This is a genomic window from Pantanalinema rosaneae CENA516 (genome assembly GCF_050753385.1).
Lineage (GTDB): Bacteria > Cyanobacteriota > Cyanobacteriia > Leptolyngbyales > Leptolyngbyaceae > Pantanalinema > Pantanalinema rosaneae.
This window is the reverse complement of record NZ_JBLZFZ010000026.1, coordinates 1-57671: the sequence shown is the minus strand read 5'-3', so window position 1 is coordinate 57671 and position 57671 is coordinate 1. Positions and strand designations below refer to the sequence as shown.

General features: G+C 50.3%; 50 protein-coding genes (1 of these 50 running past the window's edge). 22 read left to right on the top strand and 28 right to left on the bottom strand.

The genetic code is table 11. The features are described 5' to 3' along the window. Window positions 1–614, bottom strand: the 5' portion of a protein-coding gene (locus ACN4EK_RS16310) for an NAD(P)/FAD-dependent oxidoreductase (protein ID WP_431659081.1). It extends 610 nt beyond the left edge of the window; only the first 614 of its 1224 coding nucleotides appear in the window; its start codon is at window positions 612–614; its stop codon lies off the left edge, out of view. A 150-nt stretch (window positions 615–764) separates the two neighbouring features. On the opposite strand from ACN4EK_RS16310, the gene ACN4EK_RS16305 reads away from it, so the two are divergent. Continuing rightward, window positions 765–1514: a tetratricopeptide repeat protein gene (locus tag ACN4EK_RS16305; protein ID WP_431659080.1), complete on the top strand. Its 750-nt coding sequence runs from the start codon at window positions 765–767 to the stop codon at window positions 1512–1514. On the opposite strand, the gene hetR is transcribed toward ACN4EK_RS16305, so the two are convergent. The 3 genes from hetR to ACN4EK_RS16290 form a co-directional block, all read right to left on the bottom strand. After that, window positions 1515–2423: a heterocyst differentiation master regulator HetR gene (hetR, locus tag ACN4EK_RS16300; protein WP_431659079.1), complete on the bottom strand. Its 909-nt coding sequence runs from the start codon at window positions 2421–2423 to the stop codon at window positions 1515–1517. It lies immediately after the preceding gene. A gap of 447 nt (window positions 2424–2870) precedes the next feature. Next, window positions 2871–3092 carry a hypothetical protein gene (locus ACN4EK_RS16295; protein WP_431659078.1) on the bottom strand — a complete coding sequence of 74 codons (222 nt, stop codon included), beginning with the start codon at window positions 3090–3092 and terminating at the stop codon, window positions 2871–2873. Between the two features lie 124 nt (window positions 3093–3216). Then, complete coding sequence (locus ACN4EK_RS16290; protein ID WP_431659077.1) at window positions 3217–4356, bottom strand: glycosyltransferase; 1140 nt, start codon at window positions 4354–4356, stop codon at window positions 3217–3219. 164 nt (window positions 4357–4520) lie between these two features. Between ACN4EK_RS16290 and ACN4EK_RS16285 the strand changes: the two genes are divergently transcribed. From ACN4EK_RS16285 to ACN4EK_RS16275, 3 genes are all read left to right on the top strand, one after another. Further along, window positions 4521–5045, top strand: coding sequence for a cupredoxin domain-containing protein (locus ACN4EK_RS16285; protein WP_431659076.1), 525 nt, complete (start codon window positions 4521–4523; stop codon window positions 5043–5045). A 170-nt stretch (window positions 5046–5215) separates the two neighbouring features. Then, on the top strand, window positions 5216–6040 hold the full coding sequence (gene map / locus ACN4EK_RS16280) for a type I methionyl aminopeptidase (protein ID WP_431659075.1): 825 nt from the start codon (window positions 5216–5218) through the stop codon (window positions 6038–6040). A 114-nt stretch (window positions 6041–6154) separates the two neighbouring features. Continuing rightward, window positions 6155–6586 (top strand): hypothetical protein, encoded by a 432-nt coding sequence (locus ACN4EK_RS16275; RefSeq protein ID WP_431659074.1) that lies wholly within the window; start codon window positions 6155–6157, stop codon window positions 6584–6586. A 7-nt stretch (window positions 6587–6593) separates the two neighbouring features. Here the strand turns inward: ACN4EK_RS16275 and ACN4EK_RS16270 are convergent, their stop codons facing one another. Both ACN4EK_RS16270 and ACN4EK_RS16265 read right to left on the bottom strand, forming a co-directional pair. After that, entirely contained in the window at window positions 6594–8027 is a 1434-nt protein-coding gene (locus tag ACN4EK_RS16270) for an FAD-binding domain-containing protein (protein WP_431659073.1), read from the bottom strand. Window positions 8028–8105: 78 nt separating this feature from the next. After that, entirely contained in the window at window positions 8106–9023 is a 918-nt protein-coding gene (locus tag ACN4EK_RS16265; RefSeq protein ID WP_431659072.1) for a hypothetical protein, read from the bottom strand. A gap of 118 nt (window positions 9024–9141) precedes the next feature. Here ACN4EK_RS16265 and ACN4EK_RS16260 point away from each other — a divergent pair, with 118 nt between their 5' ends. Both ACN4EK_RS16260 and ACN4EK_RS16255 read left to right on the top strand, forming a co-directional pair. Then, window positions 9142–9318 (top strand): hypothetical protein, encoded by a 177-nt coding sequence (locus tag ACN4EK_RS16260; RefSeq protein WP_431659071.1) that lies wholly within the window; start codon window positions 9142–9144, stop codon window positions 9316–9318. A 218-nt stretch (window positions 9319–9536) separates the two neighbouring features. Continuing rightward, window positions 9537–10376, top strand: a complete 840-nt coding sequence (locus tag ACN4EK_RS16255) for a C39 family peptidase (RefSeq protein WP_431659070.1) — start codon at window positions 9537–9539, stop codon at window positions 10374–10376. A 289-nt stretch (window positions 10377–10665) separates the two neighbouring features. Here ACN4EK_RS16255 and ACN4EK_RS16250 read toward each other — a convergent pair whose 3' ends face one another. The 4 genes from ACN4EK_RS16250 to ACN4EK_RS16235 all read right to left on the bottom strand — a co-directional run bounded on the left by ACN4EK_RS16250 (window position 10666) and on the right by ACN4EK_RS16235 (window position 13498). Then, a complete protein-coding gene (locus ACN4EK_RS16250; RefSeq protein WP_431659069.1) occupies window positions 10666–10875 on the bottom strand; it encodes a hypothetical protein in 210 nt (69 codons plus the stop codon). A gap of 188 nt (window positions 10876–11063) precedes the next feature. Next, window positions 11064–12281, bottom strand: a complete 1218-nt coding sequence (locus ACN4EK_RS16245) for an acetate kinase (RefSeq protein WP_431659068.1) — start codon at window positions 12279–12281, stop codon at window positions 11064–11066. A 131-nt stretch (window positions 12282–12412) separates the two neighbouring features. After that, entirely contained in the window at window positions 12413–12787 is a 375-nt protein-coding gene (locus ACN4EK_RS16240) for a cyclic nucleotide-binding domain-containing protein (protein ID WP_431659067.1), read from the bottom strand. Window positions 12788–12859: 72 nt separating this feature from the next. Continuing rightward, window positions 12860–13498, bottom strand: a complete 639-nt coding sequence (locus ACN4EK_RS16235; RefSeq protein WP_431659066.1) for a histidine phosphatase family protein — start codon at window positions 13496–13498, stop codon at window positions 12860–12862. A gap of 356 nt (window positions 13499–13854) precedes the next feature. Between ACN4EK_RS16235 and gyrA the strand changes: the two genes are divergently transcribed. Further along, window positions 13855–16449, top strand: coding sequence for a DNA gyrase subunit A (gyrA, locus tag ACN4EK_RS16230; RefSeq protein ID WP_431659065.1), 2595 nt, complete (start codon window positions 13855–13857; stop codon window positions 16447–16449). Between the two features lie 91 nt (window positions 16450–16540). Here gyrA and ACN4EK_RS16225 read toward each other — a convergent pair whose 3' ends face one another. Then, window positions 16541–16693, bottom strand: coding sequence for a hypothetical protein (locus ACN4EK_RS16225; protein WP_431659064.1), 153 nt, complete (start codon window positions 16691–16693; stop codon window positions 16541–16543). 417 nt (window positions 16694–17110) lie between these two features. Here ACN4EK_RS16225 and ACN4EK_RS16220 point away from each other — a divergent pair, with 417 nt between their 5' ends. Next, on the top strand, window positions 17111–17398 hold the full coding sequence (locus tag ACN4EK_RS16220; RefSeq protein WP_431659063.1) for a hypothetical protein: 288 nt from the start codon (window positions 17111–17113) through the stop codon (window positions 17396–17398). After that, a complete protein-coding gene (locus tag ACN4EK_RS16215) occupies window positions 17398–17790 on the top strand; it encodes a type II toxin-antitoxin system VapC family toxin (RefSeq protein ID WP_431659062.1) in 393 nt (130 codons plus the stop codon). The genes ACN4EK_RS16220 and ACN4EK_RS16215 overlap by 1 nt, the downstream gene beginning before the upstream one ends. 134 nt (window positions 17791–17924) lie before the next feature. On the opposite strand, the gene ACN4EK_RS16210 is transcribed toward ACN4EK_RS16215, so the two are convergent. Together ACN4EK_RS16210 and ACN4EK_RS16205 are read right to left on the bottom strand one after the other, a co-directional pair. After that, entirely contained in the window at window positions 17925–18626 is a 702-nt protein-coding gene (locus ACN4EK_RS16210) for a class I SAM-dependent methyltransferase (RefSeq protein WP_431659061.1), read from the bottom strand. Window positions 18627–18713: 87 nt separating this feature from the next. Further along, the gene (locus ACN4EK_RS16205; protein WP_431659060.1) at window positions 18714–19319 is read right to left on the bottom strand and encodes an NUDIX domain-containing protein; all 606 of its coding nucleotides are present in this window, start codon (window positions 19317–19319) and stop codon (window positions 18714–18716) included. Between the two features lie 126 nt (window positions 19320–19445). Here ACN4EK_RS16205 and malQ point away from each other — a divergent pair, with 126 nt between their 5' ends. Then, window positions 19446–20960, top strand: a complete 1515-nt coding sequence (gene malQ / locus ACN4EK_RS16200; protein ID WP_431659059.1) for a 4-alpha-glucanotransferase — start codon at window positions 19446–19448, stop codon at window positions 20958–20960. 46 nt (window positions 20961–21006) lie between these two features. Here the strand turns inward: malQ and ACN4EK_RS16195 are convergent, their stop codons facing one another. Continuing rightward, window positions 21007–21378, bottom strand: a complete 372-nt coding sequence (locus ACN4EK_RS16195) for a helix-turn-helix domain-containing protein (RefSeq protein WP_431659058.1) — start codon at window positions 21376–21378, stop codon at window positions 21007–21009. A gap of 112 nt (window positions 21379–21490) precedes the next feature. On the opposite strand from ACN4EK_RS16195, the gene ACN4EK_RS16190 reads away from it, so the two are divergent. The 3 genes from ACN4EK_RS16190 (at window position 21491) to ACN4EK_RS16180 (ending at window position 27391) form a co-directional block, all read left to right on the top strand. After that, entirely contained in the window at window positions 21491–22282 is a 792-nt protein-coding gene (locus tag ACN4EK_RS16190; RefSeq protein WP_431659056.1) for a DUF6585 family protein, read from the top strand. Window positions 22283–22599: 317 nt separating this feature from the next. Further along, complete coding sequence (locus ACN4EK_RS16185) at window positions 22600–24192, top strand: B12-binding domain-containing radical SAM protein (protein ID WP_431659055.1); 1593 nt, start codon at window positions 22600–22602, stop codon at window positions 24190–24192. A 652-nt stretch (window positions 24193–24844) separates the two neighbouring features. Continuing rightward, entirely contained in the window at window positions 24845–27391 is a 2547-nt protein-coding gene (locus ACN4EK_RS16180; RefSeq protein ID WP_431659054.1) for a glycogen/starch/alpha-glucan phosphorylase, read from the top strand. 200 nt (window positions 27392–27591) lie between these two features. Here the strand turns inward: ACN4EK_RS16180 and ACN4EK_RS16175 are convergent, their stop codons facing one another. Next, window positions 27592–28479: a 3'(2'),5'-bisphosphate nucleotidase CysQ family protein gene (locus ACN4EK_RS16175; protein WP_431659053.1), complete on the bottom strand. Its 888-nt coding sequence runs from the start codon at window positions 28477–28479 to the stop codon at window positions 27592–27594. 28 nt (window positions 28480–28507) lie between these two features. After that, window positions 28508–29365, bottom strand: a complete 858-nt coding sequence (locus ACN4EK_RS16170) for a sugar kinase (RefSeq protein WP_431659052.1) — start codon at window positions 29363–29365, stop codon at window positions 28508–28510. Here ACN4EK_RS16170 and rsmI point away from each other — a divergent pair. Continuing rightward, entirely contained in the window at window positions 29364–30212 is an 849-nt protein-coding gene (rsmI, locus tag ACN4EK_RS16165; RefSeq protein ID WP_431659051.1) for a 16S rRNA (cytidine(1402)-2'-O)-methyltransferase, read from the top strand. The two genes, ACN4EK_RS16170 and rsmI, sit on opposite strands and share 2 nt — an antisense overlap. A 44-nt stretch (window positions 30213–30256) precedes the next feature. Here the strand turns inward: rsmI and ACN4EK_RS16160 are convergent, their stop codons facing one another. Then, window positions 30257–31306, bottom strand: coding sequence for a hypothetical protein (locus tag ACN4EK_RS16160; protein ID WP_431659050.1), 1050 nt, complete (start codon window positions 31304–31306; stop codon window positions 30257–30259). 743 nt (window positions 31307–32049) lie between these two features. Here ACN4EK_RS16160 and ACN4EK_RS16155 point away from each other — a divergent pair. After that, window positions 32050–34167 carry an ATP-binding protein gene (locus ACN4EK_RS16155; RefSeq protein WP_431659049.1) on the top strand — a complete coding sequence of 706 codons (2118 nt, stop codon included), beginning with the start codon at window positions 32050–32052 and terminating at the stop codon, window positions 34165–34167. Window positions 34168–34238: 71 nt separating this feature from the next. Then, the gene (gene larE, locus ACN4EK_RS16150; protein WP_431659048.1) at window positions 34239–35048 is read left to right on the top strand and encodes an ATP-dependent sacrificial sulfur transferase LarE; all 810 of its coding nucleotides are present in this window, start codon (window positions 34239–34241) and stop codon (window positions 35046–35048) included. A gap of 20 nt (window positions 35049–35068) precedes the next feature. On the opposite strand, the gene ACN4EK_RS16145 is transcribed toward larE, so the two are convergent. Further along, window positions 35069–36373, bottom strand: a complete 1305-nt coding sequence (locus tag ACN4EK_RS16145) for a tetratricopeptide repeat protein (RefSeq protein WP_431659047.1) — start codon at window positions 36371–36373, stop codon at window positions 35069–35071. A gap of 199 nt (window positions 36374–36572) precedes the next feature. Here ACN4EK_RS16145 and ACN4EK_RS16140 point away from each other — a divergent pair, with 199 nt between their 5' ends. Continuing rightward, a complete protein-coding gene (locus ACN4EK_RS16140) occupies window positions 36573–37139 on the top strand; it encodes a hypothetical protein (protein ID WP_431659046.1) in 567 nt (188 codons plus the stop codon). Window positions 37140–37162: 23 nt separating this feature from the next. Continuing rightward, window positions 37163–37555 carry a DUF2358 domain-containing protein gene (locus ACN4EK_RS16135; RefSeq protein ID WP_431659044.1) on the top strand — a complete coding sequence of 131 codons (393 nt, stop codon included), beginning with the start codon at window positions 37163–37165 and terminating at the stop codon, window positions 37553–37555. A gap of 35 nt (window positions 37556–37590) precedes the next feature. On the opposite strand, the gene ACN4EK_RS16130 is transcribed toward ACN4EK_RS16135, so the two are convergent. From ACN4EK_RS16130 to ACN4EK_RS16110, 5 genes are all read right to left on the bottom strand, one after another. Further along, complete coding sequence (locus ACN4EK_RS16130) at window positions 37591–38691, bottom strand: adenylate/guanylate cyclase domain-containing protein (RefSeq protein WP_431659043.1); 1101 nt, start codon at window positions 38689–38691, stop codon at window positions 37591–37593. 181 nt (window positions 38692–38872) lie between these two features. After that, the gene (locus ACN4EK_RS16125) at window positions 38873–40807 is read right to left on the bottom strand and encodes a sensor histidine kinase (RefSeq protein ID WP_431659042.1); all 1935 of its coding nucleotides are present in this window, start codon (window positions 40805–40807) and stop codon (window positions 38873–38875) included. A gap of 44 nt (window positions 40808–40851) precedes the next feature. After that, window positions 40852–42846: a response regulator gene (locus tag ACN4EK_RS16120; protein ID WP_431659041.1), complete on the bottom strand. Its 1995-nt coding sequence runs from the start codon at window positions 42844–42846 to the stop codon at window positions 40852–40854. After that, entirely contained in the window at window positions 42843–43220 is a 378-nt protein-coding gene (locus ACN4EK_RS16115) for a response regulator (RefSeq protein ID WP_431659040.1), read from the bottom strand. Before ACN4EK_RS16115 ends, ACN4EK_RS16120 begins: the two co-directional genes overlap by 4 nt. Further along, window positions 43213–46932: a response regulator gene (locus tag ACN4EK_RS16110; protein WP_431659039.1), complete on the bottom strand. Its 3720-nt coding sequence runs from the start codon at window positions 46930–46932 to the stop codon at window positions 43213–43215. Before ACN4EK_RS16110 ends, ACN4EK_RS16115 begins: the two co-directional genes overlap by 8 nt. 223 nt (window positions 46933–47155) lie before the next feature. Here ACN4EK_RS16110 and folP point away from each other — a divergent pair, with 223 nt between their 5' ends. Beyond that, window positions 47156–48028: a dihydropteroate synthase gene (gene folP / locus ACN4EK_RS16105; RefSeq protein ID WP_431659038.1), complete on the top strand. Its 873-nt coding sequence runs from the start codon at window positions 47156–47158 to the stop codon at window positions 48026–48028. Window positions 48029–48078: 50 nt separating this feature from the next. Here folP and ACN4EK_RS16100 read toward each other — a convergent pair whose 3' ends face one another. From ACN4EK_RS16100 to dprA, 5 genes are all read right to left on the bottom strand, one after another. Next, window positions 48079–48894: an SPFH domain-containing protein gene (locus ACN4EK_RS16100; RefSeq protein WP_431659037.1), complete on the bottom strand. Its 816-nt coding sequence runs from the start codon at window positions 48892–48894 to the stop codon at window positions 48079–48081. A gap of 48 nt (window positions 48895–48942) precedes the next feature. Further along, window positions 48943–50670: an ABC transporter ATP-binding protein gene (locus ACN4EK_RS16095; protein ID WP_431659036.1), complete on the bottom strand. Its 1728-nt coding sequence runs from the start codon at window positions 50668–50670 to the stop codon at window positions 48943–48945. A 90-nt stretch (window positions 50671–50760) separates the two neighbouring features. Further along, a complete protein-coding gene (locus tag ACN4EK_RS16090; protein WP_431659035.1) occupies window positions 50761–50973 on the bottom strand; it encodes an SNARE-associated domain-containing protein in 213 nt (70 codons plus the stop codon). 233 nt (window positions 50974–51206) lie between these two features. Further along, window positions 51207–51839, bottom strand: a complete 633-nt coding sequence (locus ACN4EK_RS16085; protein ID WP_431659034.1) for a DedA family protein — start codon at window positions 51837–51839, stop codon at window positions 51207–51209. 299 nt (window positions 51840–52138) lie between these two features. Beyond that, window positions 52139–53278, bottom strand: coding sequence for a DNA-processing protein DprA (gene dprA, locus ACN4EK_RS16080; RefSeq protein WP_431659033.1), 1140 nt, complete (start codon window positions 53276–53278; stop codon window positions 52139–52141). Window positions 53279–53361: 83 nt separating this feature from the next. Here dprA and ACN4EK_RS16075 point away from each other — a divergent pair, with 83 nt between their 5' ends. The 3 genes from ACN4EK_RS16075 to ACN4EK_RS16065 form a co-directional block, all read left to right on the top strand. Then, window positions 53362–53799, top strand: a complete 438-nt coding sequence (locus tag ACN4EK_RS16075; protein WP_431659032.1) for a GNAT family N-acetyltransferase — start codon at window positions 53362–53364, stop codon at window positions 53797–53799. Between the two features lie 9 nt (window positions 53800–53808). Beyond that, window positions 53809–56439: a phospholipid carrier-dependent glycosyltransferase gene (locus ACN4EK_RS16070; protein ID WP_431659030.1), complete on the top strand. Its 2631-nt coding sequence runs from the start codon at window positions 53809–53811 to the stop codon at window positions 56437–56439. Beyond that, a partial coding sequence (locus ACN4EK_RS16065; RefSeq protein WP_431659029.1) for an aminotransferase class I/II-fold pyridoxal phosphate-dependent enzyme occupies window positions 56436–57671 on the top strand: 1236 nt, incomplete at its 3' end. The genes ACN4EK_RS16070 and ACN4EK_RS16065, both read left to right, overlap by 4 nt.

Below are 57671 nucleotides of genomic sequence, written 5' to 3'. Positions count from 1 at the left end.
GTGGCAGCTATGCGGTTAAATTCCGGCGAAGTTCTCAGGATTTGATCCGTTTGTTCAATGATCCGTAGCCGTCCCCTGGCTCCCAAGCGATCAGCGAGCTTACAGGCTAGTTCGACTCCCGAGTAACCACCGCCGACGATCGCCACGCGAATTTTATCTGTGTCAGACTCTTCCAATTGCCGTAATCGTTCTTCCAGCCGATAGGCATCTTGGATGGTGCGGAAGGGCAGGGCAAATTCGGCGGCTCCGGTCACGCGATCGAGGGGAGTTTCGCCGCCTAATGCCAGAACCAGGCGATCGTAGGTCAGGTCTATCCCATCCTGGAGGTGAACCTGGCGGTTGGCGACATCAACGGTTTTGACAGTGCCCTGGCGAAAGCGAATCCCCGTCCCTGCCAGCAATTCTTCAAAGGGGGGAGCAATTTCCCAGGTTTGTAACTCCCCCGTCATCAACTCATACAGCAGGGGGGTAAACAAGAAGCGATCGTGGCGATCGACCAGGACAATCTCTGGTTTCTCTGCGGGTGTCCAGGGCAATTGACTGAGTCGTAGGGCTGTATAGAGACCAGCGAAGCCTCCACCCAAAATACAGATACGTGCGGGTTGTTGAGTCATGGGAAGTTAACGATCGGTCAATCCTGGCAACTCCTTTCAGGATAGCAATTGGTTTGAGATGTAGATGAGAGTATATGCATTCTCTGGGTTAGCGGGAACTATAAGTCTGTAGGATCGCTCACCTGTCAATCTCACCAAGGAACTCTGCTCATGATCGGGAGCTTAGTGTCTTCACCTGGAATTCTGGTTCTCCTGCCCAGTGCCTTCTGGATGCTGATGATAGTTGATTGTGTTCGGAATGAACCCGATCGCCAGACCTGGATTTGGGTGCTCTTGTTTCTGAATGTTGTTGGTGCCCTGATCTATTTCTTTGTCTGCTGGTTGCCGCGATCGAACGTGCCTGTGCCGAATTACTTCAAACGTTGGACGATGCGGCAAGCGTTATGGAATGCCGAAGCGGGAGTTCGCAACATTGGCAAAGCCCACCAGTATATTGCTCTGGGAAATGTCCTAACTGAAATTGGTGAGTTGGCTCAAGCCACCGAGGCGTTTCAACAAGCGTTAGACAAAGAACCTCAAAATATTCATGCTCTGTGGGGTCTAGCGTTCATTGAAATGCAACACAAGCAATTTGCGTTCGCCCGAGAGCATTTAGCTGCTCTGATCAAATTAGACGCAGATTACAAATGTGGGGAAGCCTCTCTGCTCTATGGCAAAGCCCTCTTTGAGTTGCAAGACTGGGACGTGGCTAAACCCTATCTAGAACAGGATCTAAAATACTGGAGCCATCCAGAGTCCGCCCTTATGCTGGCAAGCATTCATCGGCAGGAGGGTGAGATTCAAAAAGCTCGCGATTGTTTGGAAGGGATGTTAGCCAAACTGAAAGCGGCTCCAATTTATCACTACCGCCGCCACCAGCACACCCTGCGGAAAGCCGAGAAAATGCTGAAGACGCTGTAGTTAGGGGTGCTGCTCCCGAGGGCCCAGTGCCATTTGTACACTGAAGGGTCTGCCGCCGATCTGGTGGTATTTGTCTGCCCAGGCGCGAATCACTTCGTCTAGCTCGGTCATGGCTTGCTCAATGCGATCGGAGGGAATGTCCAACTCCTCCAAAATCCGCATTACATTCAGTTCACGGTTTGCCCAATCATTCATCAACCGGAAGTAACGGGCGGTATCCTCCACCATGATGTACGTGCGTTCCTCTTCATCGCTGGGGGAGTAGGAGGCGCGGGTGAGGGCATAAAATGGCATACCCCAGGGCGAATCAATTCGGGTGACGGTGCCGGAATACAGCAGTCGCCGCTTAATATGTTCTGCCAGGGCTTCACTTAACGGCATCCGTCGATCGCTGGGCAGATCTTCCTGGGAGCGGGCATGGAGAAACTCAATCAGATCCAGGAACTGAAACGAGTTGATGATCTGGGCATCCGGTAAATTCAGATTGGGTAACTTTTGCTCAAGCTGGCGCTTTTCCTCGGAGGTCAGACTGGAACCAACAATCCGCGATCGTCCCGGTTGCCAGGGAAACTGTTCTAACCAAACATAGGGAAACTGAATCAGGTAGCGAGGTTCCTGAGAACCTAGCATTTTCAGTAACTTACCTTCTGTTAAGGCTTGCTTGACCTCTTCGACGATCGCCTTGACCCGCTTCGGCTCAATATGGTGCAGATGCCCAGTCATCCGCAGGTTTTGATCCTGCTCTAGATAGGTCATATAGATGGCGCACTTTGCCGCTGTGGCAGCCGCATCTAAAAAGGCTCCATGTCGATGCCCACTGGTTCTCATGGCACTAAATGCCAGATAAAGCATGATCTGATCCATTGCACTGGGGCTAAGCCGTTTGATCAGATCCAGGTCATTAGTCATATCAGGAACTCTACTCCAGCGAAACCATAACTCAAGCAAGTTGCATTGAGAAACCAACTCAGACCATGATGATAGTACCTAGTAAATCAGGCAATTCACGTAGCACTGAATACTCTTAAATTAAACCATCCTATTGTCGTTGGAACCAATTTCCTCTCGACAGGCTTTAACTAATTCTAGCGGTTAATATTCTGAGTATTCCCAAATTCTGGGGAAGGCAAGCAGGTTAGAGTAAAGAAGGGTGAGCCGGAGCAATTGGCAGCGCTGTTAGAGAATCGGAACGCTGAGTGCTGCGATCGTTAATGTGTGAAAAGAGAGTGGCTGAATTGCGCAATTCATCATGAATTCTGGTCTAGAAAGACGGGATTACACCTCATGCTATTTAGGAAAAAAACGGTCAATGTCAACCGTTAATTAGCTATTTTTTCACCGTATTTCTGGAGTGGCTTAGGCGGGGTTTCTGCCAGTTTCAGCCTGATATAGGAACTCCCGTCGCCCACTCCCCCGATGTAAATTTTGCTCATTGCCAACCTGCATCGGTGCAGTCAGCGTTGATTGGAATGCTTTGACTGGAGCCGTTTCAGCAAATTGCTGACTATGGCTAGAGGGTACTACCGTACCAAACGTCAGTAGTGAACCTGATAGTAGAGCTAGAGCTATAAATTGCATAGAAGGATCCGCATCAGAATGTCTAATTCCTGATACGGAACTTCCTACGACTGATCAGGATGAATTTAATAAAGACTATCCCAATCTGTAAAACGAGGTGATGAAAACAATTCTATTCGTGACACTATTCTGCGGGTTTTAACAAGCCATCGGCTTCAATTCGCAACCGCCGTCCGCGCCAGTATACAGTATTACCAAACGCTCCCATGCCCCAAACTACCAGGCTCAGGCAATCCCGTAATGGCAATGCCCACAACCAGGGCAACAGGCGGGGACTTTTCAAGCTGAGGATGGTCACTACTGCCTGAGCGTAACGAATGAGAAGCACTGAGAGGCTTAAGGCGATCGCCCAGGCTTGTCCATTGGTGGCGAGCAGTAGTGGCAGAGTCAGGGGAACGCCATAACATAAGATTTGGGCATAGTAAATTCGTCCACGATTGAAGCGAATAGTGCGATTCCACCGCAGTTCTCGCCGAAACACATCCACTACACTCTCTGCCCCAGTGTCTGATTCTAGAACATAACTGGATAGCTCAATGCGATACCCTGCCAGGGCGGCTCGTTTGCCCAGGTTATAGTCGGAGCCAATGCGGCTGAGATGTAATCCGCCAAAGTCTGCCAGGGTCGATTTGCGGGTGGCGATCGTGGCACCGATGGCAAACCGCAAACCGCGATCAAGGACACGGGCAATTAAGGCACTAGGGATAAAGTCTACACATCGACCTAAAGAAGCCAGTGCTGCACCGAAAAACCGGGGTTGATGTCCAAAGAAACAACAGGTGACTAAGCCCACGGCTGGATCTGCTAAGGGTGCGGTGACGGTTGAGAGGTAGTCGGGACTGACTCGAATATCACTATCCGCAAACACGATCACGTCATGTCGAGCCACTTCTAGCAAATAACTCAGGTTGCTGTCTTTATAGTTAATGCCCCTTGGCTCCAAATTGGTGAATACCCTGACATGATCTGGAAAGGCAGCGGCTAATTGTTTCAGAGTTGGAATGGCTGGATCGTGAGGATGCGTTACGCCAAATAGCACTTCATAGTCTGGATAGTGTTGTTTACAAAGGGAAACCCAGTTTTCCCAGGCTCCGGCATCGAGTCCACAGGCAGGAACCAACAGCGAAACTCCCGGTTCATTGGTAGAATCGCGTGGGCTGGCTGGTGGTGCTAATACAAATTGATAGGTACATAGTCCACAAGCGATATAAAAGCCGATCGCACCGAGAATTAAACCAACTAAAACGACTTGAAAGGCAATCATTACACGCAGCTCTTAGACAGGTACGGATAGGTTAAGGAAGATAAACCTAATTTTTGCTAATTTGGGCTGACGTAGCGGTGTTAAAAAAATATTGTGAAGGAAATTCATGACTGAGCCAGATCTGGCTTCTGCTATTTCTATTTATCTTTCAGGCAATTGAAATTATGCAATCATTCATCGGGTTGATTCGTGATTGGATCTGGCAACACATCGGTGTTGGGTTACGTCAGTTAATTTTGCCCACGCTCATTGTATGGCTCGGTTGGTCAAACATTCCAGCGATCGCGGCTACCTCCACAACAGATCTATCGCGTCAGCCAGCGATCGCGGTTCAAGTTAGTCTGGGGAATGCGGCGAATGAACTACGGTTTGTGCCTGATCATCTAGAATTTGTCTCTGGGCAGCGCTACAAATTGCTATTAACCAATCCCAGTAACTCCAAGCATTATTTCACAGCTAAAGACTTTACGGATGGGATTTGGACTCAGAAGGTGGAAGCGGGCAAGGTGGAAGTGAAAGGGGCAATTCACGAAGTTGAATTAAAGCCGGGAGCCCAGGCAGAATGGCTATTTGTGCCAATTAAGGCAGGCAATTATGAGTTGCATTGTTCCATCCCAGGGCATACCGAAGCAGGCATGACTGGAACTGTGGTCGTAACGACTGGCACAAAAGCAGCAATTTCCAGTTAGACCTGAAAGTTTGCCAGAAAAAGTAGGCTAATCTAAATAAAGACTTTAATATTGTTCACATCACGCCCCATCTGAAATCCTACCCAAGTCGGGATTTTCAGAATCTTCGCTAGTTCGATCTTCTGCCTTGTCCGACTTGTATTCCTCACCCATTTTTCTTTCGTAATCGCATGAATATCCTGACCAACCTGCTGAATCAACCAGCTCTTTCGGCTCCCAAACGGCAACGGCGTGGCATTGAAATTAAGTCTCTGCGTGAGATTGAAATCATGCGGCAGTCTGCCAAGATTGTGGCAACGGTACTGAAAGAAATTGCCGCAATGGTACAGCCTGGAATGACGACGGCGGATCTGGATGCCCATGCGGAAAAACGAATTCGAGAGATGGGGGCAACACCCAGTTTCAAGGGATATCACGGCTTTCCCGCCTCGATTTGTTCCAGCATTAATAATGAAGTGGTACATGGGATTCCCAGCCGGAAGAAGGTGATCCGCACTGGGGATGTGTTGAAAGTGGATACCGGAGCCTATTACGAAGGATTTCATGGGGATTCCTGCATCACGATCGCCGTGGGTGAAGTCCGTCCCGACGCGGCTCGCTTAATTGAGGTGGCTGAAGCGGCTCTCTATAAAGGGATTGAACAGGTGCGTGCCGGAGCGTATTTGATGGATCTGGCAGGGGCGATCGAGGATCACGTCAAAGCCAATGGGTTCTCGGTGGTGGAAGATTTTACAGGGCATGGGGTCGGGCGGAACCTGCATGAAGAACCCTCGGTATTCAACTTCCGTACCTATGACATGCCGAATGTCAAGTTGAGAGCTGGTATGACGCTGGCGATCGAACCGATTGTTAATGCTGGCTCGAAGGTGACGCGGATTCTCAGCGATCGTTGGACGGCTGTCACTGTCGATAACTCCCTCTCTGCCCAATTTGAACATACAGTCCTGGTGACAGAGGACGGTTACGAAATTTTGACCGATCGCAGCCAGGTCTAAGTCCGTTGAGCCGCGAGGGCGATCGCAGGTTTTGACTTGGAGGTGGTGAATGCTCGGTACGGGTTTAAGCGAAAATGAAAGATGATTTCCTCTTTCAGCCAACTTGTGCAACCTATGGCATTCCGAGCAATTACCATTTCTCTGTTAACCGGGTTTCTCTGGGTGCTCACCACCTGGATCACGCCCCCCGCGATCGCCCTGACGCAGATCAAATTGTTTGATATTTCGTACCATGAGTGTCCGCCCGAACTGGCGACTGGCATGGTGACCAGTGGTACTACGATGGAAGCAAACTGCTTTATTGTCACCGGCAAAGCCGAAAATGGTTCGGGTAAACCCGTAATGAATGCGGACATTTTCGGACGGATTTATGATGCTAACAATGATTCGGTGATGCAGAACCGGACTCGCTTAGGGTCGATCGACGAAGTACCACCTGGGATCAGCGATTTTGAACTGCGGATTAGTGTCCCGGCAAACCAGCCGACTCCCCTACAACTGAAGCAATTTAAAGCAGCAGGGTTCACCGGCAAAGTGCGGCGCTAATCCTGCCCTACAGCCGCTCTTTTTGGGACTGGTAACGGGCTTTAAACTGCCGTTGTTGCTCGTTGTGATCGACGATCGGCGTGGGATAGTTGCAGCGATGACAGTCCAGGGGCGTAATTTTGCCAGTTACTAACGCTTCCGTGTCCAGACTACTGAGTTCTGGCAGCCACTCCCGGATATATTCGGCTTCTGGGTCAAACTTTTTCGCTTGACTGGCGGGGTTAAAAATCCGAATCGGTTTCGGATCCATGCCGCTAGAGGCACTCCACTGCCAGCCTCCATTATTGGCGGATAAATCTCCGTCTATTAACATCTGCATAAAATACCTTTCACCTCGCTGCCAGTTGATCAGCAGATCTTTAGTCAGAAAACTCGCCACAATCATGCGGCAACGATTGTGCATCCAGCCCGTTTGATTCATTTGTCGCATGGCGGCATCGACGATCGGATACCCCGTTCTACCCTCACACCAGGCTTGGAAGTGATCTTCGTTGTCCTCCCAGGGAAAATCCTGAAACGGGCGGCGGTAAGGACCATCGGCTAGTTTTGGGAAAAAGTACATCACATATTGATAGAACTCGCGCCATGCTAATTCCTGCTGCCAGGTTTGAATACTGGTACGGACTTCATCACTACGAGCCGCTGCCATCATCTCCTGGGTGGCTGCCCATACTGTGCGAATCCCGATCGCCCCAAACTTCAACGCGGCGCTGAGTTGTGATGTCCCAGGATAGGCTGGAAAGTTGCGCTGTTCGCCATACTCCGCGATCGCCTGATCACAAAACTCTTCTAGCTTTTCTTGAGCCGCCGTTTCTCCCGGTTCTAGCACTAAGTCATTGTCCCAACCAAATCCTAATGCTTTGGCAGTGGGGAGCGCGATCGCTCCAGCTTGCTTGGCGGCGGTCTGTTCCGACTCGGTTAATCCCGTTAACCCTTCTAATACAGGGAGCGGTTCATCCTTGGCTTGTCGTTGCCAGTTCCGCCAGAATGGGGTGTAGACCGTATAGGGTTCACCTGCCCCTGTCCGAATTACCTCCGGAGCGTGGAGGATTTGATCCCAACAGTTTTCGACCTGAATGCCAACTTGCTGAAGGGCTTCCGTGACCGCCCGATCGCGCTGTTTGGCGTAGGGTTCGACATCCCAATTCCAAACGACCATTTGGGCGGAAAGGGCTTGGGCTAGTTTGACAATGCCCGCAATCGGGTCAGCTTTAAGGATAATTAACTGACTTCCAGCTTCGATATATCGCTGCTGGAGCGCCTGCAAACAGCCGATCATGTAAGTGACTCGGGCGGGAGCCACATCATCCCGTTGCAGAATGTTGGGATCGAGACAGAATACTCCCACCAGTTTCCGACTCCGCCGTTGAGCCATTGCCAACCCGACATTATCGGTCAGGCGCAGATCCCGACGATGCCAGAACAAAATCAACTCAGACATATAACGCTAGTACCGATTTACCGCTTACTTAGCTTAACGAAACGACGATAATCCTGAGATGCGATCGCCAAGCCGCCGTTAATCAAATTCGCCGAATTCCAGATTGGTACTGCGATTCGCTAAGGTGGCTTCATCTCCTAATAAGTTAGCCAGAACGAGTTGGCTGGCGCGATAGCTGCCCCAGTAGCCGGTATGTTCTGCGACCAGCCCTAATGCCATTGCCACATCGCCAATGCTCTTTTTGAGAAAATTGCGTTCGCCCAGGTAATAGTCTTGAAAAAATAAGTTCGAGTCTTCCGGTTCCAGGCTGGCTCGCATGGGATAGGCAAACACATCGGAGGCGCGAATCACATTGATCCAGCGCAGCGGAGCGCCCGTGTAGCGATCGGCAAACTGCTTTAAAGCCTGAGGCTCAATGTTTAATGCCCGATTAAAAAATAATTGGGGGCAACCCATTGTTGTCACGCTCCGGAGTTTTACCTTGCGTCCCTGCCCCGCCGGACTTAGACCCTTAATTACATTCCGTAGATAAAAGGCAGGATCATTTTCCGGTAGGGTTTGGGAGAACAACATATCCCACAAAATCACGCTGCCGAGGGAATGCGCCACAATATGCAAATCCTCTTCCAGTGGTACTTCTGCCAGCCAACTGAGGAATTGCAAGGCAATTAAACGGCGTACTTCCCGTCCTTGCTGATGATTTAAGTAGTTAAAGATATCGTTAAAGAACCCCGAGATCAGCTGCTCTCGACGCTGGCGATAGTGGAAGATATCATCAATGTCGGTTTGAGGGTGATCCCACTTGAAGGCTTCCAGGTCTTGCTGCACCCAGTCCCACACCTGATTGGTACTGCCCATGGCATCGCCCCAGAAGCTAGAGTAAAACTCCGGAGTCGCGAGTCCCCGATCGGAAAATCCTGTGATTAATCGCGATCGCAGGGTTTCGGCATATTCTGCCCGCCGTACCGATGCTCCATGCATGAACCATACCAACATGACAGCTTTGCCTCATTCACCTGATCTTCTTGAGCCTACCGGAAAATTCGTCTTGGAGTGAGTAGTTACTCGTTAGTGATGCTAAAAGTTGTGATTACCGATCAGTTGAAGGCAGCCTATGAAGCGTTTGAAGCAAATTACCGCGATCGCGTTGTGTTTATTCATGCTGTATGAAATGAAGTCGGCCCTGGGGATTAATATTTCCGAACGCTATCATGCGATCGATATTGTCAGAATTCCCACTAAGAAACTGTTGCGGGTTCTGAATAGTCAAATCAATCCACCGGAGTGTTAAGTCATTTGCCAATCGGGCAATCAGGGATGGCTGGCGATCGTATCGGCATTCTGATTGTCTGATCCAGTTTAATAGCGCCTGATCCAGTAGTACGCAGCCTGGGCTTCCCGATCGATTCAGCAAAAATTTCTCTGAGCAACCTATTTAATCCCTTAATGATTTAGGAATAGCTGGGTGCAATACTGGAAAAAGAAAAAATACATCCTAAGGAGTGCATCATGCCAAGGGCAGTGGCGGAGTGGGATACGTTTCTGAAAAAGCGTTTGCTCAGTTCCCAGGATTTGGCTGACTCCGAAAAGATTTTTATGCCGAAGGGGAAAGACTTCTTTGTGACAAAAGTTGCCCCCGATCGCAATCAACATGTGTATTTAACGCTGGCATCCCCGGTATTAGCCAAGGATGGTGTCACCAGGCTTCAGGTCGTTTATGCCTACGATCCGCACATTCGGATTGAAGAAACGCAGCCAGTCTTAAAACTACCCGTACCGTATCGCAGCCAGATCGATAATGATCCCTCTCTCTACGGTTCTGGGCAACGCCAGTGCAACTTAACCAGCAATACGATGCTGGCAGACTATTTGCTGAAAGGGGCGTTAACCAAATATGCCAAAGACCAGGGCTATCCAGAGCCGGAATCGGTCTACATGCGATTGGCTTATAAGTACGGCGATACCGTTAACCATCTGGCACATACCCGAGCCTTAAAGGAACTCGGAATTGAATCATATTTCAGCTACACGTTGTCTGCTAATGACCTACTAACCTCCCTTAATAAGGGCATTCCCGTTGTGGTGGGATTTCGCTATCGCAGTAGTGGTCACATTTGTGTGTTAGTTGGACATGATCCCGTCAGACGCACCTGGTTAGTGCATGATCCCTATGGCATCCGCTATGGGGCGAGTGATGACTACGAAATTGGTGCCTATGGAGCTTACGATCCCTATAGTTATGCGGTCTTCCAACAACTATTTCTGGATCAAGGCAACAGTGAGTCCGGCTGGGGCAGGATTGTGACTAGCGTGAATGGGAAATCTACGGGATTGCCGACAGGGTTATGATCACTCCTTTTAACAGGAGTATCAGCATATCCTACAGTAGTTTTCGCCCCCCTAGCCCCCCAATTCTGGGGGGAACAAAAGTCAAAGTCCCCCAGAATTGGGGGATTTAGGGGGCTTATAGAATTGACAAGTGTGGTGCATTCATTTGAGAGCGGCTGTGATTCAGCGTTTCTGAGCATCGGCGGCAAATGCCTGTGAGTTCAACACAAGAAATTTCAATAGTTGGCTGTTTGAATGCTATGCCGCCGTGATCACTCTAATACCAGATAGTTGACAATAAACTACTCTGTTAAAAGAGTTTCATTAATCCCTTAAATGCATACTTCAAAGGTTTATATCCATATTTAGCCGCTTTGTATCCATATTTAACTGATTTGTATCCACTAACAGCAGGCACATAACCTGGAATTAAAGATGTTGCTGTACTTGTCAGCATATATTCACCAGCTTCTTTTGCTGCCATCTTCGCGAGCTTTTTAGCGATCTTCTTTTTAGACATAAAATCTGATCTCCTTATAAGTGGACATGTCAAAAATTATACTTGTCTCTTTCTTAAGGATAGCAGGGTGCATTACCGTACCTCTAATTCTGGTTAAGCACACAAAACCTCTCAACAATCTCCAAAAAGTTGAGTTAACCCTCCACACTGAATTGATAGCTTACTTAAATACTGGTAACTCAGTATTATTACTTGATTAATCGCCAGCATTCCTTCGCGATCGCCCAATCTTCCTGCGTCCGAATTACGAATACTCGAATCTGCGAATCAGGGGTCGTAATATCCTGATCAATTCCTTGTTGGGCATTTTTGTCGGGATCAAGTTTCAGTCCTAGAAACCCAAACGCTTCACAGGCAGCCGCTCGAATCAGGGCAGAATTTTCCCCGACTCCGGCGGTAAACACGATCGCATCTAGTCCGCCCAGGACTGCCAGCATGGCACCCATGTAGTAGCGCAACCGATAGATATACATGTCCAAAGCCAGTTGGGCGCGATCGTTGCCCTGTTCCGCCTCTGCCACAATTTGCCGTAGATCATTGGTGATGCCAGAAATGCCTTTCATCCCGGAACCTTTATTTAGTAAGGTATCTAGTGATTCCGGCGTATGCTGTTGGGTACGGAGTAGATGCAGCAGAATGCCCGGATCAACGGAACCGCTGCGGCTCCCCATCATCAAACCTTCCATTGGCGTAAAGCCCATTGTGGTATCAACGCAGGCTCCCTGCCGAATCGCTGCCAGGGAAGCGCCATTGCCAAGATGACAGGTGATTAACTTTAGAGAAGCCAGATCACGATTCAACAGTTCGGCGGCTCGTTCGGCACAGTAGCGATGACTCGTACCATGAAACCCATAGCGCCGAATGCCCTGCTCTAACCAGTCATACGGTCCTGGATAGGTATAAGCAGCGGCGGGTAAAGTGGCATGAAAGGCGGTGTCAAATACGGCCACTTGCGGGATGCTTTGACCAAATACCGCTTCCGTAATCTCAATTCCTTCCAAGTTCGCCGGATTATGCACCGGGGCAAAACACGATAAGCGATCGATCTCGGCTTTAACTTCTGGGGTAATGCAAATACTCTCGCGATAGCGTTCGCCCCCATGCACCACCCGATGCCCGATCGCTTGAATTTGATCGGGTCGCTCAATCACCTGGGTTTCTCCCTGCCAGAGCGTTTGCAGCAGCGTTTCGGTCACCGCTTTTTTGGAGACGATCGGAATCTCTAACCTCTGCTGCACTCCAGTATGGGTTTGTACCTTTGCTTCTGCCATGCCTGCCTGGTGGGTAAAATCCACAGAGCTTTCCCACAGGGGTTCCGGGGGATGTTTTGGTAACGTGCTATCTGGTAACTCGTACAGGCAGGCTTTTTGACTACTGGAGCCAGCATTTAACACTAGAATTTTCATCGGTAACTCAACTTGCTAAAAGCGGTTCAGTCGGGCATGAATCAGTTTGGCAGATTTGCCAGAACTGACCTGTACCTCCAATACTTTCCAGGCATTTCAGCCATTGAGCCACGATCGCCCAATAGTTTTAATTAATCAGAAAAAACTTTCAGCGCCCGTAACCGATCGTAGTAACTGCGTAACACTTCCAGGGCGAAGGTGGGCGTTTCTTGAATCGCAAACAAAAAATGGCGCTGATTCATGGATGCCAGTTTGCAGTTCGTTTTGGCGGTCGCCTTGGTCACCCGTAAGCGATCGGGTTGGATTAACGCGCCGACCCCAAAGATATCGCCAGTTTTCAGAGTTTCGATTAATTGACCATTGATGTACTGCTCAATCTCACCCTCCAAAATCCCGTACATATTCTCTCCCAGTTCTCCCTGGTTGAAAATCACCTCACCAGCCGCAAAGGTTTGAATTTCTGGTGAACTTTGAAAAATTGCCACGACTTCGGCGGGTTGTAGCATCGGTTCTGCTTCCTATAGCGCGATCGAGATGAGTATAGGGCACAGGCTACCCATCGTCGGTAAAAAACTGGATCAGGTTCCTGGCAACAACCGGAGTTCATCGGGTAAATGGGTGCGATCGCCTAAACATTGCAACAAGGGCCCATGCAGATCAAATTTGACCACACTGATCGAGGCGGCTGGCATATCAATGCGATCGCGGTAACGCCCAATATCAATCCCCAACAAGCTACAGAGAATAATCCGGATCGTGGCTTTATGGGAAACGACTAAGACATTGCCAGCAGCATAATTTTGTTGAATTTCGGTGACGACCAACGAGGCACGACTGGCAATCTGCACAGCGGTTTCCCCACCCGTTGGTGGATTCCAGGCAGGCTCCGTTAACCATTGCACATAGTCTTCGCCAAACTGTTGTCTAACCTCCTCGGCGGATTTGCCTTCCCATTCCCCATAACGGATTTCTTTTAAGCCATCCCGCAATTGCATCTCCATACCGATCGCGTCGCATAAGGGTTTGGCTGTGGCGATCGTGCGCCGCATGGGACTGACATAAATCGCTGCCCAGGGTAACTCCTGATAAGCGGTAGCGAAGGCCTGTGCCATCTTTTCACCATTGGGGGTGAGTTCCACATCGAGTTCGCCACAGTAGCCGCCCGTTTGGCTAAAAATCGTTTCGGCATGGCGGAGAAAGTAGAGTTGTAGGCTCATAGGTGGCTAGCGAAATCCAATATTCTCAACCCTGTCATTCTTACGTGAGATTCTGGAAAATTCCAGGGGCGATCGCATGGTGCAAATGTTCTAATTCACGCCCGATCAACAGTCTCAATATGAGTCTCAAATCTACCTTTTCTAGCGGATTCTCTCTAGTAGCCAGAAAAGCCTCTACGCAGGGGTTTTGGAGCTTGGTTGTTCGGTTGAATTGCCGTCCTAAATTGGCGATTTGTGATACAATTTATCGGTAATTGAACACCGTTTTGGCGACGGATGAGGGAGTTAGATAGCCGCATTGATTTGAGTTGGCTGTCGAGCTTCCGTATACTCGTGTTTTCGGAGTTTTTCCCTATATGACATTTTCCCAGGAGCCGCCCCAGGATCGGATCATTCCTACGGATTTGCGGAACGAGATGCAGCGGTCATACCTGGAATACGCCATGAGCGTCATTGTAGGTCGGGCACTGCCAGATGCTAGAGATGGGCTGAAGCCAGTTCACCGCCGGATCCTGTATGCCATGCATGAATTGGGCTTAACTCCCGATCGCCCGTTTCGGAAATGCGCCCGGGTGGTGGGGGAAGTGTTGGGTAAATATCATCCCCACGGAGACACCGCCGTTTACGATGCCCTGGTGCGGATGGCGCAGGACTTCTCAATGCGATCGCCGTTGATTGATGGGCATGGCAACTTTGGGTCAGTGGATAATGATCCACCAGCGGCGATGCGATATACAGAATGTCGCCTGCGCCCCCTCACCACCGATTCCATGCTGCGAGATATTGAATCGGAAACGGTCGATTTCATTGATAACTTTGATGGTTCCCAACAGGAGCCGATCGTCCTCCCGGCGCGGGTGCCCCAGTTATTGCTGAATGGCTCGTCAGGGATTGCAGTGGGGATGGCGACCAATATTCCGCCCCATAACTTAGGGGAATTGATCGATGGCTTGGTGGCACTAATCCACAATCCCGAGATCACCGATCTGGAATTGATGAAACTAATTCCCGGCCCCGACTTCCCTACCGGAGCGCAAATCTTAGGCAGCACTGGCATTCGGGAAGCCTACACCACCGGACGCGGATCGATCATCATGCGCGGTGTGGCAACGATCGAAACGATCGAGCACCGGGGTCGCCCCGATCGGGATGCGATCGTTGTGACGGAGTTGCCGTACCAAACCAATAAGGCGGCGTTGATTGAAAAAATCGCCGAAATGGTGAATGAAAAACGCCTGGAAGGCATCTCAGATATTCGGGATGAGAGCGATCGCGATGGGATGCGAATCGTGATTGAACTGAAGCGCGATGCCTATCCCCGCGTGGTGCTGAACAACCTGTATAAGCAAACGCCCCTACAAGCCAACTTTGGGGCAAACATGCTGGCATTGGTGAACAGCGAACCCCAACTATTGACGCTGAAGCAATTCCTCAACGTCTTTTTAGACTTCCGCGTGGAGTCGATTACCCGCCGTACCCGGTATCAATTGCGGAAAGCGGAGGAGCGAGATCACCTGTTGCAAGGGTTGCTAATTGCCCTGGCGAACCTGGATGCCATTATTCACTTGATCCGTCATGCGGCGGATGCGCCCACGGCTCGGCAAGAGTTGATCGCAACCTACGGCTTATCGGATGTGCAGGCAGATGCGATTCTGCAAATGCAATTACGCCGCTTAACTGCCTTAGAAGCTGAAAAGATCCATCAAGAACACCAGGATTTACAGACGCAGATTGCCGATTTGCAAGATATTTTGGCGCGACGGGAACGGATTCTCAGCATCATTGAGGAAGAAGCGACAAATCTGAAATCCGCTCATGCCACGCCTCGCCGGACGGTGATTGAACAGTCCGAAGATGAACTGGGGGATGTGGATCTGATTGCCAATGAACGGGCGCTGATCCTGCTAACCGAGCAGGGCTACATTAAACGGATGCCGGTGAATACCTTTGAAGCCCAGAGTCGGGCAACGAAAGGCAAAGCCGGTGCGCGGATGAAGGACGATGATGCGGTTGAACATTTCCTCACCTGTTGCGACCATGATAGTGTGCTGTTCTTCAGTAATCGCGGGGTGGTCTACTGTCTGAAGGCATACCAGATTCCCACCAGTTCCCGCACTGCCCGGGGCACCCCGATCGTTCAACTACTGCCGATTCCCCACGACGAAAAGATCACTTCGATCATTCCTGTGACCGAGTTTACTCAGGATGAGTATCTGGTGATGTTGACCTACAAGGGATACATCAAAAAGACGGCACTGGCAGCCTTCAGCAATATTCGCACGAATGGCTTGATTGCCATCTCCCTGGAGGAGGGCGATCAACTGCGCTGGGTACGACGGGCACGCCCCGAGGACAGTATCATTATTGGTTCCAGTCAAGGTAAATCGATTCACTTCCGGGCGAACCATGAGCAACTCCGACCGCTAGGACGAGCCACCCGTGGGGTGCGTGCCATGTCTCTGCGTAAGGGCGATAGTCTGGTGGGCATGGATATTCTGCCCGGTCAAATTGTGGCAGATTTAGCTACCGAGTTAGAGGCTGAGGTGACGGAAGACGAAGCCACCGTGGCGGATGAAATCTCGACTAGCACCTCCTTAGGACCCTGGATTCTGGTTGTCACCACGGGAGGCTATGGCAAGCGGGTTCCCGTCTCGCAATTCCGCTTACAAAATCGGGCGGGGATGGGGATTGTGGCAACGAAATTCCGCAAACCCAATGATCGCCTCGCGGCACTACGAATTGTCCATGAAGGGGCAGAGTTAATGATGATTACTAATCGCGGCATTATCATTCGCCAGTCGGCAGATGCGATCGCCTCTCAGTCTCGTCCGGCGACTGGAGTCCGGGTGCAACGCTTGGATGAAGATGATGCGATCGCGGCAGTGGCATTAGTGCCAACGGCAGGCGAAGAGGCGGCTGTGTTGGAAGAAAATAGCATCAGCGAAGAGTAACTTCCAAAAGTCAAAAAAAGGTCAGCGTTCTAGTCTGTTCAGGCTAACAACGCTGACCTTTTTAGTTAAATACCAAGTTCCAACGGAATACTTAAAAACTTGCCATCAAAATCACAATTGAAAACAGGCAGAACAATCCTAACGCCATTGCCATAATGGTGGGATAGGGAGCATGGTTAATCTGCTCTAAATACTGATTTACTCTGGCATCTTTCTCTTCCGGGTGCCAAATCATCGGTTTCATAATTTTCACCTCTCTAGCGTTGATGGCAGCCGAGCTTCAACTACGCTACGCGATCGCTCAGAACCTAATTGCTGATTCTGACTAAACCCTATTTCCTGTCGTTGAAAATGGCTGTATTCGCAGTTTAAAAAGCTATTTGAGAAAAGCTCCTAATATTGAGGCAATCGTTACGCTTATTTTCAAAAATCTATGTTTTTGGTTTATGTGTTGTCGATCGACAAACCTCTGTTACCTGATGTAACGAGTAAACGCGGCGGTTGCGACTGAGACATAGGTAGAGGCTGGATAAGTAGCTAATCAGAGATGTAGTACATTATAGTGTGTCAACTTCTGCCAGCTTCCTGGCTAAAGGTTCTATCTCGTACTACATAGATGTATGAGGCTATACTTGTAGTCTAGCTATACCGTAATAGTCTTATGAGCCAAACCCTGACTCTAGAACTCAGTGATCCAGTGTTTACTGCTATCCGACAACAAGCGGAAAATATGGGTATTTCGCCGGAGCGTCTCGCTACAGAATTGCTAGAGCAGAAATTTTTTCAAGCTGTGGGATTGTTAACAGGGGAAGCAGAGAAAAAAATCGCTCGGTCAAATTTCGAGCGTCATTTTGGAACTCTTGAACCTGATTGTTTCGTAGATGTTGATAACGAGAGTATTGATACAGATTTAGCACTAGAGTACGCCGAGCGACATGAGGATGGTTAATGATCCTCGATACTTCTGGTCTATTGAGCTTGCACTACAAAACTGAACCGTTTCACACCCAAGCTCTCGCAGCTTATCAGAAAGCCACGACACGTATAACTCATAGCTATATTGTTGCGGAGTATGTTGCATTAGCTAACGCAAGACGCTTTCCTCGCTTACCTGTCCTTGCTTTTATTGTCGATTTATTAAACAACCCAGACATAGAAACAGTTTGGGTTGATGAGGCTTTACATCGATCGGCAATTGATTTATTGCTAGAAAGACAGGATAAAACTTATTCACTGTGCGATGCAGTCAGTTTTGTCTTGATGAGTCAACGAGGGATTGTTGATGCATTGTCTACTGATCGACATTTTGAACAAGAAGGTTTTATTCGACTATTGCGATGAGAAGCCTAACACTAAGTGGCAGCGAATGGATGAAAGATATCTGTGAGATCGAAGGTTATCTAGCGCCGCTGCACTTTACCGTTAGCCGCCGATTTGACGATCGTCGTGGAGCGCACCGAGCCACAATAGACCGCTTACTGGCGAGAGGCGATCACCGCATAAAACGGATCACCTCCGGCTAATCCCATCATTTGCAACCAGCCAGGAATTTGAGCCGGACGGGCAATTACTTCCAGTTCACTAAAGCCGGGAACTGCGCGAAAATAGTGCTGCACCAGTTCCACGCGGCTGGCTTCCGAGCCATCCCGCCAGATCTGAATTGCTTTCTGATAGAACATGCGATTCGAGAAACTGACGATCGCGATGCCTCCCGGCTTCAACACCCGATGGATTTCGTGAAAGATCGCTTCTGGGTACTGCAAATATTGCACCGAAACGGTATTTAACACCGCATCAAAGGATTGATCGGCTAACGGCAACTTCGGCTCACGGTTTAGATCTTGAACAAAGGAGTGATTTAAGCGGGGATTGCGAGCTAATTCCTCTTGATTTAACCCATGTCCCTCCACATGGGCAAAGCTGACCTCATCTGGTAAATGGGACACCCAGCTACTCATTAAATCGAGAATGCGGGTGTTGGGTTGCAAGCGTTCCCGATATAAATCCGTGAGTTGCTGAATAAAGCCGTCATCCACATGGGTGACGAACCGAGGCATGTCGTAGAACTGCGTATCATCAGACGCATCAAGCTTGGTTCGCTGAGTGGGCTGTAACACAATCTTTCCTGAGCTAAAGACTACTGGGATGTCGGGATCACCTCTAAGAGCGATCGACATCTATTGCTTCTATGAAGTTATGTTAACAAAGTTTTCTCACTTAGTTACAGCCCATTTAGCCCCCTTTTCTGGGATGCCCATCGGGCTTTAATCCCCCAATTCTGGGGGACTTTGAGCGTTTGTTCCCCCCAGAATTGGGGGGCTAGGGGGGCAGAATGTAGAAGCTTGAGGTCGCGAAGAGACTTTTAATGTAGCGGAGTCTGCAAGTCGAGGTCGCATACCGTAATGCCGATAGCGCCAGTAATCACGCAGGATGCGATCGTGGTCAAAACACAAATTTGCCGGAATTTGCCAGGGTTCAAACACCCCTAAATGTTTAGCATCATCTCCGGCATTCGGTTCGCCAGTTGCAGTTGCCAGAAACACGACACTGAGCGTATGTTGGCGCGGGTCACGGTTGGGATCGGAGTAGACATAAAACTGTTCGATCAACTCCACCTGTAGCCCCGTTTCTTCTTGAGCTTCCCGTTGCGCCGCTGTTTCTACAGATTCGCCATAATCCACAAACCCACCGGGTAGTGCCCAACCGTAAGGTGGATTCAGGCGTTCAATCAGGACGATCGGGCGATGCGGGCAATCGATCAACTCAATAATGATGTCAACGGTTGGGGTAGGGTTGCGATAGGTTGTCACAGTCAAATACCACAGGAATAAGTCACATCCAACTGTATCGAGTTGGGGCGATTTCAACACAGTTTCTTGTTAAACAATCTCATTTCTGACTAATGACCCATGACCACTTCTCCCTTGAGGATGCTCTGGAATCAGAAAGCAACATGATACAGTCAAGGCATTTGTTTTCTCTCTTCAAGGTTGTTTATGCCCACTCCCAGAGCTAGCGGTATTCTGTTACACCCGACTTCGCTGCCCGGTCGGTTTGGCATTGGTGAACTCGGTTTAGAAGCGGTGCAATTTATTGATTTTCTGGCTGCCAGTGGGCAACAGTATTGGCAAGTGTTACCGCTAGGGCCGACTGGGTTTGGTAATTCGCCTTATATGTCGTACTCGGCGATCGCGGGTAATCCGTTACTGATTAGCCTGGAGTTACTGCGGGATGAAGGCTGGCTGAGCGACGATGATTTGAACAGTCTGCCGCAGTTTTCGGGAGAACGGGTGGAGTACGATCGGGTAGCCGAAGCCAAGATGCCGTTGCTGCAAAAAGCCTGCGAAAACTTTAAAGCTCATTCTTCTCCGATTCAGAAAACCAAATTTGCTGGATTTTGTGAAAGCAAGGGCTATTGGTTAGACGACTACGCCATGTTTATGGCATTGAAACAGGCGCATGATGGGGCGAGTTGGTTCCAGTGGGAACCAGAATTAGTCACCCGTGATGCCGAAGCCTTAGACAAATGGGGTAGACGACTAAACACGGAAATTGTGTTTCATAAGTTTCTGCAATTTGCCTTTTTCCAGCAATGGTCAGAACTGAAAGCCTATGCCAATCAGCGGGGCATTGACATCATTGGCGATATTCCGATTTATGTGGCACATGACAGTGCCGATGTCTGGGCAAACCCGGAGACGTTTTGTTTGGATGAGGAAACCTTTTTGCCGTCGCTGATGGCGGGAGTGCCACCGGATTATTTCAGTGAAACGGGGCAACTGTGGGGCAATCCGGTTTACAACTGGGAGTATTTAGAGAAAACCGATTTTGCCTGGTGGATTCAACGGTTTGAAGCCATGCTGGATTATGTGGATATTATTCGTATTGACCACTTCCGGGGATTCGAGTCCTACTGGGCAGTGGAGCAGGGTGAAGAAACGGCGATGAACGGGGAATGGGTGGAAGCCCCTGGCAAAGAGTTTTTTGAGGTATTGCGGGAAAAACTGGGTAAATTACCGATTCTGGCAGAAGATTTGGGCGTGATTACTCCCGAAGTTGAAGCCTTACGGGATTACTTCGAGTTTCCGGGGATGAAAATTCTGCAATTCGCCTTTGGCTCTGATCCCGGCAATCCGTTTTTACCCTATAACTTTCCCCGTCGCTGCGTAGTCTACACTGGCACCCATGACAATGACACAACTGTAGGCTGGTTTTATTCCCGCGAAGACTGGGAACGGGACGCGATTCTCCGCTATTTAGGTCATGTCAGCCCCGATGGTATTCACTGGGATTTAATCCGCATCGCCCTCAGTTCCGTTGCCAATATTGCGATTATTCCGATGCAGGATTTATTTGGCTCCGACTCTGGTGCCCGGATGAATTTTCCCGGCAAGGCGGAAGGCAACTGGGAATGGCGCTACCACGGTTGGGATTTGACCGATCACATCCGCGATCGCCTGAAAACCCTCACCACCACCTTCGGGCGTGCGGCTGAATCTAAAGACGACTAGATGGCAAATTGGGTGCAGTGGTCAGCGATCGCTGTACCCATTAATTTCACTGTGTTATGGGAAAGAAAGCATTAGGGGAAATGTGAAAGAAATTAGCAAGTTCTTGAATATGCTCAACCGTTAAATTTCGACGACCGTTCAGAACTTCAGAGACGATCGATTCGGTTTTAAAGATAGGAACGAGATCTTTTTGCCGTAACTCAAATTCAACTAATAACGCCTTTAGCAGTTCTACACCATGAATATCAGGAATCTTCACCTGCTTATGCTCATATTCATAGACTAATGTTCCTAAAACATTCAAATAATCCTGTTCATCCGCTGATAGCTGAGGACGATCGATCAGCCGATCGATTACTTGTTGAATGGCTTGGAGTTCCTCAGTCGAATGAATTGGTTTGGGAAATAGGGGTTGCACAAGTCAAAATTTAATGGATAACCACTGTTTTACCAGAAAACGGCATAAACTTGCTTTTGCCCTTTGATAGCTAGACATTCCTGCCTATTGTCTCGTTGCACTCAGAGGGTTTATGGATATTCAGCAAGTGGCTCAAGCCAATCGATTTGGGGCATTGATCGATCGCCATCCAGCCCAATCTGGTCTGTATGTAATCGGTACGATCGTCAGCTTAATTTTAGGTGGCATTCTGATGCTGTTTTGTAGTGTCGGTATGCCGTTAGGGAACGGTTGGACACTGAACGGTGGTATATATGCACTGGCGTTATCCCTATTTTTTCTGATTGCCGCTTGCTATTTCAGTGTGATGGCGATCGCTGCTCTAGGCATTAATTTATACCTGTTTCAACATGGCTTAATTTATTGCAGTTTCGGTAAACGTCGCATAATTCCCTATGACGAAATTACGGTGATCTGGCAGGGGCAAGTACCGTCAGAACAACATGAAGAAAATCCTACATCTGAAGAACGCTACGTGATTGAAACGGCGGACGGCGATCGCTTAATTCTGGGACAAATGTTTGCCAATCTTCAGCAAATTGGAGATTATCTACAGCAGGAATTTGTCCATCGCCAGTTGCCACAAGTCCTCAATGCCTATCGCTGGGGACGATCGATTCACTTTGGATTATTCTCTATCAGCCGCACGGGTTTAACTACAACCAGCGGAATTTTAGCCTGGACAGATTTAAAGGCTGTGACCTTGCAAAACGGGATGTTTTCCTTTATGGGTAATACCGGACGATCGCTGGAATGGCTGAATGTCAGTATCGCCAATATCCCGAATGTGGGTTTATTTTTAGCATTAGTTCAGCATATCTTGCAGAGTCGAGAAGGGGCAGGAATGGTCGTTTCTGACACTTAATAGAACAGATGAATTCCTCAGTTCTAGACGTGATCTCATCCCTGTGAATTACGGTTTAGCTAACACAGTGTTGTATACTCACCACAATGGTTTTTTAACGCATAGAGGAACCAAACCTACTGGTGTTGTCTATCCAATAGGTCAGCAGATTTCATTTGGAATGCAGGCATCGTTCATTGTTCGTATATCCCCTTTGATCGGTTTGACGGCAAGTGGATGAACTTGGCTTTTGAACTTGTGGCTGAGTGCGGCACGATCGCCCGTTGATCGATCAACCGATAGTTGGTTTGAATCATCACTCGCCACGGGAGTTACTTATGAAAGCCTTACTGCTTTGGCCCGTTATGCCCAATTCTTTCTGGTCGTATCAAGAGACGCTAGATTTAGCCGGACTGCGATCGACCAATCCGCCCCTTGGGTTGATTACAGTCGCCGCTCTCTTGCCAACCGATTGGGAAATCCGCTTTGTCGATCGTAATGTTCGCTTTGAAACCGATGATGATTGGCAATGGTGTGATCTGGTGATCATTTCCGCCATGATCATTCAGAAAAAAGATTTTCGGGAGCTAATCCATCAAGCGTTATCACTCGGTAAAAAAGTCGCTGTGGGTGGTCCCTATCCCACGTCTTACCCAGAAGTGGCGTTAGAAGCAGGTGCCCATTATCTAATTTTGGATGAAGGCGAATGTACCATTCCCATGTTTGTTGAAGCACTGGCAAATGGCGAAGAACAAGGTATTTATCGATCGGCAGAAAAACCCGATGTCACCCAAACGCCGATTCCCCGCTTCGATTTGTTGGATTTAGATGCCTATTTAGCCATTACCTTGCAATTTTCTCGCGGCTGTCCGTTCCAATGTGAATTCTGCGACATTATTAATCTTTATGGTCGGAAACCCCGCACCAAAACGCCAGAACAAATGTTGCAAGAGTTTGAAGCGCTTTACAACATGGGGTGGCAACGCTACGTTTTTGTCGTGGATGATAATTTCATTGGCAACAAGCGCAATGCCAAACTATTGTTGCAAGCATTAATTCCCTGGATGGAACAGCACAAATATCCGTTCAAGCTGATTACCGAAGCTTCGCTGAATTTGGCAGAGGATGATGAGTTGATTGAACTGATGGTCAAAGCTGGATTCATTCTAGTCTTTATGGGGATTGAAACTCCTGATGTGGATAGCTTAGTTGGCATTAACAAGCTCCAAAATACGCGGCAATCTCTGATTGATTCCTGCCATAAAATTACCCGCGCCGGATTGCAAATTATGTCCGGTTTTATCATGGGCTTTGATCACGAAAAACCGGGGGCAGGTCAACGAATTAAAGAATTCATTCAAGATACGGGCATTCCCCAGGGACAATTTAGCCTGCTGCAAGCGTTACAAAATACCGCAATGTGGACGCGCTTGAAGAATGAAGGTCGCTTACGGGATGGACTAGCCACTTTCCATCAGGGCGCAATTATGAACTTTATTCCTACCCGCCCAGTGGAGGAAATTACCCGCGAATACATTGAAGCCTTTTGGGAAATTTATGAGCCGGAACCCTTCCTCAAGCGTACTTTCCGCCATTTCATGATGATGAATGGTTGGCGCGGCAACACCGATCGCCCCATTACGGCATCCGAATGGCAACTGTTCCGGCATTTACTCTGGCGGCAAGGCGTTGTGCGATCGGTGCGGTTCCGCTTCTGGTGGCAATTCGCCGCGATCGCCCTCTTCAAACCTCGTCTACTAGCCGAATATTTGGCAATGTTGGGAATTGGCGAACACTTCTTTAACTATCGCTATGAAGTTCGGGCACAGTTGGAGCATCAATTAGAACTGCTGAAACTGGAGCAGGAGAATGCTGCCCGGATGGAAGCGGCTAGAGAAGATGCGGAGTCCGATGTCGATCTGGTGGCTTAGGCTCACAAACTAAATAACCTGAGCAACTGCAACCTTTTACCTGTACGGGCGCGGCATTCGGCAGAGATTTCTGGGACAATGGCAAGGGCTTTTTACCAAATGCCACGCCCCTACGCAAGGAATTACAGCTTATTAAATCTGCGATCCTTAGGCTTACGAATTAGTTCTAATGGGGAATGAACCCGTAGGGGCGAAGTATTTGGAGATCAATCTACGCCGAAATGATGCAGATGATCGATCGCATACCTTGCCCCTACCAATCAAATCACTACAAGTTTCTTGATAAAAATAAAATTTAGTTCATTTTTAGCAACAAGAATTTATTCAAGCAAAACTCTTGGCTCAATGCCATGATTGAGCGCTCTCAGTCGGTCATTCAGCCTATAGAAGTAATGGGATTGTACAATCCATCGATACAAGATTTTGCTAATGATGGGGCATGTTGAGTAATAGCTTTCAGATGGACTGGCAGATGTTTAAATCACTTCGGTAACTCTTTGGGTTTAGCAATAAACCTCATTAATCTGTTAGCTACGGGATTACCTTTACTGATGAACCACTTCTCTGTTCGTGTCCCATTTGGCTGAAGCAACAATCCCTTTGTCCTAAGTTGGATCACACCCTCCAGGTCATGATTTAAGGAACCAATGTTATGCAGACTGCACCCGATATCCCACTAGGATGCCCGACAGTCCGGGTTGAGGACGATCGCACCGGGTTAGATATTGAGACGTTAAAACGGGCTTTTCTCGATAACCTGTTTTACATCCAGGGCAAATTTCCCCGCATCGCCACCCTGAACGACTACTACATGGCACTGTCCTACACGGTGCGCGATCGCTTACTCCAGCGCTGGATTAATACCGCCCAGACCTATACGGAACATGCCTCCCGGACGGTGTCTTACCTATCTGCCGAGTTTCTCATGGGGCCGCATCTGGGCAATAACCTGATCAATTTGGGCATTTATGATCTGGTGAAGCAGGCGATCGAAGAACTGGGCTTAAACCTGGATGAATTGCTGGAACAGGAAGAAGAACCGGGTTTGGGTAATGGTGGTCTGGGACGCTTAGCCGCCTGTTATCTGGATTCCTTAGCTACTCTAGAAATTCCGGCGATGGGCTACGGCATCCGGTACGAATACGGCATTTTTGACCAGGATATTCGCGACGGTTGGCAGATCGAAATCACTGATAAATGGCTGCGGTACGGGAATCCCTGGGAAATTGCTCGTCCGGAGTGGGCAGTTGAGGTGAAATTTGGTGGGCATATCGAAACCTTTGTCGATGAACATGGTCATTCCCGCAAGCGCTGGGTGCCCTACAAAGAGGTGTTGGGGATTCCCTACGACACGCCGGTACTGGGTTATAAGGTGAATACGGCGAATACGCTGCGACTCTGGAAAGCCGAAGCGATCGAATCCTTTGACTTTGAAGCATTTAACAAAGGTGATTACCTGGGAGCCGTCCAGGAAAAGAGTGCCTCCGAGAACATTACTAAAGTTCTGTATCCCAATGATGATCTTTCCCAGGGCAAAGAACTGCGGTTAGAGCAACAGTTCTTCTTTGTTTCCTGTTCGTTGCAAGACATGATCCGGATCATGGAGCGTCAAAACATCCCGCTCGAACAGTTTGCCGAGAAATTTACGGTACAACTCAACGATACCCATCCCGCGATCGCCGTGGCGGAATTAATGCGGCTCTTGCTGGATGACCATGGCATGACCTGGGATGTTGCCTGGAATATCACCAAACAAACCTTCCAGTACACCAACCACACTCTCCTGCCTGAGGCACTGGAACGCTGGCCGATCGGCTTATTAGGTAGAGTATTACCGCGCCATCTGGAGATTATCTACGAAATTAATCATCACTTTCTGGATGAAGTGCGGATCAAGTTTCCAGATGACTTCGATCGCATTCGCCGCATGTCAATCATTGATGAAACCGGGGAACGCTATGTCCGGATGGCATTTTTGGCATCGGTTGGCAGCAATTCCATCAACGGGGTTGCCGCGCTGCATAGTGAATTGCTGAAAAAAGATGTGCTGCATGACTTCTATGAACTCTATCCCGAGAAATTCACTAATGTCACCAATGGCGTAACCCCTCGGCGGTTCATGGTGCTCAGCAATCCTCGATTAGACAAGCTAATTACTCGCAAGATTGGCGACAGTTGGATCAAAGATCTCGATCATTTGCACAAACTCGAAGCCTTTGTGGATGATCCCGAGTTTCGTCAGGAATGGTGGCAGATCAAACATGCGATTAAGCAAGATCTGGCGACCCATATCAAACAGCACTACAACATTGAGGTCAACCCCGACTCGCTGTTTGACATTCAAGCCAAACGGATTCATGAGTACAAGCGGCAGCACTTGAATGTTCTGCATATCATCACGCTGTATAACCGGATTAAAGCGAATCCCAACATCGACATTACCCCCCGCACGTTCCTGTTTGGCGGTAAGGCAGCACCGGGTTATTTCATGGCGAAGTTGATCATTAAACTGATTAACTCGGTGGCAGATGTGGTCAACAATGATCCGGATGTGCGCGATCGCTTAAAAGTCGTGTTTCTGAAGGATTACAACGTCAAATTTGCCCAACGGATCTATCCTGCCGCCGACCTCTCAGAACAAATTTCTACCGCCGGAAAAGAAGCCTCTGGTACTGGCAATATGAAGTTCTCGATGAACGGTGCCCTGACGATCGGGACGCTCGACGGAGCCAATCTGGAAATCCGAGAAGAAGTCGGTGCCGACAACTTCTTTTTGTTCGGACTCACGGCAGGTGAAGTCTATGCCATGCGAGCGGCAGGCTATGATCCGGGTGAGTATTACCAGTCCAATGCGGAACTGCGGTTAGTGCTCGATCGCCTTTCCACGGGCTTCTTCTCCCACGGCGATCGGCAACTGTTCAAACCGATCGTGGATAACCTGCTCTATAGTGACCCGTTCTTTTTGCTAGCCGATTACCAGTCCTACATTGAGTGTCAGGAACAGGTGAGCCAGGTGTATCGCGATCGCGAGCGCTGGACGCGGTTATCAATCCTGAATGCGGCTCGCATGGGGAAATTCTCCAGCGATCGGTCGATTCGGGACTACTGTGACACAATCTGGCATACTGCCCCAGTCACCGTTGAGATTGAAGAATATGCCCAAACCAAAGCCACCACTGTCAAGCTGAATGGGCTGTAGTTGAATGTCACTGAAATAACAATCCGAACTGCCCCCCAACCCCCAATTCTGGGGGAGCCGAGCCTCAAAGTCCCCCAGAATTGGGGGATTTAGGGGGCGATCAAAGTTAAGCGTGTCCTTAAGTCAGTGCCATTCGGCTGTAGTTAACTCTGGCAATTCTCCCTAACTCTCAAACCGGGGTTAGGGTGGGTTGCCAACCTCTATCGTGAGGCAGCATCAATTTCTGCCAGAATTTGGGTTGCCGCTGCACAGAGTTCGGCATGACAGTGACCATTACTGGCAATTAATCCCCCCCACTGCACCACATCGGTCTGGTTGTATCGCAGGGGAGTGCCATCAAAATGAGTCAGCAACCCACCCGCTTCACTCAAAATCAAATCCGGTGCCGCCAAATCCCAGTCCTTTGGAGCCGACTTCCCGGATAGCGCCACGTAGGCATCCGCCCGCCGATCGGCGATCGCCGCCAGTTTCCCCCCCAAACTTCCTAAAAACCGTTGCTTCTGGCTAGGAAAGCGTTGCATTAACTGGTTAAACCGATCGTTACGGTGACTGCGACTCGTCACGAGCACCAGGTCTTCTACTCGATCGATCTCAGAGACATGAGCCGGAGTCGTGCTACCGTCTCGATGCTCAATTTGGGTACCCTGACCCAGAGCCGCCGCATAAATTGTATCCACACCGGGACAGGCAACCACAGCGACTATAGGACGATGCTGATGGACAAGCGCAATATGCACCGCGTATTCCCCAGTGCCCTGAATGTAATCCTTTGTGCCATCCAGGGGATCGATTACCCATACCCACGGACATTGCAGGCGATCGCTGGAATCCTGTTGCTTATAACTCTCTTCCGTCAGGTAAGCAAACTGCTCTGTGCCCAACCGCCCCTGTAACGCCGTCAGAATATACTCATCGGCGGCGGTATCGGCGGCTGTCACCGGATCGGTTTCCGTATTGTGAGGGTTCACGGTTGCTGCCGCCATCGATCGCAGAATATCTGCCGCTCCCCAAGCCACCGATCGCGCGATCGCCAATAATTCCCGCAACTCCGGCTCCGTCATCCGCCCTATCTCCCCCATCTTTCCCATCTCCCTCATCTCCCCATCTTCCCACCTACTACCTGCCCCGCCATGCCCTGGTGCCAAAAAATTGACAGGAATGCGCTGCCACTTCCGCCGCCAGGGTCAATGCCTCAACAAAATTAGTTTGTAACAGGTAATGACAGAAAGCGCCATGAAAAATGTCTCCGGCTCCCAGTGTATCGACGGCTGGAATACTGGGTACGGCGATCGTGCCAGATTCACGGCGATCGCGATACTGAATCGGCTGTTCTCCGTGGGTAATGGCAATATAGGGAATACCCAGGTTGGCTAAGTAGCAGAATACATCGGTTTCTGAGTGGCAGCCTGGTGGCTGAAAATTGGCGGAGCAAATCGCATAATCTACCCACGGCAAAATCCTGTCCAGTCCCGGTTTCCAACTGCCGCCATCCAGGACGATCGGAATTCCCAGAGTCTTTCCTCGTTGGGCGATCGCTCGTCCAACTTCGATTTGATGCCCATCAATCAGAATCACCCCTGTATGGTCTAGAACCTGATTAGGGATGGCAGCGATCGCCGCTTGAGTTTTCACTGCATTAATAGAAATGACGGCTCGTTCTCCGGTCGCCTCAGTAACAAGAATCGATGATACCGGCGGTGGATCAGATTGGGTCGGAGCCAGATCGTGAATAGTCACCCCACACTGCTGTAAATCGGTGAGAATCAAGTGAGTGATCGGATGTGAACCGACGACTCCCATCACCGTAGCTGGAGTGCCTAAATGGCTGAAGGCGACAGCCGCGTTCGTGGCGGGCCCCCCGGCGGCTACTAAGTAATCGGATGCCACCAATTTTTGATTGCGCTCCGGGAGTTGAGCCGTCCGGTAAATTAAATCCAGTGTCACCAGTCCTACAAATAATCCCTGTGTTGCCATGCCTTCTGACCCTAAACCGGGAACGTTATACCTCGTTGCTACCCCGATCGGCAATCTGGAAGATATGACCTTCCGGGCAGTGCGGATCTTACAGAATGTTGATTTGATCGCGGCGGAAGATACTCGCCACACGGGAAAGCTGCTGCAACACTTCCAGGTGACAACACCACAAATCAGCTATCACGATCACAATCGCCATAGTCGCACCGGGGAACTGGTCGATCGCCTACAGCAGGGCAAAGCGATCGCGCTAGTCAGCGATGCTGGAATGCCAGGAATTTCCGATCCAGGGTATGAGCTTGTTAGTGCTTGTGTCGCCGCAGGGTTAGCCGTTGTGCCCATTCCGGGTTGTAGCGCCGCGATCGCCGCCTTGACAGCTTCCGGACTGCCCAGCGATCGCTTTGTCTTTGAGGGGTTTCTGCCTGCCAAAGCAGCGGCTCGGCGAACGCATTTAGACACCCTGAAGCCGGAACGTCGCACGTTGATTTTCTACGAAGCGCCGCATCGCTTACGGGCAACGTTGCAAGATTTGGTGATGTTAGGGGAAACACGACAGGTGGTTTTAGCACGAGAGTTGACCAAGTTACACGAGGAGCTATGGCGGGGCAGCATTGCTGAAGCGATCGCCCATTATCAGGAACGGGAACCGCAGGGAGAATATACGATCGTCGTCGCTGGGGCAGAACTGGCTCCGGTAGTGCTTTCCGATGCCGCGATCATAGCGGAATTAAAAGCGCTGCTTGCCCAGGGCTTATCACGTTCAGAAGCGAGTCGCCAGTTAGCGCATCAAACGGCATTGCCCCGCCGCCAAATTTACCAACTGGCATTGTCGATCGCGCATGAATAATCGCTCAGAGTGGGGCGAATCTGGGCGAAGCTGTGATCAACTGGCTATTCTTGGAATGCCTCGATCGAAAACATTTCTGTCACTTCAGATAAATAGGGTAGAAAAGCGGCGACGGTATCCGCAGATAACGAATCATGCATTTCCCAGCCGATCGCCCGCAGCATTTCCTGCACTAACTTCCAATTCACCTGCAAGCGTGGGTAGAGCATGACACAGAGCGGAAATAGTTCTTGCTGGACGGACTGGATGCTATTTTCTAGCACACAGAGACAGAGGTACACCTGGAACATTTCCACATCCCGGATGCTAGAGATTCTCACCTTTAAAGAACCGAGGGGACCACTATAGCTCTGATAACCGGGATATTGCTGGCTGATCCGTTTACAAACTTCCTGGGCAATTCGGGTACTGTTGGGCAGCAATTCGCGCACCGCCTGGAGTAAGGGGGAATCATACTCATAATTGGCGGCAGCTTCGTAGGCCGCTTTCAAGGGCATATAGAGATGGTCATCCATCACCTTGAAGTAGTGCTGAAGTAACAGGTGTTCACTCGGGGACAGGTAATCCAGCAATAATTGTCCGGTGTAGTGAAATTGCATACTGACCACCCCGATCGCTCGTGGATCCTCGGCGGTGTATTTTCGCCGCACCTGACCAAACTCATTGTTCACCAGAACGGAAAGCCGACGGGGAGTGACCCGCTCACCATAGGCATTTAAGGCAATTTCAAACAAGTGATGCGAATCTGCCGCAATTTGCCAGGGATTGATCACTTGGGGGTTAATACCATGCCGCCAAATCTCATCTGCGAGTAAATCATTCGTCAGCGACCAGGCTTTAGCACTGGCTTGGGTGAGATTTTGCTTCAGAAAGTTAGCGGTGCGTTGCCTCCCTTCGGCGGAAGCAATCTCTGCCAGTTCGCTAGTGCGCTTGATTTGCTCCGCTTCATCCCGGTTTGCCAGTGAGGTGACATAGTTCTTTGCCCACAGGGCAGCGAGAGAAGCGGGTTTAGACGTACCTGTGCCTGACTTGGCAACCGCACCAGACTGACGCAGAACATGTAGATGACCAGGAAATGCAACCGAGTATGCCATGCAGGGAACCCAAAATCAGCTTTAGAACGACAATTTCTAGCCACCAAGACATTCTGAGGAACATCCTGGATAGCTGAGTGAGGATAAGCGCTGTCTATTACCAGAATCGCAGCCACACGCCAGAGCCGACATGATCCACTCTAGACGGTGGTCGATACAATTCTTAATGCTATTAAAAGCCAATCAACTGGATAGTTAAGAGATTTTAGGAGTTGTGTGATTAAGTATCCTGTACTTCCACGTAAAAGAACAACAGGTTGGTTACGATTGTTAATTTTCAGTAAAAAATCGTCAATGTTTATTCAGCTTCGATGAATTTACTGAGTTCATCACTGACTCATCGTTGTGTCAGGCAGTATTCAGTAGAAATACAGCCTATTGTCAGCAGCCTACTCACTCACTAATTTTATTATTGAATGAAAATATTAATTTTTGCTGGCTTCTACGGTATTGCGTAAACACGTTAGCAATATCTACACAGTAATTTTACCTATCTATCGGATTAATCTTCATAGGAGGATTGCTGTGATTCAGTTAGATTGAAGATGTGATCATCATCCCTATCCTGCTGCTATGCAGTAGTAGGACTAAGAGGCTGAATCCCTGTAGTCGCTTGCTCGGTCTAAGGTGAATAGTCGTCAACTCCTGTAGGCAACACAGTTTGAAACTTCCGGGTTTCAAGCCCAACCCTCAGTTTATGCTTTTAGGTCGCTGTAGCCTTTTCAGCACATTTCCCGATTTGTATGGGTCAGCATTCTAATTTACCGCCTGAACAGGATTATCCAGATGTTCACCTAATCCAGGGTAGTGCTTGGATGACGACATTTCCTCCTGAAACTCGGTCTACTTCCAGGGCTGTGCAGATGCGACAGCTAGAAATTCAACTCCGGCATGAGCAATGCTTAACTCAACTCGGACGATCGTTACAGCGCTGTGTCACCGCCTATCTAGAACTTGACGATGGCACGATCGAGGCAGCTGCTCAAGCGGAAACCGATTTCTGGCAAACTGTGGTTCAGGAGGTCGGTGCGACATTAGAGGATACTTTGGTGGCGATCGTCCGACCCACGTTTCTGAGCAATCATGACGCTGGGGCCGCGATGGATGCCTCCCGATTAGCGGCCGATATAGTCTTCGATCGATTGGAGGATGAGCAACCCCATTGGACGATCGGGTATCTTGCCGCTCCGGTAGGTGGACAAACCTGGGCTGTTCCCTGGCTACTGGCGGCTGGCTCTCCATTACAGTTACAGATTGGGAATACGATCGCGACGGATGATCTGGAGTTCTGGCAATCGCAATATCCAGAACACATCCGCAGCATTGTGAGTAAACAGCAACGAATCGGCTGGTTATTCCTTTTGCCGAGTTATCCAATGGAGGCTGCGATCGGGGAGAGCGTAGCCGATGGGGAGAGGGTTAATTTCATCGAACAGGTTGGGCGGCAATGTGCAGCCTCCTGGCACCAACTGCAACTATTACAGGCACAGAAGCAAGCGCACCAACAGGTATTAGCCCACAATCAGGAGTTAGTCCAAACCAATCAACTCAAAAGCGAATTTCTGGCGAATACCAGTCATGAAATTCGGACTCCCCTCAGTTCGATTCTGGGATTTACTCATTTGTTGCAGCAACAGGGCTTTAATGCCATGAATCTGCGGCATCAGGAATATCTCAAGATTATTCTCACCAGTGGGCAACATCTGCTGGCGTTGATTAATGACATCCTCGATCTGTCCAAAATTGAAGCCAACCAACTCAGCTTGCAATGGGAAGCGGTGGATGTACGGGAGGTCTGTCAGATGTCACTGACACTGGTGAAAGAAAAAGCCAGTGATAAAGGCTTAGAACTGCGGTTAGAAATTGATCCGAGCGTGACAACTATCCTGGTTGACCCCTTGCGGTTAAAGCAAATGTTATTTAATTTGCTATCCAATGCCATCAAGTTCACATTGCAGGGACAGGTTGGCTTGCAGGTGGCTCCAGCCAATCATTTTTTGTGCCTGACGGTTTGGGATACGGGCACTGGAATTTCGGCAGAACAACAACAGTTATTGTTTAAGCCCTACTCCCAGTTGGATAATGCGGCGGTTACACGGGGAGAAGGCACCGGATTGGGATTAGCTCTCACCCAGAAGTTGGCTGAGTTGCATGGTGGCTCGATTCAATTGACATCTGAGTTAAATCGAGGCTCTCAGTTCCGGATCTTTTTGCCCCTGAAACCGGCGGGGGTACTTCAGCCGGAATCGGTGGATGCCCTGGATTGTAGCTCTGCTAATACGGTGAGTGTGGCAATAGAACCATCTGATCGATCGCCCCTCTCGGCTCCAGATCAGCTAGATAGTTCTGCCGATCGCTTCCCTAAAGCTCGCAAAGCTGTCAGAGGGTCGCAGCCCGCTGAATCAACTACGACAACGCACCAATCTGGGCAGAATGAGGCGATACCGAAGACGATTTTGACGCGACCGAATAGTGTGTTGCTGGTAGAAGATAATCCGCACAATGCCCGTTTGGTATTAACGTATCTCAGTAAGTTGGGCTATGAAGTGACCTGGGCAAAACTGGGTCAAGAAATGTGGCAAGCCCTCGATCGCGCCCTACCAGCCCTAATTTTGATGGATATTCACCTGCCGGATGAGGATGGCTTGGCACTCACACAACAATTACGAACCGACGATCGTTATCACCATATTCCGGTAATTGCCCAAACAGCGATGGCGATGAAGGGCGATCGCGATCTGTGTCTGGAGGCGGGAGTGAATGATTACATTTCCAAACCGATCGATCTGGATATTTTGGCAACCTTAGTCGCCAAGTATGCGCGATCGGTCAAGGCATCGCCTGAAAACCGTAAAGGCTGATTGGTCTGGAAACGCGCTACGGTAGAAAGTGTTGTTTTCCCAACTGACCAGGGTTCAGGGGGTGTTTAGTCATGTTGCTGGATCAACTAGCTCAACTGCAAGCCTTGTTTGCTGAAATGGAACAAGCGTTGATTGCCTACTCCGGTGGCATTGATAGTACGCTGGTCGCTAAAGTTGCCTACGATGCCTTGGGCGATCGGGCATTGGCAATTACGGCGGTGTCGCCCTCCCTGCTTCCCGAAGACCTAGAAGATGCCTGTATGCAGGCGGCGGAAATTGGCATTGCCCATGAATTGGTGCAGACCCATGAATTGGCAAACCCTAACTATGCTGCCAATCCGATTAATCGCTGTTATTTCTGTAAAAGCGAACTGCACGACACCCTGAAACCCTTGGCAGTGGAACGCGGATTTCCGTATGTGGTGGATGGCGTGAATGCCGATGATTTATCTGACTACCGACCGGGGATTCAGGCGGCGAGGGAACGGGGTGCCCGATCGCCCCTGGCAGAAGTGGGGATGACGAAAGCTGATGTGCGAGCCCTGGCGAAACACTTGGGCTTATCATGCTGGGACAAACCGGCGCAACCCTGCCTGAGTTCACGCTTTCCCTATGGGGAGGAAATCACGATCGCTAAACTACAGCGTGTGGGCAGAGCCGAAGCCTACCTGCGCCGAATGGGTTTAAAGCAACTGCGAGTTCGGTCTGAAGGGGATACCGCTCGGATTGAACTACCCGCCGAGCAAATTCAGCAATTTGTGTTAACCACCGATCTGCCAACTCTGGTCAGCCACTTTCAGACCCTCGGCTTTTTATTTGTCACTCTGGATTTAGAGGGCTTCCGCAGTGGCAAACTCAATCAAGTGTTGCAATCGGTATAGGGATAACTCGGTCGATTTCCTTATGCGAGCAGTTGCTGAAACTGAGGATGTGACCGAACTGGATCGAACGAGGAATCCGTGGCGGCATGATCTTTCAAACTGGGGTCGAGTCGGAAAGCGGTTTCTAGTAGGGCGATCGCTGCCTGTGGTTGCTCCTGCATGATCAGACAGCAGGCTTTGTCATACCAGGCAGAGGCAAAATTGGGTTGCAGGGCGATCGCGCGATCATAGCTGGCAATGGCGGCGGTAAACTGCTCCAAATGGGACAAAATTGTGCCTCGTACTGTTAGCATCGCTGGATGATCAGGTAAGGCTTGCATAGACTGATCGCTGACGGCTAATGCTTCTGAATACTGCTGGCGTTGAAACAGCAGAACAATCCAGTTATTCCAGGCAATTTGGGATTGGGGATTCAGACGGATGGCTTCTTGGTAAGCGGCGATCGCTGCCTCTAGTTGGTTTAATTGTTTTAGCACCAGCCCTTTATTGACCCAGGCAGGATCATACTGGGGATTTAACCGTAAGGTTTGATCGTAGGCTGTGAGCGCGTCTTCCAATTGCCCTGACTGCCTCAACAGATTGCCCCGGTTATACCAGACCAGGTAGTTGCCTCCGGCTAAGCGATCGGTTTGTTGGAATGCCTGCATCGCTTCGTCCGATCGTTGGAGGTCGGTTAGCACCACCCCTCGATTTAAGCAGGCGGGGACAAAATCGGGCTTGATCTGGAGTACCCGGTCAAAGGCGGTTAATGCCTCTTCTAATCGCCCTAACTTTTGCAACATCACCCCTTGGTTGTACCAGGCTTGGTAGTAATTGGGGTTGAGTTGAATCGCTTGCTCGTAGGCTGCGATCGCTTCTTCATGCTTGCCCCAATTGCTGAAAGTGACTCCCTGGTTGTACCAGGTAACCGGATCATCCCCTTTTAAGCTGGTGGCTTGAACATGGGAGGCAACGGCGGCTTCAAATTGTTGCAGTTGTTCCAGTGAGTTTCCCCGATTTGTCCAGGCTTGATGCGTTCCCTGGTTAAACCTCGGATCACGGTAATTAGGTCGCAGCGCGATCGCGCGATCGTAGGACTCAACGGCTGCCTCGTAGCGGCAGAGTTTATGCAAAACATTGCCCCGGTTATACCAGGCCTCATAGTTGTCGGGGCAGTGTTTAACTACTCGATCTAAACAAGCCAGTGCCAGGTGATATTGCTTGACCAAAATGAGAAAAAAGCCAGCGACATCGAGTAGGTCATAAGGACGGCGAATCGATCGAATCACCCAGTAGAGGACGACAGCCGCTAAGATGACCAATAACAGCACTAGCAATGGGTGCATGGGCGATTTTTCCCTGATCGAGTAGAGCCAATTACTTTCTACTTTGGCTTAAAGGAAATTAAGATCACCTGAGTATGCCTGGGGGGAGAAATGATCGCCTTGCTACTCATCCCAGCCTTAGACTACGGATGCCAAACGTTAGACTCAAGGAGATCAATGCTGCCATCACCTGAAAGTATGAGGGGAATTTTAACCAGCTATGACTCCTGAAGCGATCGTGCAAACGCTGACCAATTTGTTTGGTGATATCGTCCAAACTCTGGCTCCTGGTTCCTATCAAGTGGAAACAGAGGGGCTACGGTTATTGGTTCTACTATCCGATGATCAATCCTGGTTACGGGTGTTAGTGCCGATCGCTCCGGCGCAAGAAGCCCAGCCGTTTCTGGAACAGTTGTTGATGGCGAACTTCGATGCAACCCAGGAAGTCCGGTATGCCTTGCAAGAGCATGTTCTATGGGGCGTATTTCAGCATAGTCGTGATGGGCTAACATCCGAAGATTTGACTGTTGCCATTCAGCATTTGATCGAACTGAATCAGCAAGGGTTAAATGCCTGTTTTAGCCAGTTAGTCGAACAGCAAATGCGCCAAATTATTTGGGCAGCTAAACGTCAGGGACAATCCCTGGAAGCGACCCTACAAAACCTCGATCGCTTTTATCAAGAAGGATTGATGGGTGATATGAATGCGGGATCCCAAGCTAAAGACGATACATTGGCGGCCTGGCGTTATCAACTGGAACGTTTGTGGGATCAAGTGGAAGGATAATGCAGGGGAGAAATTCCGGGTGTATGGCTGATACTGATATGACGATCGTAGAACAGTTAAAAACAGATTATGCTCGATTTCCTTATGATCAAACCTATGATCTCTATGCTCAGGATGTCTATTTCAAAGACCTGATGACACAATTTCGGGGCATCGATCGCTATCAGAAAATGATTGGATTTATCCAAACCTGGTTTATTAATTGCCACATGGATTTACATGATATTCAGCAGCATGGCAACCAGATTCGCAGCGATTGGACATTAAGCTGGAATACTCCCTTACCCTGGAAACCTCAGATTGCGATTAGTGGCTGGAGCGAATTAACTCTAAATGATGCGGGATTAATTGTTAGTCATATTGATTATTGGCATTGTTCGCGATTGGATGTGCTCAAACAACATTTTTTCAAGTAAATTTCTCTTGATTAAGAGCCAATATTGCCTATGAGCTAGTTTTTACCTTTGAGCCAATAGGTGAGCATATTACCTTTGCCTTTAATCTCAATTCTGCCGCGTTCTTCAAACAGGTATCGATCGCCCAAACAATCATAGGTGGCTTCTGTGATTTGGATGTAATTGGGTAAACCCTGGGATTCCATGCGACTGGCGGTATTTACCGTATCGCCCCATAAATCATAAATAAACTTTTTCGTCCCAATTACTCCAGCTACCACGGGGCCGGTGCTAATGCCAATTCGGATACTAAATGATTCTCCAGTCTCCTGGTTAAATTTAACGATCGCATCTTGCATATCTAATGCCATATCTGCGATCGCCGCTGCATGATCCGATCGGGCTGTGGGAACACCGCCGACGACCATGTAAGCATCCCCAATGGTTTTAATTTTTTCTAACTGATGGCGTTCGGCTAAATAATCAAAGGCAGAAAAAATATGATTCAGCAGATTGACAATTTCGATCGGCGATCGGTGGCTAGAGGTTTGAGTAAAATCGACAATATCTGCAAATAATACCGTCGCTGCGGCAAAGCTTTCAGCAATGCCACTCCGTGTTCCACTGGTTGGCTCAACGATGTTTTGATCTAATAAGTGTTGCTGTTGTTTCAGTTGTTCAGCCACAGGTTTGGGCAGGATGCTTAATAACAAACGTTCCGATTTTTCCTGTTCTGCCTGAAGTTGTTTGAGATACGCTTGCTCTTGATCGCGGAGACGCTTTTTCTCCAAAGACGCATTAATTCGGGCTTTCAGCAATGTAGGATTAAAGGGCTTAAATAAATAATCCTCTGCCCCTAACTCAATACACCGCACGACACTCTCAATGTCATCCAGAGCGGAAATCATAATGATGGGAATATGGCGCAGGGTTGGATCGGCTTTAAGAGACTCCAACACCTGATAACCGTTCATTTCTGGCATCATAATGTCACATAAAACCAGGTCGAACGGTTGTTGCTGTAAGAGCGCGATCGCCTGCCGTCCATGCTCTGCGACGACGACCTGATGCCCCTGACGTTGTAACCGACGGGACAGCAGATCTCGATTTGCCTCAACATCATCCACGACTAGGATCGAGCCTTGTTCATCATTCATTACGTTCCTTGCTCCGTCCGTCCAACAATGCTCGTACCCTGGTATGCCACCAAGTCATTCTTCATCACTCAAACTGGTTTTCTGGATGTTCTGCTTGTGCCTCAAGGAGTGTGCCATTGGGGGTAATACTTGACAAGCTAACAATCCGGCGGCCGCGATCGCAATCGGTCTACCGGAAATCTTATCCTGAGTGACTCATGAGTTGATGAGTCTGAGGCAGAATAGCGGCGATCGGTAGATAAACCGTAAAGCTGCTGCCTTGCCCCGGTTGGCTGGCTACTGTAATCTCCCCACCCATCATCTGACAAAATCGCTGGCTAATGGTTAAACCTAATCCTGTGCCGCCATATTTGCGAGTGGTGGACGTGTCTGCCTGGGTGAACGGTTGAAATAGTTTACTCATTTGTTCAGCCGTCATGCCAATTCCGGTATCAGCCACGGTGAAGGTGATCCAGGTGGGGGGAGGTGGGGCAGGTGAGGAAGATGGGGTGGGTGAAGAAGATGGGGCAGGTGAGGAGGCAATGTGCTTATCTCCCCTATCTTCCCCATCTCTCTCCTCCCGGTCTACCGTCAGCGTAATCGTTCCCTGAACCGTAAACTTGGCAGCGTTACTCAAAAGATTCAGCAGGATTTGATGGACTTTGGTGGCATCGGCGTACATGCAGCCCAAATCCTCAGGATAGTTGACAACGAGAGTATTGTGATTTTTCTCAATTAACGGTCGAGCGATCGGCAGAATGCTCGCGATCGCGGTAGCGATCTCAAAGGTTTCCAGGTGTAATTCCATTTTGCCTGCCTCGATTTTGGACAGATCAAGAATGTCATTGATTAGTCCCAGGAGATGTTTGCCTGCTCCCTGAATTTTTTGCAGATCTGGAATCAAAGCCTCTTGCCCCAGATCCTCGACCTCCTCTTGCAGCATCTCGCTATAGCCGATGATGGCATTGAGGGGTGTGCGTAGCTCATGGCTCATATTGGCAAGAAACTGACTTTTGGCACTACTAGCCTGTTCCGCCGCTTCCTTTGCGGCTTGCAAATCGGTTGCCACCTGCTGGCGTTCCTGTTCATATTCGGCGAGGGCAAACAGCATGGTGTTAATCGTGTTGCCCAGATGGGAGAGTTCATCGTTGCCAGTGGCGGTGACTCGTTGAGATAAATCGCCCTGTCGCCCGATCGTCTGCACTTCTAGATTCAATCGACTGAGCCGGAATAACACGAGCTTCTCAAGCAACAGGAGGGTGACAACCCCAAAGACTAAGCCGACGGCTACCGTAATCCAGGTGAGGTATTGCACCGTTGCCCACCCCTGTTGGTAAATCGTGCGGGGGCTTTCGGCTTTCAGGATAATGGCGGGTTTGTCATAAAGGTCATTGATCAGGACATAACCCGCGATCGTCGTGTCGTCTAACGGTTCTACCGCGATCGCCCGTTCGGGATTGATTCCCGCTTGCAGGTCTTGCCAGAGGTGGGCAGGTGGCTGAGCGTTACGGATTACGTCAATGCTTAAGGGCAGGCGAATGACTTTGCTCAGACGATCGAGTTCATCCCCTTGTAAATATCGCCCAACCACTAAGCTGCCCTGGAAGGGACCCTGTCCCTCGCTGGTCAAAATGGGGCGGGACACAATCATCATGGGACCTTCGGGTAGGGACAAAATCCCAACATGATAACTCTCCAGGTTGGGATGCTGAAGCAGGCGATCGCTTAAGACTAAGTGTTTTTTTAGCGAGGGTGGAATGGACATTCGCTGGTTTCGCTTCAGATCAAACCCAGTGCCAAACACGATTTTTCCAGTGTCATCAATGAATGCAATCACATTGATCCGAATTGTGGCGAGTTGAGCATCCACCAAATTGGACTGAATGAAACGTTGGTTGCCATTCTGGACAAACTCGTAGGCATCATCCCACACAGCCCAGTCAGTATAGTTTTCGTTGAACTGACTGAGATTTTGGGAAAAGACATTCAGCGCCCCTTTCATCATCTGGCGGGTATCCTGAATCTCCGCTTGCCGAGCACTCCCGATTAACAATGACGACGCGACCCCATGCAACACGCCATTCAGCCCCAGAAGCGTGATGCCAATAATAAATAAGGTTCGTCTGCGCAGAGTCATATAATGTTCTCCTCAAATAGCGCAGCAACTTGGATGGACAAAAGTTAAATACACACTTGGGTAGGGGAAGGGGGCGATAGGAGTTGGCAGATCTCGCTCAAGAGTTTGTCCCGGCTGTAATGCGTCTGCTGTAATAGGGTGTCTAGGTAACTGTGGAACCATTCGCGATCGTGGCGGTTGAGATCATGGGTTGTGAAACCGATCGTCGGGATGGGGGGCTGGTTGGGCTGACGACGAAGATCGGCAAGAAAGTCTAAGCCCTGCCTATCCGGCAGCATTAGATCTAGCAGGATTAAATCAGGTTGTAGTTGGGCAATGGCGGCGGTTGCCATGAGTAGGTTATCTGTCGCCGTCACCGTCCAAGCCTCTTTTTCCAACAGGCGTTGGACGATTTGGCGAGTGCTGGTTTCCGTCCCAATCAGCACACTATGCTTGCCTCCAGACCCGTTTTTGGCTGTGCCAATCGGATACCGAGCCAACAACCGAGTGAAACGGCTAAAATCAGTCGGTTTAGTCAAATATTCGGTGACTCCCACTACAAGACTGCTACCGTAATCCTTCGCTTGAGCGATCGCCATGACCGGAATTTCAGCCAGATTGGGGTTGGCTTTCAGGGTGGATAGCACTTGCCAACTTTCGAGAGCGGGCAGCATCATATCCAGCAAAATCCAACTGGGGCGAAGTTCTCGGGCTAGCCGTAATCCTTCTTCCCCACACCAGGCAGTAATCACCCGTAACCCTTGTTGGTTCAGGGTTTGTACCATCTGATCTCGAATTGCCCGATCGCTATCAATCACCAGCACTAACGCGGCTCCATCCAGCACCGGCATGGACTCGATCGGTGACTGAATCTCTGGCTCAATGACTATTGGATCGGGAGGCAGATATGCCGTTGCCACTTGATAATCAATCACATCCACGGGAAGCCGGACTGTAAAGGTGGAACCCTGCCCTAACTGACTCTCGACCGCGATCGTGCCACCCATCATTTGACAGAACCGTTGACTCAACGCCAATCCTAACCCCGTTCCCCCATACTTCCGGGTTGCCGAATCATCTACCTGATAAAAACTTTGAAACAGATAGGGTAAATGCTCAGGCTCAATGCCAATGCCAGTATCGGCGATCGTGAAGACGATCTGATCTTCCCGTCGTACCGTCAGCGTAATCATCCCCTGCTCAGTGAACTTGACTGCGTTATCCAGCAGATTAAGCAGGATTTGTGAGAGTTTGCTGAGGTCGGCGTGCAGGGTGCCGAGGTTAGGGGGACAGTCGATCTCAAAGGTGTGACCACTGCGATCGAGTTGGGGGTGAATCCGGCTCACCACATCGGTAATCAGGGTTGCCACATCGAAGTGTTCTAAATACAGTTCCATCTTGCCAGCTTCGATCTTGGAAATATCCAAAATGTCGTTAATCAATTCCAGCAGGCGTTTGCCCGATGCCCGAATTTTCTCGGCATCTGGAATTAAGCTGGGGGCTAACTCCTGTAAATCCTCTTGCAGAATGTCGCTATAACCGATGATGGCATTGAGCGGTGTCCGGAGTTCATGGCTGATATTGGCAAGAAATACGCTTCTGGCGCGGTTTGCCATTTCGGCGGCAGCTTTTTCGGCTTGCAGTTGTTTGACGTAGGCGGTTTCTTGATCGCGAAGTTGTTTCCGCTCCAGGCAGGCTCCCACCCTGGCTTGTAGTAATACGGGATTGAGGGGTTTGAACAGGTAATCTTCCGCTCCCAGTTCAATACACCGGACTAAACTATCCAGGTCATCCAGCCCGGAGACGACAATGACAGGCAGGTGGCGTAATGTGGGGTTAGCTTTCAGTAGTTCCAGTACCTGAAACCCGTTTAAAGTTGGCATGAGAATATCCAGCAAAATCAAATCGATCGCGGGGTTGCTTTGTAACCTGGCGATCGCCTGTTGCCCATCTTCTGCTGTAACTACGGTGAGTTCGGTCTGGCTTAGTTGGCGAGAGATGTAGAGGCGGCTGTTTTCATCATCATCTACGACTAGAACAGTGCCACTCTGCGGTTTCATGCTTCCACCTCTTGTCCCAGCAATGCCTGAATTTTTCCCAGTAACCGCGCAAATTCAATCGGTTTCGTATCGTAGTCATCACATCCGGCAGCGATACACTGTTCCCGATCGCCGGACATGGCATGAGCCGTCAGGGCAATAATTGGAATGGCTTGAGTCTCTGGAATCGCTTTCAGTTTACGGGTGGCTGCCCAACCATCGAGAATGGGTAGGCTCATGTCCATCAAGATCAGGTCAGGGCGTTCGGTTTGTGCCATGCTGACTCCCTGCTCACCGTCGATCGCAATCAGGATCTGATACCCTTTACGGGCAAGCCGCCGCGATAACATATCTCGATTCATTTCATTGTCTTCTACCAGCAAAATCCTAGCCATTGCCGTGATCTCCAGGGTTGCCCGACACACGAGTGCAGGTTTCGACTAACTCTCGCACCTCTTGTAGTAATTGTTCCCGACTATAGGCTCCTTTTTGTAAGACCTGTTTAACATACCCATTGAGTTGTTCGCGCTCGGTGGTGGTCAGTTCCATCGCTGTAATTACTACGACTGGGATGTGACGATAGCGAGCCTGCCGCCGAAACTCAGTAATGAACTGAAAACCATCCATCTCTGGCATCATCAAATCCAGCAAAATCAAGTCAGGGCGAGAAAGGGCAAGTTGTTGTAGTGCCTCTTTACCATTCGTCGCTTCGGTGACTAACCAGCCTTCGCGTTCCAGAATCCGCTGAAACATTTTGCGAGTTGTGGGATCGTCTTCGGTAATTAGCACATGCCCGATCGGTAGTCCGGTATTAAAGTCAGAATCACCCGGTAGCAGGGGGTCGGGACGATATTTCTCCAGCAGACGAGTTAATCGTTTATAGTCGATCGGTTTGGTCAGGTAATCCGAAGCACCCAGGGAGAATCCCAGCTCCTTGTTGTCCAGAATCGTCAGAATCACGACTGGAATATCCTCTAACTCCGGATCGGCTTTCAACGCAGATAGCACCGACCAGCCATCCATTTTGGACATCATCACATCCAGAGTGATGGCATCGGGACGAATTTTCTTAGCTAAATGTAAGCCTTCCTGTCCACTGGAAGCCGTCTCGACCCAAAAGCCCTCTTTCCGGAGATGGCGAGCGAGCAGATCTCGTACCGAGGCATCATCATCCACCACCAGAACGGTAATCCCTTTAGGCGGAGCCAGATCCGGATTCGGCAACTCGGTCGCCTGAGAGTTAACCAGGGGCAAGTCCAGCTTCCGATCGCTGACAGTGATCGGAAGGGCGATCGTAAACCGGGAGCCATGACCAACCTGACTTTCGACCGTAATATCACCGCCCATCATTTGACAAAAGCGTTGGGTAATCACTAATCCCAATCCGGTGCCGCCATACTTGCGAGTAGTGGAAGCATCTGCCTGGGTAAACGGCTGAAATAACTTAGTCAGTTGGGCGGGAGTCATGCCAATGCCCGTATCGGTAACGGTGAAGGTGATGAAGGGCGAAGGAGGTGAGGAGGGTGAGGGAGATGAGGAGGATAGCCCATCACCTTCCCCATCTCCCCTATCTTCCCCATCTTCCCTACCTTCCCCATCCTTCCCACCTTCCTGAGCAACGGTCAGCGTGATCGTTCCTTTCTCGGTGAACTTCGCGGCGTTACTCAGCAAATTCAGCAGGGCTTGGCGGATTTTGGTCAGGTCGGCATACATAGTGCCGAGGCTATCAGGGCAGTGAACGACCAGCGTATTCTCGTTTTTACCCATTAAGGGACGAACCGTTGCCTGGACATCCTGGATCAAACTAGCCACACTGAAGCTTTCTAGATAGAGATCCATTCTGCCCGCTTCAATTTTGGAAATGTCCAAAATATCGTTGATCAAGCCTAATAAGTGTTTACCGGCGTTATGGATTTTTTCTAGATCGGGCACGATGTCTTCATAGCCCATATCACCCGCATCTTCCTGAAGCATTTCACTGTAGCCAATGATGGCGTTAAGCGGTGTGCGGAGTTCATGACTCATGTTTGCCAGGAATTGGCTTTTGGCATGGTTTGCGGTTTCTGCGGCTTCTTTGGCTTTAAATAGTTCTTCGGCAGCGAGTTTGCGATCGCTAATATCTTTGACAATGCCTTCGTAATACAGCAGATTGCCGTTAGCATCTTTCACCACACGGGCGTTTTCGGAAATCCAAATCATGCTGCCATCCCGACGGTACACCTGGGACTCGAAATCAATGACCGTATCGTATTGCTCGATCAACTGGCGGAATTGCGATCGGCGGTTGGGGTCAACATACAATTGGCGATCGATATGGTGAGATAGGGTATGGATTAGCTCTTCTGGTGAATCATACCCATAGATGCGGGCAAGGGCAGGATTCGCACTGATATAAGCTCCGTCAGGTGTGGTCTGGAAAATGCCATCAGCGGCATTCTCGAAAATACTGCGATACTTTTCTTCGGCTTGTTTGAGGGCGGCTTCTGCCAGTTTGCGGGCGGTCACATCCATCGTGACTCCGGTCATCAATAACGGCTTGCCCTGGTCATCTCGCACCACGTTGCCGCGACTATTGACCCAGCGAATTGCCCCACTAGCCAAAATAATCCGGTATTCGGCGTTGTATTCTGCCTGGTGGTGGAGGGTTTGGTTTTGGGCGGCTTCCACGATCGCGCGATCGTCCGGGTGTACTCGTTTGATAAATTCGGCGTAGGATACTTGCTCGGCAGGAATATCAAAAATTTCGGAGACTTCCTTAGACCATTTTTCTTCTCCAGTCACAATATTCCAGTCCCAGGCTCCCATCTGGGCGGCATTTAGCGCCAGTCGCAGCAGTTCCTCCTGTCCTCGTAGGGTGGCAGCGGCTTGTTCGCGTTCCAGTTCAGCCGCCGCGCGAGTGGCAAAGATCTTTAGCATTGATTCTGCCAGTTGCAGATCACTGATCGGTTGCCGATTCATGATCACCAGCAGCCCTAACGGTTGATCGGTAGAACTAAATAGAGTAGTGCCTAAATAGCTATCGACTGCTAGACGGTTAATGAGGGCATCATCGGGAAAGTGCTGCTGGACATGCTGCGGATAACAGCAAAATCCTCGATGCACCACGTCTGAACAGGGGGTATCCAGTAGCTCGTAATCAAAGTTCTCAATAATTTGTCCCTGGCTATAGACGGCGACAGTCGTCACGCGATCGATCTGTCCAGAATTGAGTTTGCCAATCAGGGCATAATCGACTTCTAACGTTGTGGCGAGGGTTTGCACCAGGGATTGAAAAAAGGCGGCTCCAGTGCTGGCAGAAATGTTTTGGGCAATGCCTTGCAGGGTTTCCTCAACCTGCTTGCGCTTGATAAATTGACCGATCTGACTGCCGATCGTGGTCATCATCTCCATCAGTTCGGCATCCGGTCGTTGCACACAGCCCCGAAAAAAGCAGATCACGCCTAACATTTGATGCTCGCTCATCAACGGCACACTGACGACTGAGCGCAGACCGGCATCAATCACGTTCTGTCCCTGTAGAAACCCAGCCTCTTGCCGAATATCTGGAATCCACAGCGTCGATTTTTGATGCCACACCTGACCTAATAAGCCTTCGGTTGGCGCAAAGCTAGGGCTGTTGTTACCCAAGACATCGGTAGGAATTTTAGGACTCGTCCAGCTTTGCACAAGGTTCAGGGCTTTGGTGCTGGGGTCGATCGCCCAGAGTTCTCCCCGCTCCCACTCCAGGGCTTGACAAATCGCTTGCAGGATATTGGGGATGGCATCGTTTAAGGTGGTGGCTTCTGCCAGAACGCGGGTTGTAGCGTATTGAATGCCTAATCGCTGTTCTGCCCGTTGACGGCGGTTTAACGTCCGGGCAAAGGCAATCAACAGTGCCAAAACCGTCAGGAAGACAAAGACGGCAAAGCTAAGAGCGGCACGATATTGCACATCTAGCTGCCCTTGGTTAGTCAACCTGGCATTGACGTGAATTTCGACAATCAGCCAATTCAGAATGATCGCAAACGGAACCGTAAACACTAGAAACAAACTAATTAAGATCAGGGGTGCTGGTAACCGTTTGAGCAACTGTTTCATGGGTGCTTGATTAAAGATAAATTGGGGCATGGAGACATCACTCCCATGCATCTAGAAGAGTCCGGAAAAGTTTATGGTTGGATTCAGCGATCGATCGTCCCTGAAGGAAGCCGACAATTTATCGAGTAGTCTGCCCCTGGATCACGCAATGGCAATGCAGCCGTAATGTTAAAGTTAGAGTTCCCGAAAACTTGCCGTACTATCACGGGTACGGTCAGTAGCGATCGGGGGACTTAAAGTAGTAATTCTAGCGATGAATTGGAGCTCAATTGTGACAACTCAGCCGCTACCGACCTGGCAGATCAGAAATTCTACGTTGGTTTGGGGACAACGCACCTATTTGATGGGTGTCCTGAATGTCACTCCGGATAGTTTTAGTGATGGGGGACAGTTCAATACTCTGGAGACGGCTCTGAAACAAGCCAGAAGCTTGATCACGGCAGGTGCCGATCTACTGGATATTGGTGGGCAATCGACTCGACCGCAGGCAGATGAGATTTCTCTGGAGGCAGAACTGAGTCGGGTCATCCCGATCATACAAGCGGTACGGCAGGAATCGGATATTCCAATTTCGATCGATACAACGCGAGCTGCTGTCGCCACTGCCGCGATCGCTGCCGGGGCAGATGTGGTCAACGACATTTCTGGGGGCAGTTTTGATCCGGAGATGTTCCCTACCGTTGCCAAGCTAGGAGTGCCGGTGATCTTGATGCATATTCGCGGCACCCCGAAAACCATGCAGCAATTGACAGACTACCGAGATTTGATGGGCGAAATTACGGAGTTTCTGCAACATCAGGTGGAACAAGCGATCGCCTGTGGTGTTGATCCGAGTCGGATTGCGATCGATCCAGGGATTGGGTTTGCCAAAACCTATGAGCAAAATCTAGAGATTCTCCGCCGTTTAGCCGAATTTCGGATGCTTCACTGTCCCATTTTGGTTGGGGTATCGCGCAAAAGCTTTATTGGTCATATCCTGAACCAGCCCGATCCTCAACAACGAGTTTGGGGAACGGCGGCGGCTTGTAGTGCGGCGATCGCAGGCGGTGCCGATATTCTGCGGGTTCACGATGTCCAAGCCATGCGGGATGTCTGTCAGGTAACGGATGCGATCTGGCGACGTTAGAGCTTGGGTGGGAAATGGGGCGGTGGGGAAGCTAGCAGAGATAGGGAGGATTAGCTCTTATTGCCTTGACTCTGCCCATTAGTACCTTCGCCAATGCCCTCCGTATCCGCACTGATCAGTTCCCCGATCGTTTCGGTCAGGGCTTTGGGATCCATAAAGATAATTTTGGAGTTGGGGCTATCTCCTAACTTATAGTTGGCATCGACATACTTCTGTGCCAGCAGGTAGCGCAGCACGTATTCGGCATTAGGCTGCGACTGTAAGACTTTGGAAATTCGGTGAATCGATTCGACCACCCCTTCTGTTTCCGATAGGGCAGCGCGACGGTTACTTTCGGCGGCTCGTTCCCGTTCCATCGCATCCCGCAGGGTGTCGGAAATCTTAATTTCCTGCACTTCGACCCGCATCACTTTTACACCCCAGGGTTCGGTGGCTTCATCCAACTGCTGTAATAGTGCCTGGTTAATTTGATTGCGGGAGGATACGGTTTCGCGTAAGTCCATTTGCCCAATCTGCGATCGCAAGGCCGTAATCACCAGATTATTTAAGGCTTCCTCCAGATTCTCGATCTCGTAGTACGCCTTCTTCACATCCAGGATCTTCCAGTACACGACCGCATCGGCAGTGATGGTGACATTGTCCCGGGTCAGGGCGGATTGGGGCTTACTATCTAACAGTTGTTCGCGGGTAGTTTCTACCAACACCGTATCTAGCAAGGGAATAACAAAATTCAATCCCGGTTTAAGGGTGCGGCGATACTGTCCCAACCGCTCCACAATGCCCTCATAGCCCTGATTGATAATTTTGATTGACCCGACGGTGTAGCCCATAATAACTAGCGCAATGGCAGCAATGATTGGCTCCATGAGTCCCAACTCCCACGCAATACTGTAGCTTCAGTCTAGTCGATCGAATTAATCCTGAAACTGTTGGGCGTAGAAGCCCGCATACCGTCCGCCCTGGTTCAGTAGCTCGGTATGGGTGCCCGATTCAATAATTTGTCCCTGCTCAATCACTAAGATGCGATCGGCGCGGCGAATGGTGGTTAACCGATGGGCAATGATAAAGACGGTGCGGTTTTGCATCAATCGTTCCAGGGCTTCCTGCACCAATGCTTCCGATTCCGAGTCCAGGGCGGAGGTGGCTTCATCCAGAATCAGGATGCGGGGATTGAGTAACACTGCCCGCGCGATCGCCAACCGTTGCCGTTGACCGCCGGATAAATTCACACCCCGTTCGCCCACCCAACTGTGATAGCCATCGGGAAACTGAATGATGAACTGGTGGGCATTGGCGATTTTAGCGGCGGCTTGTACGGCTTCCAGATCGAAGTTCGCTTGCCCAAAGGCAATATTTTGGGCGATCGTGCCCGAGAACAAAATCGTTTCCTGGGGCACAATGCCAATCTGGCGACGCAGACTACTTAAGGTGACATCGCGGACATCGATGCCGTCGATCAAGATCTGACCCGATTGGGGATCATAGAAGCGGGGCAGGAGATTGACTAACGTCGTTTTTCCGGCTCCCGAAGACCCCACCAGGGCGATCGCTTCTCCCGGTAATGCCAAAAGGCTTAAATCGCGCAGGACAGGCTGCTGGGGCTGGTAGGCAAAGTTGACATGACGGTATTCCACTTTACCCGTTACAGGCGGCATTGTCTTGGCACCCGGTCGCTCGACTACGGTGGGTTGAATGGACAGGAGTTCAAACACCCGCTCGATCGAGGCCTCTCCCTGCTTAAACTCGTTATAGTTACTGGTTAGGAGCGAGATCGGGTCAATTAACATGGCAACGCCCGTTAAAAAACTGACGAACTGACTCCCAGAAATATTTTGGGCATGAACCTGCCACCCCCCCAACATTAATAACAGCAGCAGACAGAGGGATTCGAGGAAGCCCACCACCGGAAACTGAATCGCTTTCAGTTGTTCCGTCCGAAACCGGGCACTGCGATTCCGCTCGGCTTCCCGGCTAAAGCGATTTAAGGTGTAGTCTTCGGCAGCAAAGGCTTGCACTAACCGAATTCCGCTGAACACCTCGACCAGCATGGCAGACAGGTTGGAAATGCGGCTTTGGCTGCGATGGGACAACTGCCGAATCTTCTCGCCAAACCAGGTAATTAAGAGTGCCATCAAGGGGGCGATCAGTAACGCTGCCAGGGTGAGTTGCCAGTTGAGGTAAACCATGTAACTCAATACCACCACCAGTTGCAGCACACTCGGCACAAACTGATGGAATAGCTTATTGACCACCTCGCCAATGCGATCGACATCCTCCGTCAGCCGATAGGCGAGATCCCCACTTTGGGCAGTCTCGAAATAGCTGAGGCTCAAGCGTTGTAGGTGGGCATAAACCCGAGTCCGGAGTTCAAAGGCGATGGCTAAGGCGACCTTCGCCATTAAGGCATCTTGCCCATACTGAGCAATTTTCTGCGCCAAAAAGACAATCGCCCCCAGTCCAGACAACTGAGCGATCGCCAAAACATTGCCTTCTGCAATCAGTTGCGCCATTCCACCAGCCAACCATGCCAGAATTGGCCAGATTGCCGTGAAAACTAGCGTACAGAGGAGCGCTTGGGTGATCGTTCGACTCTGGGGTTGGATGTAGGACAGGATTAGCCAGTAGCGATCGGGTAATTTCAATGTCTAGTTGTTTTTCGTGCCTGATAGAGATGAAAGATAGATGGTGTGAGAGAAACCACCCCAATCACCAAAATAATCGGTATTAAATACTTATCGACATTGGGAATAACCTACCCCCAAAAAGTAGCTTAGTAGTGTGATGCCAAGTGTCCAAAAAAAATCACCAATTATGTTATAAGCAACAAATATCCGACAGATCAGGACACCAATGCCAGCAAAAAACGGCATCAGTGTACGAACGACGGGCATGAACTGGGCAAGGACGATCGCCTTTCTCCCATGCTTATCATAGAAGCTCTGCACGAAAATCAGATGCTTCTGACAAAAAAAGCCGGAATTCTCCTATCGGAGTAATTGGCGACTTCCCGAATGTCCAATGGCATTGCCAACATTATCTCCTAGAACTGCACAGAATCAATGTACCGGGAACCAGGGCAAAGAAATTTCAGGAAACCCCTACCTCGATAAGTCTACTGAGTCGGAATCAGGCAGATTAGTTCCAGCCGACTAGCCTGACTGTGACATCGGGACTTGGGTTAGGATTTCCGGTGTTTCCGTTTGAATAATTTCCGTCGCCGCCAAATCCATGCCGCGAACCCGATCATGAGCCCCAGGACGACTACTTTAGAGACGGGACCCAACCACTCATCCACTAATTCATAGTTTTCTCCCAGCTTGTACCCCAGGAAGGTGAGCAGACTGACCCACAGGGTTGTGCCTAGGGTTGAGTAGAGGGTGAATGGTAATAAGGGCATGGCATTAATTCCTGCTGGTAGAGAAATTAATGTTCGTACCCCTGGTACTAGACGGCAGAGCAGTACCGCGATCACACCATGCCGCGTAAACCAGCTATTGGCGCGATCGATATCCCGCCCAGAAATGGTGAGCCATTTTCCGTAGCGATCGGCCCAGGCTCGGAGTCGGGGTTCGCCAACGAGCTTGCCAGCAAAGTACCACGGGTAGGCACCCAGGACAGTGCCCAATACTCCGGCGGCGACGGCTGGGAAAAACTCCATCTTGCCCTGAGCCACGGTGAACCCCGCTAACGGCATGATTAGTTCTGATGGAATTGGGGGAAACAGGTTTTCCAGAAACATCAGCAGTCCGATACCTAAATAGCCCATCGAACTCATAATGATGGTGATTTGCTGTGCCAGCCAGTCGGACATGCAGTTGCCTCGCGTAAATTCTAGAGATAGCAGGGATCAGCAGACGATCGCTCCTGGTACAGGATGGATCGAGATGGGGTTTAGTTGAATGTCACTGAAACAACAATCCAAACTGCCCCCCAACCCCCAATTCTGGGGGAGCCGAACCTTAAAGTCCCCCAAAATTGGGGGATTTAGGGGGCGACTAGAGTGAAGCGTGTCCTTAAGTCAGTGCCATTCAGATTTAGTTAAGTTCTATCAATTAATGTCGTCCACACGTTAACAATTTTCCCAATGAGTTTTCGTACCCCGAATAAAACTTAATGGCATTGATAGCGCATTCCTGGTAACTGATTGACCAGCCCCATCAGCTCTAGTTGCAGCAGGGCACTAGAAACCTCGCCAGCATTCAACGGTAGTACAGGTGCCAGTTGATCCAGGTGAACGCCTGCCGCTTCCGATCGCTGAGATAGTTCGGTGAGTGCCTGAAGCACCTGATTCAGATCGGCGGGTAAATCCAGGGGCAAGGCAATTTGCTCCGGCAGGGGGGCGGTCGCCGAGGGCAGTAGTTGGGGTAATGTGCCGAGTAAATCGAGTAGCTTATCTTCTCCCAAGATCACCTGTGCCCCATTGTTCAACAGGTTCAGGCAGCCCAGCGATCGCGGGTTATCTAAGCTACCGGGGAGAACGTAAACATCGCGTCCATAGTCGTTGGCTAAATGCGCTGTAATCAATGCGCCCGATCTGGCGGGAGCTTCTAGCACTAAGGTGGCGCGGCTGAACCCGGCAATGATCCGATTGCGGCGCGGAAAGTGGATGCGATCGGGTTGAGTGCCTGCCGGATACTCGCTGACGACTAATCCCTGGGTTAGCACCTGCTGGTATAACTGACGGTTTGACCAGGGATAGACGACATCAACGCCAGTGCCGACTACCGCGATCGTCCGTCCCCCCGCTTGGAGGCAACTGCGGTGGGCTTCGGTATCGATCCCTTCAGCTAACCCCGATACGACCGTAAACCCCTGTTTTGCCAGGGCGGCACTAATCCGGCGAGTCCAGCGTCTGCCATAGTCGGAAGGAGAACGAGTGCCGACGATCGCGATCGTGGGAATTTGCCCTGAGGTTTCCTGAAGATCAACTTGCCCCTGGTAATACAACACGGCGGGCGGATCGGCAATTTCCAGTAATAAACGGGGATAGTCGGGATCGGCGGGAGTCCAGAAGTGGGGATTGTGCTGTTCATGCTCTACCAGCAAGGTGGCTGGATCACAGTGTTGGCGTTGAGCCACGATCGCTTCGGCACTTTGTTGCCCCAGTCCATCTACCTCCATCAAGGCAGTGGTTGGCGCTGACCAAGCCGTGGATAAAGTGCCAAAGTGTTGGTGCAGTCGTTTGAGTAAGATCGGCCCTACACCATGCAACTGTGACCATGCCAGCCAGAATGCCCGTTCTTTTACCATAGGGAGATGCCTGTTACGCTCGATCAAGGGAGCAATGCTCCATTACCCTTACCAGTTTCTCTAGTGCAGAAAAAACCGCAAAAATGAGTGATTTAACGATTCGGCTGGCGCAACTCCCGGCTGATTTTCCTCAGATCTACCAGGTTAGACAGCAAGTGTTTCAACTGGAACAGGGAGTTGATGCGGCTCTAGAGTTTGATGGCTTAGATGACCAATCGGAGCATCTGTTGGCAGTACAGGATGGTCAGGCGATCGGGACTGCCCGAATTCGCTACCTTAATCCTCAGGTGGCTAAGTTAGAGCGGGTGGCAGTGCTGGCGATCGCCAGGGGACAGGGAATTGGCAAAAAGTTGGTCGAAACTGCCTTGGCGATCCTGAGCGAACGTCAGGTGCGAGAAGTTTGTATTCATTCCCAGGTGGCGGTACGAGACTTTTACGACAAGCTAGGGTTTGCGCCGCAAGGGGAAATTTTTGAGGAGGCCGGAATTCCTCATGTAAAGATGGGTAAAGACTTAACGTAGGCAGATTGCATGGGTGAGGTGAGAAATCCGTCGTTGTGGCGCAAGGGATTGCTGGCATTGGCAGTGATTTGGTGCGTGGGAGCCGTGGGCGATCGCCTGTGGTTTGCCCTCGATCATGCCATGCCCTCCTGGGATCAAGCAGAGTACCTGAACGCCGCCTTAATTCATTGGCGAGCCTTACAAACTCCCAACTGGTTCTCGATTGAGTGGTGGGTCAGCCTCTGGCATCTCTCCACGAAAATGCCACCGTTAGTCTTTATCTCGACGGCTCCCTTCCTCAGCTTATTTGGCGCAGGATCTGATCAAAGTACGTTAGTCAATCTGTTCTATAGTGCGATTCTGCTCGGTTCGGTCTATACGCTGGGCTGGTGGTTGTTTTCGGTACCTGTGGGCCTGTGGGCAGCCGGAATTAGTCTATTGATGCCGGGGCTGTACCGGGTGCGGCTGGATTACCTGTTGGACTATCCCCTGGCGGCGATGGTGACGCTGAGTTTTACCTGTCTTACCCTCTGGCGCGGACGCCTGGGGCAGGGAACGGTGCTCTCCTGGGTGTTGGCACTGCTGACTGGACTGACGTTTGGGCTGGCATTGATGGTTAAGCAAACGGCGTTGCTATTTTTGCTAGTGCCGCTGCTTTGGGTTACTGTCGAAACGATCAGGCAGCGAGCCTGGGGACGCTTGTTGCAGTTGCTGGGAGCGATGCTGCTGACGATCGCTGTTTGCTATCCCTGGTATCGCACGAACTGGCTGTTGATCCTGACTGGGAGTAAACGCGCCACGATCGATGCGGCGATCGCAGAAGGTGATCCATCCCTGTTGTCGATCGATGCCTGGACGTATTACCTGGAACTTTTGCCGGATAGTATTTCGTTGCCGCTCTTTTTGATTCCACTGGTCGGGTTTATCTTATTTTGGCGACCGGGGCGGGTCAGTAGCCAATGGGCAGGGACAAATGACTATGCGCCGAAAAGTCGAGATTACCGAGAGCAGCGATTTGGTCAATCCCGACAGGCGATCGGGTGGCTGTTAGTCTGTTGCGTCGGGGCATATTTTCTCTGTTCGCTCAATATCAATAAAGATCCCCGCTATACCGTGTCCTATTTGCCCGCGATCGCGGTGATCCTCGCCTATGGGTTAACGTTATTACCCTACTCCTGGAACATTTTGCGCTGGGGCAGTCTGGTTTTATCCGGGCTAATCCTGCTGGTGGGGGTGTCCGCCTTTGCCAGTATTGGGCTGCACCGAGAATCGTTTGCCAGACATCCGGCGGTGCTGATGAATGACTTACCCCATGCGGCGGTAGTGGCGGCTGTGGCTGAGGCAGACCCTTACATGCAATCGACGATCGGCGTACTGCCCTCTACTCCAGAAATTAATCAGCACAATGTCAACTACTATGGGATGTTGCACAACTTTCAAGTCTATGGGCGGCAGGTGGGAACGCGGGTGGGCGATGTGGATGCCGATCGGCGATCGTTGCCCTGGATGCTGACCAAAACCGATGACCAGGGTTCGATTCGAAAAAAACGGGCACATGCGGCGTTAGTCACCTCTGTAGAGGCAAAAACGGACTTCCAACTGCATCAAACCTGGGAATTACCCGATCGCAGTACCTTAAAGCTCTATCGGCAGCGAGTGCCATTGGCAGAAGTAAAGCCCCTAGCCGCAGGGGGTCAGGCAACCCCAGAATCAACTCTCACACCAGCCTCCCCCTCTGCCTCATCGTCCCTATCCTCCGCTTCCCCCCTACCCATTCGGCTCGATCGCGTGATTCTGCCCAACCAGGCTCCCCCCGGCAAACCTCTGCCCGTGACCTATGAATGGTCTGGCAACTGGCAGGCATTGCAATCTGGCTTGGTTTTATTAACCTGGCGCAAACCCATGTCAGCCTCAGGACGGGGAGTAGAGCGGTGGTTGCATGATCATGCGATCGCGGCGGGATTCCTCCATGCTGAAGCCGTCAAACCTGAGGAGCGATCGGCGCAATTTCAGGTAATAGAACGAATGGCAATGCTACCGCCGAAATCGGCAGAGGGTCTTTATACCCTGGAAGCAACTTACCTGAATCGGCAAACTGGGGAAGCGGTGACGATTCCTGTGCCAAAGGTGCAGGTGCAAATTGTGGCAACGGCTCCAGCCAGTCCGGCTCCGGAGGTGGATCTGGTAACGCAGTTACGGGAACTGGCGGTAAACCTGCCCTATGGTCGGCGGGAGTTGGATCAGATTTTTGAGGAGGTTGCCCGCATTAGCCAGTACGACCCCAACCAGGATTATGTCAACCAAACCTGGCAGGCGCTGGACTATCGATTGCAGCAGGAACCGGATAATCTCAAGTTTGCTTATACGTTGGCACTGGCGAATGTATTGAAGCAACGGGTCGATCCGGCGATCGCGGCATTAGAACGGGTGGTGGCTCTGGATGCCCAAAACCCCTATGCCTACGCCTACTTAGCCTTTGCTAACCTGTATGATTTTCGGGCACGACCTGCCCAGGTGGCGTTAAACAAAGCGATGGCATTAAATCCATCCTTGCCAGAACTCAAGATCTTAAACGGGGTGGCTGGCTTACTGCGAGGAAATCTGATCCAGGCATGGCAGGGGGTACAGGCGGTGCGATCGCTAGAGCAATCGGAGCAATGAATCAACCACGGCTGGATCAAACACAAACGCCACTGCTGTCAGCTTTGCAGGCGTGTGCCGATCGTACCTATGCTCCGTTCCATACTCCCGGACATAAGCGAGGACAGGGCATGGGGCGATCGTTGCTCGATCTGTTAGGCGTTCAAGCCAGTCGAGCCGATCTGCCGGAACTGCCGGAACTCGATAACTTATTTGCGCCCCAGGGAGTGATTCAGGCTGCCCAAACCTTAGCGGCTGAAGCCTTTGGTGCGGATCAGACCTGGTTTTTGGTGAATGGCTCGACCAGTGGCGTGATCGCGATGATTCTGGCGACCTGTGATCCAGGGGACAAGATTATTCTGCCGCGCAACGTCCATCAGTCGGCGATTTCCGGCTTAATTTTGTCGGGAGCAGTGCCCATATTTGTCCAGCCAGAGTATGACCCGGAGTGGGATCTGGCGCATGGTGTTACTCCAACGACGATCGCCGCCGCGTTAGCCCAGCATCCGGATGCCAAAGCGGTGTTTGTGGTGTATCCCACCTATTACGGCACCTGTAGTGATCTGGCGACGATCTCCGAGATCACCCATCACGCCAACATTCCCCTCCTGGTCGATGAAGCCCATGGTGCCCACTTTGCCTTTCATCCAGACTTCCCGACTCCGGCTTTGGTTGCCAATGCTGATCTAACGGTGCAGTCTACCCACAAAACCCTGTCTGCCTTAACGCAGGCGGCAATGTTGCATCAGCGAGGTGGTCGGGTGGATGGCGATCGCATCAGTCGTGCCCTTCAGTTGGTACAGTCCACCAGCCCGAATTATCTGCTATTGGCAAGTCTGGATGCGGCGCGTCAGCAGATGGCAACCGTTGGCAAAGACGTAATGGCGCGAACATTACAGTTGGCGGATCAGGCACGATCGCGCTTAAGTCAGATCCCTGGATTAAGGCTTTTACAACCCGAACAGGCGACCACTCCGGGATTTTGTATGCTCGATCGCACGCGGTTAACAGTGAACGTCGCAGGTCTAGGGATCGATGGATTTACGGCAGATGAAATTTTGCATCAGCAGTTAGGCGTGACGTGTGAGCTGCCAACCTTACGACATCTCACCTTTATTGTCAGCCTGGGGAATACGGCAGCCGATATTGAGCGGTTGGTGGTGGGGTTTCAGCAATTGGCGGAGATGGGGAGTAGGGAAGATGAGGAAGGTGAGGGAGATGGGGGAGATGGGGGCTGTCTCTTATACACATCT

Bases quoted from the DNA above. Each gene is read 5' to 3' on its own strand.
- ACN4EK_RS16305 (WP_431659080.1), top strand. From the start codon at position 765: ATGATCGGGAGCTTAGTGTCTTCACCTGGAATTCTGGTTCTCCTGCCC.
- hetR (WP_431659079.1), bottom strand. From the start codon at position 2,423: ATGACTAATGACCTGGATCTGATCAAACGGCTTAGCCCCAGTGCAATG.
- ACN4EK_RS16295 (WP_431659078.1), bottom strand. From the start codon at position 3,092: ATGCAATTTATAGCTCTAGCTCTACTATCAGGTTCACTACTGACGTTT.
- ACN4EK_RS16290 (WP_431659077.1), bottom strand. From the start codon at position 4,356: ATGATTGCCTTTCAAGTCGTTTTAGTTGGTTTAATTCTCGGTGCGATC.
- ACN4EK_RS16285 (WP_431659076.1), top strand. From the start codon at position 4,521: ATGCAATCATTCATCGGGTTGATTCGTGATTGGATCTGGCAACACATC.
- map (WP_431659075.1), top strand. From the start codon at position 5,216: ATGAATATCCTGACCAACCTGCTGAATCAACCAGCTCTTTCGGCTCCC.
- ACN4EK_RS16275 (WP_431659074.1), top strand. From the start codon at position 6,155: ATGGCATTCCGAGCAATTACCATTTCTCTGTTAACCGGGTTTCTCTGG.
- ACN4EK_RS16270 (WP_431659073.1), bottom strand. From the start codon at position 8,027: ATGTCTGAGTTGATTTTGTTCTGGCATCGTCGGGATCTGCGCCTGACC.
- ACN4EK_RS16265 (WP_431659072.1), bottom strand. From the start codon at position 9,023: ATGTTGGTATGGTTCATGCATGGAGCATCGGTACGGCGGGCAGAATAT.
- ACN4EK_RS16260 (WP_431659071.1), top strand. From the start codon at position 9,142: ATGAAGCGTTTGAAGCAAATTACCGCGATCGCGTTGTGTTTATTCATG.
- ACN4EK_RS16255 (WP_431659070.1), top strand. From the start codon at position 9,537: ATGCCAAGGGCAGTGGCGGAGTGGGATACGTTTCTGAAAAAGCGTTTG.
- ACN4EK_RS16250 (WP_431659069.1), bottom strand. From the start codon at position 10,875: ATGTCTAAAAAGAAGATCGCTAAAAAGCTCGCGAAGATGGCAGCAAAA.
- ACN4EK_RS16245 (WP_431659068.1), bottom strand. From the start codon at position 12,281: ATGAAAATTCTAGTGTTAAATGCTGGCTCCAGTAGTCAAAAAGCCTGC.
- ACN4EK_RS16240 (WP_431659067.1), bottom strand. From the start codon at position 12,787: ATGCTACAACCCGCCGAAGTCGTGGCAATTTTTCAAAGTTCACCAGAA.
- ACN4EK_RS16235 (WP_431659066.1), bottom strand. From the start codon at position 13,498: ATGAGCCTACAACTCTACTTTCTCCGCCATGCCGAAACGATTTTTAGC.
- gyrA (WP_431659065.1), top strand. From the start codon at position 13,855: ATGACATTTTCCCAGGAGCCGCCCCAGGATCGGATCATTCCTACGGAT.
- ACN4EK_RS16225 (WP_431659064.1), bottom strand. From the start codon at position 16,693: ATGAAACCGATGATTTGGCACCCGGAAGAGAAAGATGCCAGAGTAAAT.
- ACN4EK_RS16220 (WP_431659063.1), top strand. From the start codon at position 17,111: ATGAGCCAAACCCTGACTCTAGAACTCAGTGATCCAGTGTTTACTGCT.
- ACN4EK_RS16215 (WP_431659062.1), top strand. From the start codon at position 17,398: ATGATCCTCGATACTTCTGGTCTATTGAGCTTGCACTACAAAACTGAA.
- ACN4EK_RS16210 (WP_431659061.1), bottom strand. From the start codon at position 18,626: ATGTCGATCGCTCTTAGAGGTGATCCCGACATCCCAGTAGTCTTTAGC.
- malQ (WP_431659059.1), top strand. From the start codon at position 19,446: ATGCCCACTCCCAGAGCTAGCGGTATTCTGTTACACCCGACTTCGCTG.
- ACN4EK_RS16190 (WP_431659056.1), top strand. From the start codon at position 21,491: ATGGATATTCAGCAAGTGGCTCAAGCCAATCGATTTGGGGCATTGATC.
- ACN4EK_RS16185 (WP_431659055.1), top strand. From the start codon at position 22,600: ATGAAAGCCTTACTGCTTTGGCCCGTTATGCCCAATTCTTTCTGGTCG.
- ACN4EK_RS16180 (WP_431659054.1), top strand. From the start codon at position 24,845: ATGCAGACTGCACCCGATATCCCACTAGGATGCCCGACAGTCCGGGTT.
- ACN4EK_RS16175 (WP_431659053.1), bottom strand. From the start codon at position 28,479: ATGGGAAAGATGGGGGAGATAGGGCGGATGACGGAGCCGGAGTTGCGG.
- rsmI (WP_431659051.1), top strand. From the start codon at position 29,364: ATGCCTTCTGACCCTAAACCGGGAACGTTATACCTCGTTGCTACCCCG.
- ACN4EK_RS16170 (WP_431659052.1), bottom strand. From the start codon at position 29,365: ATGGCAACACAGGGATTATTTGTAGGACTGGTGACACTGGATTTAATT.
- ACN4EK_RS16160 (WP_431659050.1), bottom strand. From the start codon at position 31,306: ATGGCATACTCGGTTGCATTTCCTGGTCATCTACATGTTCTGCGTCAG.
- ACN4EK_RS16155 (WP_431659049.1), top strand. From the start codon at position 32,050: ATGGGTCAGCATTCTAATTTACCGCCTGAACAGGATTATCCAGATGTT.
- larE (WP_431659048.1), top strand. From the start codon at position 34,239: ATGTTGCTGGATCAACTAGCTCAACTGCAAGCCTTGTTTGCTGAAATG.
- ACN4EK_RS16145 (WP_431659047.1), bottom strand. From the start codon at position 36,373: ATGCACCCATTGCTAGTGCTGTTATTGGTCATCTTAGCGGCTGTCGTC.
- ACN4EK_RS16140 (WP_431659046.1), top strand. From the start codon at position 36,573: ATGACTCCTGAAGCGATCGTGCAAACGCTGACCAATTTGTTTGGTGAT.
- ACN4EK_RS16135 (WP_431659044.1), top strand. From the start codon at position 37,163: ATGGCTGATACTGATATGACGATCGTAGAACAGTTAAAAACAGATTAT.
- ACN4EK_RS16130 (WP_431659043.1), bottom strand. From the start codon at position 38,691: ATGAATGATGAACAAGGCTCGATCCTAGTCGTGGATGATGTTGAGGCA.
- ACN4EK_RS16125 (WP_431659042.1), bottom strand. From the start codon at position 40,807: ATGACTCTGCGCAGACGAACCTTATTTATTATTGGCATCACGCTTCTG.
- ACN4EK_RS16120 (WP_431659041.1), bottom strand. From the start codon at position 42,846: ATGAAACCGCAGAGTGGCACTGTTCTAGTCGTAGATGATGATGAAAAC.
- ACN4EK_RS16115 (WP_431659040.1), bottom strand. From the start codon at position 43,220: ATGGCTAGGATTTTGCTGGTAGAAGACAATGAAATGAATCGAGATATG.
- ACN4EK_RS16110 (WP_431659039.1), bottom strand. From the start codon at position 46,932: ATGCCCCAATTTATCTTTAATCAAGCACCCATGAAACAGTTGCTCAAA.
- folP (WP_431659038.1), top strand. From the start codon at position 47,156: ATGAATTGGAGCTCAATTGTGACAACTCAGCCGCTACCGACCTGGCAG.
- ACN4EK_RS16100 (WP_431659037.1), bottom strand. From the start codon at position 48,894: ATGGAGCCAATCATTGCTGCCATTGCGCTAGTTATTATGGGCTACACC.
- ACN4EK_RS16085 (WP_431659034.1), bottom strand. From the start codon at position 51,839: ATGTCCGACTGGCTGGCACAGCAAATCACCATCATTATGAGTTCGATG.
- dprA (WP_431659033.1), bottom strand. From the start codon at position 53,278: ATGGTAAAAGAACGGGCATTCTGGCTGGCATGGTCACAGTTGCATGGT.
- ACN4EK_RS16075 (WP_431659032.1), top strand. From the start codon at position 53,362: ATGAGTGATTTAACGATTCGGCTGGCGCAACTCCCGGCTGATTTTCCT.
- ACN4EK_RS16070 (WP_431659030.1), top strand. From the start codon at position 53,809: ATGGGTGAGGTGAGAAATCCGTCGTTGTGGCGCAAGGGATTGCTGGCA.